Origin of the sequence: Phreatobacter sp. (assembly GCF_022843985.1) — a bacterium.
Lineage (GTDB): Bacteria > Pseudomonadota > Alphaproteobacteria > Rhizobiales > Phreatobacteraceae > Phreatobacter.
The window spans coordinates 1-55108 of sequence record NZ_JALHMP010000021.1; the positions used below are offsets into that span (position 1 = coordinate 1).

The window sequence follows — 55108 nt, forward strand, 5'->3', positions numbered from 1 at the left end:
CCCCCGCCCGCCAGCCGGTCCGCGCCGGCCGTCAGGCGCCGCCGCCGCCGATGGTCGCCCCCAATGCCGAAGGCGCCGGCGGCACCGTCGTCTTCGCCCGCCAGACGACCGAGCGCGCCGCCGTCGTCGCCACCATGCATGCGCCCGATCCGCGGGCCCCGCGGCTGATCCAGCAGCCTGTCCAGGTCGTCGCCATGACCTTCTCGGCCTCAGCGCCGGCAACCGTCCCGACCCAGCGCTTCACCGGCCAGGCTGTCTCGACGCTGCGGACCATCGAGTTTGCTGCCGTCACGCCGCAGCGCGGCGCCTTCCTCTCCCGCTGACCCCCCGCCCGCTGACCCCCTCCCGCTGACCCCCTCCCGCTGACCCCCTCCCGCTGACCCCCTCCCGCTGACCCCACCGCTCGCCGTCGGCCGCCGCGCGCCTGATCTGCGCGCCGGACCATGGTGGGCCCGGCCTATCCGTTGCATCGTCCCGCCACCGGTCGCTGCGGCCGGTTCCGATCGGAGCGCCGGGACGGCTGGCCGCCGCGGACGAGACGGGACGCCATGGACCCCATCCGCTTCATTCCGCCGGCTCTGGCGATCCTCTGGGGCCTGAACTGGCCTGCCGTGAAAATCGGTCTGTCGGAAGTGCCGCCCTTCGCGCTGCGCATGGGCGGCATGGGCGCCGGCGGGCTCATCCTGCTCGCGGTGGCGCTGGCGGGCGGTCGCTCGCTGCGGATCGCGCGGCGTGACTGGGGGCCGCTGGTGGTGGGCGGCTTCCTCAGCATCACGGTGTTCAATCTGGCGGTGGTCTTCGCCCAGCTGAACACGACGACGTCGCGGGCCGCGATCCTCACCTTCACCACGCCGCTTTGGGCGATCGTGCTTGCCTATTGCGTGTTGGGCGAGAGGCTGGACCGGGCACGCATCGCGGCGCTGGTGATCGGGCTCGCCGGCATCGGCGTGCTGGCGTCACCGATCTTCACCGGCGCAATCAATCCTCTCGGCGTGCTGTTTCCGGTGGTGGCGGCGGTCAGCTGGGCGGCCGGCTCGGTCTATCTGAAATGCCAGCCGCTTGGCGGCGATCGCATGGTGGCGATCGGCTATCAACTGCTGCTGGCGGCGGGAATCGCCGCCATCGGCTTCGCCGCGAGCGGCGAGGTCCTGCCGACGCGGCTGTCTCCGGGGACGGCCCTCGCCATCGCCTATCATGTCATCGGCGCAACCGCGCTGGCCTATCTGCTGTGGTTCACGCTGCTCGACCGGCTGACGGTGGGAGCGGCCGCGATGACCACCTTCGCCATTCCCGTCGTCGGCGTCGCCAGCGCCATGGTGCTGGTGGGCGACCGGCCGGGCCTGCTCGACTATGTCGGCTTCGCCGCGGTGATCACCGCGGCAGGGCTTGCGACGTTCGGAACGAATCGAGCCTGAGAGCGGGGGCCGTCAGCCCATGCCGAGCGCCTGCTTGTAGAGTTCGAGGATCGCCTCTTCCTCCATGCGTTCGTCGCGGTCCTGCTTGCGCAGCGAGATGATCTTGCGCAGCACCTTGGTGTCGAAGCCATTGGCCTTGGCCTCGCCATAGACGTCCTTGATGTCGTCCGACAGTGCCTTCTTCTCTTCCTCGAGGCGCTCGATGCGCTCGATGATGGACTTGAGCTGATCGGCTGCGACGCTTTGGGTATCGACCATGTGCGGCTCCAGGGGCGAGGGCGAAGGGAGCCGCACTGGTTCGCGAATTCGCACCGCGGGGTCAAGCGGCGCGGCGCTTGTCCACAGGCCCGCCGGCCCCTATGCATCGACGGGCGAACCCAGGCCGTGACACCCGCGTTTTGACATCCTCCCTCACCCCCGACACGCCCGCGCCCCGGGCCTCCAAGGCGGGCGCCTTCATCGCCCTGCTTGCTGGCGCACTCGCGCTCGGCATCTCGCCCGTCTTCGTCCGGCTGGCCGATGTCGGGCCCTTCGCCTCGGCCTTCTGGCGGGCGCTGCTGGCGCTGCCCATCCTCTTTCTGTGGATGAAGATCGCCGACCGTGGCCGGCTCGGGGGCCCCGGTTACACCGTGCCCGTCGTCCTGGCCGGCCTGTTCTTCGCCGGTGACCTGTTCTTCTGGCACCTGTCGATCCTCAACACGACGATCGCCAATTCCACCTTCCTCGCCACCACCGCGCCGGTCTGGGTCATTCTCGTCGCCTGGCTCTGGTTCAAGGAGCGCATTTCCGTCTCGACGCTGTCTGGCCTTGCCCTGTGCATCGCCGGCGGTGCGGCCCTGGTCGGCGACAGCCTGCAGATCGATCGCTCGCGGCTGATCGGCGATGCCTATGGGGCGACGACCGGCATCTTCTTCGGGCTCTATTTCCACGCCATCCGGGCCGGGCGTCTTACCCATGGCGCGGCACGGCTGACCCTGCAATCGACCGCGGTGACGGCGCTCGTCCTCTTCGCCGTGGCGCTGATGCTGGAGCCGCGCATCCTGCCGCAGAGCCTCCAGGGCTGGCTGGCGGTGCTGGCGCTCGGCATGCTGACCCATGCGGCAGGGCAGGGGCTGCTGTCGGTGGCGCTCGGCACGCTGCCCACGGTCTTTTCCTCCCTGGTGATCTTCCTGGAGGCGGTCATCGCCGCGCTGTTCGCCTGGGTCGTGCTGGGGGAGGCCATCAGCCTCGTCCAGGTCGCGGGCGGTGCGGCCATCATGCTCGGCATCTGGGTGGCACGGCCGCGCTGAGGGCGGCCGCGCGGTGGATATAGCCCCACCCGCCCGGCCTTTCGTTGACAGGCCCCATGCGATCAAGGAAAAGCCAAAGAGCTGGATGACAAGGCGCCGATGACTCGTCTCTCCCCCTGCGCATTCGCGATGCTCGCCGGCCTGCTGGCGGGCACGACGTGGCTGTCGGGCACCAGCCCCGCCGCCGCCGATCTTCGCCTCTGCAACACGACGCAGAGCCGCGTGGGCGTCGCCATCGGCTACAAGGACGGCGAGGGCTGGACCACCGAAGGCTGGTGGAACGTCCCGGCACGCTCCTGCGAGACCATCCTCCGGGGGCCGCTGGTCGCCCGCTACTACTATCTCTATGCCGTCGACTACGATCAAGGCGGGGAATGGTCAGGCCGGGCCTTCATGTGCTCGCGCGACAAGGAGTTCACCATCCGCGGCATCGAACAGTGCCTGGCCCGCGGCTATGACCGCCTCGGCTTCTTCGAGGTCGATACGCAAGACCAGCGGCAATGGACAGTGCAACTGACCGACGAGGGCCAGCGTCCGGCGCCGGCGGCCCCGCCCATGGCGGCGCCGGTCCCGCCGCCGGGTCCGGTGCGCCGGCCCGATCCGACGCCGGCCGCGTCGGGAACGCGCAGCACGCCGCTGCCCAATGCTCCCGCCGGATCGGGCGGCGCCGGGGCAGGCGTCCAGAGCGGCGTCCCGGCCTTCACCGCGCCGCGGTGATGCGGCGAAATTAGCCGCCACGTCTGCGTTGCAAGACCACGATCCATGCGCTACCCCACATGGATAGAATGGGCTGGCTTTCAGGAGTTGAACCATGGCCTCCGAACCGCGAGTCGACGGCACCGCACCGATGGACTACCCCGAACACGAGCGCACCTATGCCTTCTTCGTCGGGTTGACGAAATGGGGGACGATTTCCCTGGTTATCCTCATGATCCTGATGGCAATCTTTCTGCTCTGACGGGTGACGCAAACCCGTTATCGAGGGGCAACGGGGGCCGCGACGACTGACATGACGCCCCTCGGAGCGGCCCGGCACAAGGGCGGACCGGAGGAGCATTCTATGCGGATCGCGATCCCCAGGGAGACGGAGGCCGGCGAGCCGCGCGTCGCCGGCACGCCCGACACGGTGAAGCGCCTCATGGCGCTGGGGGCAGAGCTGGTCGTTGAACCGGGCGCGGGCCTCGATTCCGGTATCATCGACGCGGATTACGCAGCGGTCGGCGCGACGCTCTCCGCCGATGCGGTAAAGGGCGCCGACGTGGTACTCAAGGTGCGCCGTCCGAGCGCCGCCGAACTCACGTCCTACAAGGCCGGTGCCGTGGTGCTCGCCACCATGGATCCCTATGGTAACGAGGCCGCCCTCGCCGCTATGGCGCAGGCCGGAATCGCCGCCTTCGCCATGGAACTGATGCCGCGCATCACCCGCGCCCAGGTGATGGACGTGCTGTCCAGCCAGGCGAACCTCGCCGGCTACCGCGCCGTGATCGATGGCGCCGGAGAGTTTGGCCGCGCCCTGCCGATGATGATGACCGCCGCCGGCACCGTCCCGGCCGCGAAGATCTTTGTGATGGGTGCCGGCGTTGCCGGGCTCCAGGCCATTGCCACGGCCCGCCGCCTCGGCGCGGTGGTGACGGCCACCGACGTGCGGCCTGCCGCCAAGGAGCAGGTGGAGAGCCTCGGCGCCAAGTTCGTCGCCGTCATGGACGACGAGTTCAAGCAGGCCGAGACGGCGGCAGGCTATGCCAAGCCGATGTCGGCCGAGTACCAGGCCAAGCAGGCGGCCCTCGTTGCCGAGCACATTGCCAAGCAGGACATCGTCATCACCACGGCGCTGATCCCTGGCCGGGCCGCGCCGCGGCTCGTCACTGCCGCCATGGTGGCCTCGATGAAGGCCGGGTCTGTGCTGGTCGACCTCGCCGTCGAGCGGGGCGGCAATGTCGAGGGTGCCAAGGTCGGCGAGACGGTGGTCACTGCCAATGGCGCGAGGATCGTCGGCCATGCCAATGTGCCCGGACGCCTCGCGGCGACCTCCTCGGCGCTCTATGCGAAGAACCTCTTCTCCTTCCTTGAGATCATGATCGACAAGGCGTCGAAATCGCTGGTCGTGCCGTGGGAGGACGAGCTGGTGAAGGCGACGCTGCTGACGCGCGATGGCGCCGTGGTCCATCCGAATTTCCAGTCGGTGGTGCCAGCGCCGCCGGCCGCCGCCGCAGCACCGGCGGCCGAGGATACGGCGCCGGCCAAGGCTAAGCCTGCGCCGAAGAAGTCCACCAAGGCCTGATCCGAGGGGAAACGAATGACGACGCTGACGCCTGACCAGGCCCTCGAACGGGCCCGCGCCGCCGCCGAGGCCGCGCGCATCGCCGCCGAACAGGCGCGCCTCGCGGCCGAACAGGCCACCGCCGTGGCCGACCAGATCGCCACGGTGGCCGGCGCCGCGGTGCACAGCGCGACGGGCGGGGCCATCGACCCGACGGTCTTCCGGCTCACCATCTTCGCCCTTGCGGTTTTTGTCGGCTATTACGTGGTCTGGTCGGTGACGCCGGCCCTGCATACGCCGCTGATGTCGGTGACCAATGCCATCTCCTCCGTCATCGTCGTCGGTGCGCTGCTCGCCGTCGGCGTCCAGGTGATGGATTCCGGCACGGTCTGGGCGCGGATCTTCGGCTTCATCGGGCTCGTGCTCGCAGCGATCAACATCTTCGGCGGCTTCCTCGTCACACAGCGCATGCTTGCGATGTACAAGGCGAAGGACAAGCCGGCGACGAGCAAGGGCTGAACCCATGTCGGCAAATCTCGCAGCCCTTCTCTATCTCCTCGCCGGCGTCCTGTTCATTCTGAGCCTCAGGGGCCTGTCCAGCCCGGCCTCCTCGCGGCAGGGCAACCTCTTTGGCATGGTCGGCATGACCATCGCCGTGCTGACGACGCTCGCCTATGCGCGGCCGTCCGGGATCGGCGCCTGGATCCTCGTCCTCGCCGGCCTCGGCATCGGCGGCGGCATCGGTGCGGTCATCGCCCGCCGCGTGCCCATGACGTCGATGCCACAGCTCGTGGCCGCCTTCCATTCGGGCGTTGGTCTCGCCGCTGTCTTCGTCGCCGCCGCCGCGCTCTATGCGCCGACGGCTTTCGACATCGGCGCCCGCGGCGCGATCAAGGGCCTGTCGCTGTTCGAGATGGGCCTCGGCGCCGCCATCGGCGCGATCACCTTCACCGGCTCGGTCATCGCCTTCCTGAAGCTCGACGGGCGGATGAGCGGCAAGCCGATCATGCTGCCGCAGCGCCATCTCATCAACATTGCCCTGGCCGCGGCCATCATCGTGCTGATGATCGTCTTCATGCGGACGGAGAGCACGCTCGCCTTCTGGCTGATCGTGATCCTCGCCTTCGTCGTCGGCGTGACGCTGATCATCCCGATCGGCGGCGCCGACATGCCGGTCGTCGTGTCGATGCTCAATTCCTATTCGGGCTGGGCGGCGGCGGGCATCGGCTTCACGCTGGGCAACACGGCGCTGATCATCACCGGCGCCCTGGTGGGCTCGTCGGGCGCGATCCTGTCCTACATCATGTGCAAGGCGATGAACCGGTCCTTCATCTCCGTCATTCTCGGTGGCTTCGGCGGCGATGATGCGGCGGCGGGCGGATCAGCCGAAGCGCGCCCCTTCAAGGCGGGTTCGGCGGAGGACGCCGCCTATATTATGAAAAACGCCCAGAAGGTCATCATCGTGCCGGGCTACGGCATGGCGGTGGCACAGGCCCAGCACGCCCTGCGCGAGATGGCCGACCTCCTGAAGAAGGAGGGCGTCGAGGTGAAATATGCCATCCACCCGGTGGCCGGCCGCATGCCCGGGCACATGAACGTGCTCCTCGCCGAGGCCAACGTGCCCTATGACGAGGTCTTCGAGCTCGAGGATATCAACTCCGAATTCGCCCAGGCCGACGTCGCCTTCGTCATCGGCGCCAATGACGTGACCAACCCGGCGGCGAAGACCGACAAGACCTCGCCGATCTATGGCATGCCCATCCTCGACGTGGAGAAGGCTGGCAACATCCTGTTCGTCAAGCGTGGCATGGGCGGCGTCGGCTATGCCGGCATCGACAACGACGTTTTCTACCGCGACAACACGATGATGTTGCTCGCCGACGCCAAGAAGATGGTGGAGAACATCGTCAAGGCGCTGGGGCATTGACCGGGCGCCTCTCCGGTTGAGGGGGGCGCGCATCGTGATCTAGGATTGAAGCGGGGTCTTTCTGGCCCCGCTTCTATTTTGGAGACGCCATGCTGTTCATGGTCATCGAGCGCTTCGCCGGCTGCGGCCCGGTGCCGCTCTATCGGCGTCTGCGGGACACGGGCCGCTCGCTGCCCGCGGGGCTCACCGATGTCGGCAGCTGGATCGAGCCGAATTTCGACCGCTGTTTCCAGCTGATCGACTGCGACGACGCGCGCCTGCTGCAGGAATGGGTGCTGTCGTGGCGCGGCTCAGGCGGGAGCTTCGAGATGGTCCCTGTCGTGCTGAGCGACCAGATCCGGGCGGTCGCTGCGCCCCATCTCGACGGTCCGGCGCCATGAGCATCGTCATCCGTCCCTATGCGGCCGGCGACCGGGCCGTCGTCATCGGCCTCGTCCACCAGCTCAATCTCTATGAGGACGGCATTTCCGCCGACCGTGCCCGCGACCTGAAGGCGGCGGAGGCCTGCCTCGATTTCGACCTGGCACGCGTCGCCCGCGACGGTGGTGCCGTCGTGGTGGCGGTCGATGGCCGCGAGGTCATCGGCGTGATGTGTTTCGTGCTGGAACGGCCACCGCCCTATCTCAGGGCGGAGTTCGCGCAGGTCGGCTGGGTGTCGGAACTGGTCGTCGACGAGCGCCACCGGGGGCAGGGTATCGGCACCGCGCTGCTGGAAGAGGCTGAACGCCTCGCCCGCCGCCACGGCGTCCGGCGCCTGATGATCGGTGCCATCGTCGGCAATCACATCGCCCGCAAGGCCTATGAGCGCTTCGGCTTCCGCCCGGCGGCGATCGAAATGGCGAAGGACCTGGGGTGATGCGCCTCAGTTGAACAGGCGGTAGCTCTGGCCGGCGCGGCCACCGAGGCGGGCGAAGCCCTCGCGGCCACCGGGATGGTTCTCCTCGACGCTGATGGCCTTGGCATAGGAGCCGAGCGCGCGCTCGTTGTCGCCGGTGCGCTCCAGCGCCTGTCCGCGCGCCACCCAGAGATCGGGATTGCGCTGGTCGAACTGCACCGCCTCGTTGAAGTCGTCGAGGGCGAGCTTGTACTCGTTCATGGCGAGATAGCTGAGGCCGCGGCCGTAATAGGGCTCGGCATTGTTCGGGGCGAGGCCGAGGGCGGTGGTGAAATCCTCGACCGCCTGGCGGTGATTGCCCTGGGCGGCCCAGACGAGGGCGCGGTTGTGATAGGCCTGCGCGTTGGAGCCGTTGATCTGGATGGCGCGGTTATAGTCAGCCAGAGCCTCGGCCAGGCGGTTCTGCGTCCGATAGACATTGCCGCGGCCGATATAGGCGGCGGCATAATTGGCGTCGGCAGCGATGGCCTTGTTGTAATCGGCGAGCGCGAGGTCGGCGCGGCCGCTCTGGCGATGCACCAGGGCGCGATTCGACAGGGCCTGCACGTAGTTCGGATCGATCTGGATGGCGCGGGAGAAGTCGGCCAGCGCCTCGGCGCGGCGTCCGGTGCGCGCCAGCACCGTGCCGCGCATGTTGAAGGCCTGGGGATCGTTGGGATTGCGCTGCACCACATCGGTCAGCGAGGCCAGGTTGGCGGTCGAGCCGATGTAGCTGGATTCGACGTCGTCACCGCCGGTGGTGGAGCCCACCGATGTCACGCCACCCGTCGAACTGCACCCGGCGAGGGCGAGGCCCGCGGCGAGGAGGAGCAGCCGCGGTGTCAGGCGGACCGTCGCGTGGGCCGAACATGTCATGTCCCATCGTCCTATCATCGGCCTGAGTGGCATGGCGGTCCGCACGATGCGGCGCTGGAATCGAACCGGCCCGCGATGATCTTTCGTCGCGGGCCTGTCAAAAATGCGGCGAGGTCGCCTGTCGGTCTTGTCAGCGGGCGCCGGGGGCGGCGCGAACCTTCACCGGCTTGGCCGGGATCAGTCCTTCGCGCTGGGCCTTCTTGCGGGCGAGCTTGCGGGCCCGGCGCACCGCCTCGGCCTTCTCGCGCGCCTTTTTCTCCGACGGCTTCTCGAAGTGGCCGCGCAGCTTCATTTCGCGGAAGATGCCTTCACGCTGCATCTTCTTCTTGAGCGCCTTGAGCGCCTGATCGACATTGTTGTCGCGAACAAGAACCTGCACGCCGATGATCCTTCAAGCCATCTGGATTCTAGGTCAAGCAGAGCCCTCACGGACTGTCCGTGCGGAAGCTTCATGCCCAAAGAAGCTAGGCGCGTAACAGAAACCGTCCGCTCTGTCCATGGTCTTTCGGGATTTCTGCCGATTTCTGAAGTCCTCGTTTGCGTCGCGGGAGCGGCGCGGCTATATCGGGGGCGATTTCCCGATCCATTGATCGATACGAGGCGGTCGCCTCGCCTGGGCCCTCGGGGCCTGGGCACGGGAGCCCTCACGCTCCTGCTGCGGCTGCCGTCCTCGTCCCGATCATCTTCACGAGGCACGCCATGACCCAGCTTCTCATGCCCAAGGCGACCGCCGTCTGGCTCGTCGACAATACCGGCCTGTCTTTCGAGCAGATCGCCGCCTTCTGCACCCTGCATCCGCTCGAAGTGAAGGCCATCGCCGACGGCGAGGCGGCCCAGGGCATCAAGGGGGCCGACCCGATCATCACCGGGCAACTGACCCGCGATGAGATCTCCAAGGCGGAGAAGGATCCGGCCTATCGTCTCAAGCTCGCCCCGCCGAAGGTCAAGCTGCCCGAGGTCAAGTCGAAGAAGGGCCCGCGCTATACGCCGGTCTCGCGCCGGCAGGACCGACCGAACGCCATCCTCTGGCTGGTGCGCAACCATCCGGAAGTGAAGGACGCGGCCATCATGCGCCTCGTCGGCACCACCAAGCCGACCATCGCGGCGATCCGAGACCGGACGCACTGGAACTCGCAGACGCTGTCGCCGATGGATCCGGTGACGCTCGGCCTGTGCTCGCAGATCGACCTCGACCTCGAGGTCAATCGCGCTGCCAAGGAGCGCGGGCCCGTCGATACCACGCCGGAGCAGACCCTGCTGCCTGCAGACCAGACGACCGCGGCGCCGGCCAAGTATGATCCTTTCGAGCGCGACGATGGGCCGAAGCGCGAAGAGCGCTACGACGCTGAAAAGGTCTTCGCCAATCTGAAGTCGATCCGCGACGACGACCAGGGCTGACGCGTCCCTTTTCCGAACGCGCCCGACGTTGTAACCGGGGGCGTCCCTATGTGGTGGGGCGCGCCCGATTCGCATTCCGGAGACCGATCATGGCCGATGCAGCACGCAGCCCGATCTCGCTCGAAGGGCTCGATCTGGCCGCCCTCGTGGCAAGCCGTGTCTGCCATGACGTGATCTCGCCGGTCGGCGCCATTGTCAACGGTCTCGAACTGATGGAAGACGGTGCCGACCAGGCGACGACCGAACTGGCCCTCGACCTGATCCGCAAGAGTGCCAAGACGGCCTCGGCCCGCCTGCAGTTCTGCCGCATCGCCTTCGGCGCTGCGGGCTCGGCCGGGTCGGCCATCGATACGCGCGACGCCCATCAGGTGGCGACGAATTTCCTCAATGACGACCGCACGACGGTCGACTGGCATATTCCGCCGGCCTTTCTGCCGAAGAACCGGGTGAAGCTTCTGCTCAATCTCCTCATGCTCGCGGCCGGCGCCATTCCGCGCGGTGGCGTCATCAAGGTGGAGATGACCGGCGAAGGCGATACGGCGGGTTTCGCGATCCTGGTGACGGGGCTTAACGCACGCATTCCGCCGCACGCCAATGAACTGCTCGCCGGCATTCCCGCCAACGAGCAGGGCACCATCGATGCCCATGCGATTCAGCCCTATTACGCCGGTCTGTTGGCCCGTGCCGCAGGGATGTCCGTCCGGGTCGAGAAGATCGAGGACAGGGTCGAGATCAGCGCCTCCTGAAATAGGCATGGCTTCCTGTGGAATGATTAACCCCTTGTGAGGTAAGCGGTTCTTTCCCCTCCGATCGGTGCAGCACGGTCAAATCGCTTCAGCAAAGCTTAACCCTTTTCCCCCACACTTGGAAACATGAGGTAAGCCGCAACGTCGGCGAAGCCGTAGTTTCTACAGTCCAGGTTGGGCGACGATGGATGATCTGCTGCGCGAATTCCTGACGGAAACCAACGAAAGCCTCGATGTCGTTGACGTCGAGCTCGTGCGGTTCGAGCAAGACCCCAATAATGCGGCGATCCTTGGGAACATCTTCCGCCTCGTCCACACCATCAAGGGGACCTGCGGGTTCCTCGGCCTGCCGCGGCTCGAAGCTCTGGCCCACGCCGCCGAGACGCTGATGGGCAAGTATCGTGACGGCTCCCCGGTGACGGGGCAGGGCGTCACCATGATCCTCTTTACGATCGATCGCCTCAAGGAAATCCTCGGCGATCTCGAAGGCGCCGGTGCCGAACCCGAGGGCGACGACGGCGATCTGATCTCGCAGCTGGAGGCGATGTCGATCGCCGCTGATGCGGCGCCTGCCGCGGCTCCCGTCGCCGAGAAAGCTCCAGCTCCGGCGCCGACCGCCGCACCCGAGCAGGCCCTCGAGCGTGCGCTGCGTCCCGGCGAAGTGTCGCTTGACGAGCTGGAGCGTGCCTTCCGCGAGACCGAGGCCGAGGTGGCCGTGGCGCCGCTCCCCGAAGTCGCAGCTCCTCCGGTCGCGCCGGAGGCCGCCAAGGTGGAGGCCAAGAAGCCCGCTGCCCGCCCTGCCAAGGCCGCCAGTGCCGGTGGCGACGACGAGATCGAGGGCGTGAAGGGCCAGCAGACGCTGCGCGTCAATGTCGACACGCTCGAGCAGCTGATGACCATGGTCTCGGAGCTTGTGCTAACCCGGAATCAGCTCCTGGAAATCGTCCGCCGCCACGAGGATTCGGAATTCAAGGTGCCGCTGCAGCGGCTCTCCAACGTCACGGCCGAGCTGCAGGACGGCGTTATGAAGACCCGCATGCAGCCGATCGGCAATGCCTGGCAGAAGTTGCCGCGCATCGTCCGCGACCTCGGCAACGAACTCGGCAAGCAGATCGACCTGGAGATGCACGGCGCCGAGACCGAACTCGACCGCCAGGTGCTCGACCTGATCAAGGACCCGCTCACCCACATGGTGCGCAACTCCGCCGATCACGGCCTCGAGGCCACCGAGCAGCGTCGCCTCGCCGGCAAGCCGGAGAAGGGCACGATCAAGCTGTCCGCCTATCACGAGGGCGGCCATATCGTCATCGCGATCTCCGACGATGGACGCGGCCTCAACACGGACCGCATCAAGAAGAAGATCCTCGAGCAGAACCTCGCCACCGAGGCCGAGCTCGAAAAAATGACGGAAGCGCAGATCCACAAGTACATCTTCGCGCCGGGCTTCTCGACCGCCGCGGCCGTCACCTCGGTCTCCGGCCGCGGCGTCGGCATGGACGTGGTGCGCACCAATATCGACCAGATCGGTGGCACAATCGACCTGAAGTCAGTCCCGGGCGAAGGGACGACCGTCACCATCAAGATCCCGCTGACCCTTGCCATCGTCTCGGCCCTGATCGTCGAGAGCGCCGGTGATCGCTTCGCTGTCCCGCAACTCTCGGTGATCGAGCTGGTCCGCGCCCAGCAGAACTCCGAGCATCGGATCGAGCGCATCAAGGACACTCCCGTCCTGCGCCTGCGGAACAAGCTCCTGCCGCTGGTCCACCTGCGCCAGCTCCTCGGCATCGCCGGCGGCGAGACCCTGGACGAGACGGCCGGCTTCATCGTTGTGACCCAGGTCGGCAGCCAGACCTTCGGCATCGTCGTCGACCAGGTATTCCACACCGAGGAAATCGTGGTGAAGCCGATGTCCTCGAAGCTGCGGCACATCACGATGTTCTCGGGAACGACCATCCTCGGCGACGGATCGGTCATCATGATCATCGACCCGAACGGCATCGCCTCCGCGATCGGCACCGACGTATCGACCGAGGTCAACGAGACCGAGGCCGACTCCCGCCGCGGCAACGAGCGCCAGCTTATCTCGATGCTGGTGTTCCGCGCCGGCTCGCGCGAGCAGAAGGCGGTTCCGCTGTCCCTCGTCACCCGCCTTGAAGAGGTCGCCGTCGACAAGATCGAGCAGGCCCACGGGCGCCATCTGGTCCAGTATCGCGGGGCGCTCATGCCGCTCGTCTCGGTGTCGGGCTATATGGAGCTCAAGAGCGAGGGCAGCCAGCCGCTGCTGGTCTTCTCCGACTCGGGCCGCTCCATGGGCCTCGTCGTCGACGAGATCGTCGACATCGTCGAGGACGCGCTCAACATCGAGGTGTCGGCCGATGTTCCCGGCCTGCTCGGCTCGGCCGTCATCAAGGGCCAGGCCACCGAGATCCTCGACATCGGACACTACCTGCCGCTGGCCTTCGAGGACTGGTTCAAGCGCAAGGAGATGCGCATCGAGGCGCTGACCCGCAAGCTGCTCTTCGTCGACGACTCGCCGTTCTTCCGCAACATGCTCACCCCCGTGCTGAAGGCGGCCGGCTACGATGTCGTCACCGCGGCGGCGGGCTCGGAAGCCCTCGACATCCTCAAGGGTGGCGACAAGTTCGACGTCGTCGTCTCGGACATCGAGATGCCGGAGATGAACGGCTTCGAGTTCGCCGAGGCCATGCGCGCCGACAAGCGCTTCGCCACCACCCCGGTGATCGCCCTGTCCTCGCTGACCAACCCGGCCGCCATCGAGCGGGCGCGGGTGGCCGGCTTCCACGACTATGTCGCGAAATTCGACCGTCAGGGCCTCATCGCGGCACTGAAGGAAACCTCCAACGAAATCGCCCAGGCGGCGTAAGTCATCTTGCGTGAGGATCTGTCCATGCAGACCACCAGCGACGACGTCACGGAATACGTGACCGTGCTGATCGGCGGCCAGTTGTTCGGCCTGCCCATCTCCCGCGTGCAGGACGTGTTCATGCCCGACCGGCTGACACGCGTGCCGCTCTCCCACCCGGATATTGCCGGCGTGCTCAACCTGCGCGGCCGCATCGTCACAGCCATCGACATGCGGATCCGCCTCGGGATCGCGCGCGAGAAGGACGCCAAGCCCGCCATGGCGGTCGGCATCGAATCGCGCGGCGAGAGCTACGGCCTGCTGATCGACTCGGTTGGCGAGGTGCTGAAGCTCTCTCCCGACAGCCGCGAGCAGAACCCGATCAATCTCGATTCACGCTGGGCGCGCGTTTCGGCAGGCGTTCATCGCCTGGAGGGCCAGCTGATGGTCATCCTCGACGTCGATTCCGTCCTCGCCATGGGCGGCGAACAACTGGCTGCATGATCGTATCGAAAGCGTGGGACCGAAGCCGATGAAAACCTGTCTGGTGGTCGACGACAGCTCGGTGATCCGCAAGGTCGCCCGGCGTATCCTTGAAGGGCTCGGCTTTGCCATCGAGGAGGCCGAAGACGGGCAGAAGGCGCTGGAATTCTGCTACGGCACCATGCCGGAAGCGATCCTCCTCGACTGGAACATGCCGGTCATGGACGGTTACGAGTTCCTGAGGGAGCTGCGCAAGCTTCCCGGCGGACAGGCACCGAAGGTGGTGTTCTGCACCACCGAGAACGATGTCGCCCATATCGCCCGCGCCATGCATGCGGGAGCGAACGAATACATCATGAAGCCCTTCGACAAGGACATTGTCGAAGCGAAGTTTGCCGAAGTCGGCCTGATCTGATCCATCGCGGCGCAAGCCGTCCTGTCCCGCGTAAGTTCCGAGTACCGGCGTATGAGTCTCGTGTCCTTCAAGGCCACCCCCGGTGGGGCTGTGCCCACTGCCAGCGACCCCATCAAGGTAATGGTGGTCGACGACGCGGTCGTCGTCCGTGGACTGGTCGGCCGCTGGGTCGCCGAAGAATCCGACATGACGCTGGTCGCCTCCCACCGTTCGGGACGCGACGCGGTCGCGGACATCGCCAAGAAAAACCCGGATGTCGTCATTCTCGACATCGAGATGCCGGATATGGACGGCCTGACGGCGCTGCCGCTGATCATCGCCGCCAAGCGCGACGTCATGGTCCTCATGGCGTCCACCCTGACCCGCCGCAACGCCGAGATCTCGCTGAAATGTCTGTCGCTGGGCGCGGCCGACTACGTGCCGAAGCCGGAGACCAATGCCGGCGTCACCACCTCGCCCGCCTTCAAGCGTGAGATCCTCGACAAGGTCCGCGCACTCGGCCGTCGCCGCAAGATCGCCGGCCGCGTCTTTCGCGCTGCCTCGGCCGCGGGCAGCGCGCCGGCCGCTCCTGGCCGTGTCGCAGCGCCGGCACTCGCCCCCCAGTCGATCGGTTTCAACGAGCCGACCTTCAAGATTCGCCCCTTCGGCACGACCATGCCGAAGGTCCTGGCCATCGGTTCGTCGACAGGTGGCCCGCAGGCGCTGACCACGGTGCTCAAGGCTCTCGGCGCGTTCATCGACCGCGTGCCGGTGCTGATCACCCAGCACATGCCGCCGACCTTCACCACCATCCTCGCCGAACATGCGGCCAAGGCCTCGGGACGTCCCGCGGCCGAGGGACGCGACGGCGAGCCGGTCGTCGCGGGCCGCATCTATGTCGCCCCAGGCGGCAAGCACATGGTGGTCAAGAAGACCGGCGGGACGACAGTCATCCAGCTCGAGGACGGGCCGCCCGTCAATTTCTGCAAGCCCGCCGTCGACCCGCTCTTCGCCTCGGTCGCTCAGGTCTGGGGTGCGCAGTCCTTCGGCTGCGTGCTCACCGGCATGGGCCATGACGGCGCCCATGGCTGCGGCGACATCGTCGCGGCCGGCGGTAGCGTCATCGCCCAGGACGAAGCGACCAGCGTCGTGTGGGGCATGCCGGGGGCCGTTGCCCAGGGCGGCCACGCCTCGGCCGTGCTGCCGATCGACCAGATCGCCCCGAAGATCATGCGTATTTTCTCGGGAGACCGGTCGTGACGCCACTCGATTACGACTTCCTGCGCGGGTTCCTGAAAGCGCGCTCCGGCCTGGTCCTGTCCAATGACAAACAGTATCTCATCGAGAGCCGGCTGATGCCGATCGTGCGGAAGCACGGGATGAACGGCATTACCGACCTTGTGCAGAAGCTCAAGGCCCCCGGTTCCGAGATGCTCGCCGCCTCGGTCACCGAGGCGATGACGACCAACGAGAGCTTCTTCTTCCGCGACAAGACCCCCTTCGACCACTTCAAGGAGGTCATGCTGCCGGCCATGCTGAAGGCGCGTGCGAGCAAGCGGCATGTCCGCATCTGGTGCGCGGCAGCATCGACCGGCCAGGAGCCCTATTCGCTGGCCATGATCCTGAAGGAAATGGGCCATCAGCTCGCGGGCTGGCGTTTCGAGATCATCGGAACAGACCTGTCGGGCGAGGTGCTGGAGCGCGCCAAGGCGGGCATCTACAGCCAGTTCGAGGTCCAGCGCGGCCTGCCGATCCAGATGCTGCTGAAATATTTCGTCCAGAATGGCGACCAGTGGACCATCTCGCCGGAGATCAGGTCGATGGTGCATTACCGGACGCTCAACCTGCTGAACGACTTCTCGGCCCTCGGTCAGTTCGACATCGTCTATTGCCGCAACGTACTGATCTATTTCGACCAGCCGACCAAGATCGACGTGCTGAACCGGACCGCCAAGCTGACGGCGCCGGATGGCTACCTGCTGCTCGGCGCCGCCGAAACGGTGGTCGGACTCACCGATTCCTTCAAGCCGATCGCCGATCGCCGTGGCCTCTATGCCCCTGCCGTCAAGACGCCGGTGGCTGCGGCAGCGCCTGCAGCCAAGGTCTTCGCTATGGCGGGCGGCCGGCCGCTCTGAGCCGGTCCACCGTCTCGCAGAAGCCAGGGGCGCCCGTCGGGCGCCCTTCTTCTTGATGCATCCAGATGCTACGGGCTCTGCCGCGACTCCGCGGCATTCCGAGGCATCCAGGCGCGATGATCACCGATCCCTTCTTCTATGTCGTCGCCGTGCCGGCGGTCATCCTCTTCGGCCTATCGAAAGGCGGCTTCAGCGGTGTCGCCATCCTGTCGATGCCGCTGCTGTCGCTGGCGATCTCGCCCATCCAGGCCGCCGCCATCATGCTGCCTGTGCTGATGGTGCAGGACGTGGTCAGTGTGTGGAGCTATCGGCGCACCTGGGACAAGGCAACGCTCATCCACCTTGCCCCCGGGGCCCTGGCCGGGATCCTCGCCGGCTATGTCTTTGCCTCCTACGTATCCGAGCCGGCTGTTCGGATCATTGTCGGGATCATCGCGGTTGTATTCTGCCTCGACCGCTGGCTGCGCCCGCTGCCGGCCGGCGGCGAGAAACGCCCGCACAACTGGTTCTCTGGCTCCATTCTCGGCACGCTCTCTGGCTATACCAGCTTCGTCATCCATGTCGGCGGTCCGCCGTTCAACATGTACGCCATACCCCGCGGCCTTTCGCGCGATGTCTTCGTCGGATCGGCGGCGCTGTTCTTCGCGGCGGTCAATCTCGTCAAGGTGACGCCCTTCATCGCGCTCGGGCAATTGACCTTCGGCAACCTCGCCACCGCGGCCACGCTGTTTCCGCTGGCGGTGCTGGCGAACATGGGCGGGATTTGGCTGGACAGGCGGGTACCGACAATCCTGTTCTACCGGATCATCTACATCCTCACCTTCGGCGTCGGCTGTGTGCTGCTCGCCGACGGGGTGAGGGCGATCTTGTAAGGGATCCCGCTGGTCGGGGCTGATGCCGCAGCGGTTATTCCGAAAGGCCGCCCGGGTGCAGGGCGAATGCGCAACGATGGCGGTTCCCGTCGGCGAGCCACACCTCGTCCTCGGCGTCCGGTCAGTTCTCGCTGCGATGGCGACCCCACGCGAGGGAGAACGAAAAAGGGCCGCCCGAAGGCGGCCCTTTCGCGGATGATCCTGGACGGAACGATCAGGCTCAGTAACGGGCGACCACAGCCGACGGGCCGGTCGAGAACAGGTAGTTGATGCCCAGCTTCACGGTGTGGATGTCGGTGCGCTGACGATCGCCCGGGGTCACGAGGTTCCGGCGGTCGCCGAAGCCGTAGTAGTTGTACTCGACCTTGGCAGTCCAGTTCGGCGTGAAGGCGTACTCGACGCCGGCACCCAGGACGTAACCGGCGCGGGTCGTCGTGGCATTGGTCGTCACGCCACCGATGACCCAGCGATCCTGCAGCGAGGCAATGCCGAGACCACCGGTCACGTAGAACAGGGCGCGGTCAGCAGCAACACCGGCGCGGGCGCGGACCGTCGACAGGAAGGGAACCGAGGCGCGGTAGGTGTTGCCGCCACCGAGTGCGAAGGTGCGGTTCATGGCGCCGCCGGCAACATCGGCTTCGAGACCGAAGACGAAGTTGTTCATCTGCCAGTTGTAACCGGCCTGAATGCCGCCGAGGAAGCCATTGGCGTTGACGCTGCCGTTGTTGGCGACGATCGGGCTCGTGTAGCGCGCCTGGGCCCAGCCGTAACCGACATGGCCACCGAGGTAGAAGCCGGTCCAGGAAAAGGCCGGGGCGTAGACGGAAGCAGCAATCGGGGCACGCGGAGCACCGAGGTCGGCGGCCTGGGCGCCGGTGGCGAGGGCGGCGATGGCGGCGCTCGCAAGGAGGAATTTCTTCATGGCGTAGATCCTTATGTCGTAATTAGGCCGTGGGCGAACCACCGCCAAGACTCTCGATGCCGTTTCCGACGGTTCCCCGGCAACCCCCTGCTTCACCGCAGAACCGCTTCTAACGATGCGACCGGGATACAGGGGATTGGTTACTAATCAACTCCCAAGGCTGTGATCGGGAGCAGTTCCCGCGCCAAGGCCCATTTGCGTGGGGGCACTGTGTTCTTGTCGCCACAGGTCACCCAGGGGGAGACGGTATCATGATGGGTTAACGTGCAATAGCTGTAAAGCACAGGCGTTTACGGTGAAAAGACGTGGAGAATCGGTTGGGCGTTGAACCCCCCGCGGTCGACGCCTACCGTCTGCGCTGGAAACGCCTCTCAGCCCAGGACGCCGCCATGAGCGCCTATGATCGCGACCTCGACAAGAACCCGGCGAACTACCAGCCGCTGACGCCGATCACCTTTCTGGAGCGTGCGGCACGGGTTTTCCCCGATCATCCACGGGCGCATCCGCCGGTCCTACCGGGACTTCTATGCGCGTTCTCGTCGCCTCGCCTCGGCACTGGCCCGGGCGGGAGTCGGCAAGGACGATACGGTGGCCGTCATCTGCGCCAACACGCCGGCCATGCTCGAGTGCCATTACGGCGTCCCGATGTGCGGCGCGGTGCTCAACACGCTGAACACGCGCCTCGACGCGCCCATCATCGCCTTCTCGCTCGACCACGGCGAGGCCAAGGTCTTCATCGTCGACCGGGAGTTCTCGAAGCTCGCGCAGGAGGCCCTGGCCCTCGCCGCGGTGAAGCCGCTGGTCATCGACTACGACGATCCGGAATATGAAGGGCCGGGCGAGAGGATCGGATCGGTCGAGTACGAGGAGTTCCTCGCCGGCGGCGATCCCACCTATGCCTGGGAGCGGCCGGCTGACGAGTGGGACGCCATCGCCCTCAATTATACCTCGGGCACGACCGGTAATCCCAAGGGCGTCGTCTATCACCACCGCGGTGCCTATCTGCTCGGCATCGGCAACATCGTCACCTGCGGCATGGCCAAGCATCCGGTTTATCTGTGGACCCTGCCGATGTTCCATTGCAACGGCTGGTGCTTCCCCTGGTCCATCTCTGCTGTGGCGGGTACCCATGTCTGCCTGCGCTGGGTGCGGGCCAAGGCCATGTACGATGCGATCGCTCACCACGGCGTGACGCATCTGTGCGGCGCGCCCATCGTCATGAGCCTGCTCCTCAACGCTCCGGCGGAGGACAAGCGCGAAACCGGCCGCATCATCTCGTTCTTCACGGCGGCCGCGCCGCCGCCCGAGGCGGTGCTGGCGGCGATGAAGGCGGCCGGATTCGACGTAACCCATCTCTATGGCCTGACCGAGACCTACGGGCCCTCCGTCATCAACGACTGGAACCGTGATTGGGACGCGCTGTCGAGCGCCGACTATGCCGCCAAGAAGGCGCGGCAGGGCGTGCCCTATACCGTGCTCGAAGGCATGACCGTGATGAACCCGGAGACGATGCAGCCCGTGCCTGCCGACGGGGCCACGCTCGGCGAGGTGATGATGCGGGGCAATGTGGTGATGAAGGGCTACCTGAAGAACCCCAAGGCCTCGGATGAGGCCTTTGCCGGCGGCTGGTTCCATTCCGGCGACCTCGGTGTCCTCTATCCCGACGGCTATATCCAGTTGAAGGACCGCTCCAAGGACATCATCATCTCCGGCGGTGAGAACATCTCCTCCATCGAGGTGGAGGACGTGCTGTTCAAGCATCCGGCCGTGCAGGCGGCGGCGGTGGTCGCCAAGCCCGATGACAAGTGGGGCGAGACGCCCTGTGCCTTTGTCGAGTTGAAGCCGGGCATGAGTGCCACGGCCGAGGAGATCATGGCCTGGTGCCGGCAGAATCTCGCGGCTTTCAAATGCCCGCGAACGGTGGTCTTCACCGAACTGCCGAAGACCAGCACCGGCAAGATCCAGAAATTCGTGTTGCGCGAACTAGCGAAGGCCAGTTCGGGCGGCGCGCTGCAACCACGATAGGCGCTGACCCTGCGACGAAAGTCTGGCGTGACCTGTATCCATCGATCGGGGGTGACGCTGTTGCGTCCGGGGCGGTCCGGGTGGCAAATGCGCCAGCCCCCGAGAAGAATGGCGGCCGGCGCGGATCCCCTGTCCGGGCAAGGCCGCCTCCCAGGCGAGGAGACGCCCCATGGATGCCCGAGCACCTTCCCGCTATGGCGAGGTCTATGCTGCCTGGAAGGCCGAGCCCATCGGCTTCTGGGCCGAACAGGCCGCCGCAATCGACTGGATCACGCCACCCCGGACCGTCTTCGACCCGGGGCAGGGCACCTATGGCCGCTGGTTCGCCGGCGCAGTCTGCAACACCTGCTTCAACGCGGTCGACCGCCACGCCGCGGCGCGGCCCGATCAGGCCGCCATCATCTACGATTCACCCGTCACCGGGACTCAGCGCCGCATCACCTATGCCGCGTTGAAGGAGGAGGTGGCGACCTTCGCCGCCGTGCTTCAGGACCTCGGCGTCGGCAAGGGCGACCGTGTCATCGTCTATATGCCGATGGTGCCGGAAGCGGCCGTCGCCATGCTCGCCTGCGCCCGCATCGGCGCGATCCATTCGGTGGTCTTCGGCGGCTTCGCGGCAAAGGAACTCGCCACCCGCATCGACGACTGTCATCCGAAGGTCATCGTCTCGGCCTCGTGCGGCATCGAGGGGTCGAAGGTCATCGCCTACAAGCCGTTGCTGGACGGCGCCATCGACCTGTCCCTGGCCAAGCCCGAGGCCTGTATCATCCTGCAGCGGCCGCAGGCCGAGGCGTTGCTGGTGGCCGGGCGCGACCATGACTGGGCAGGGCTCGTCGAGCGCGCCCGCGCCGCCGGCCGGCAGGCCGATTGCGTACCCGTGGCCGCCACCGATCCGCTCTATGTCCTCTACACCTCGGGCACGACCGGCAAGCCGAAGGGCGTGGTGGGCGACAATGGCGGGCATATGGTCGCGCTCGCCTGGTCGATGACCAATCTCTACGGCATGCGTCCGGGCGAGGTGTTCTGGGCCGCGTCCGACGTAGGCTGGGTCGTCGGCCATTCCTATATCGTCTATGCGCCGCTGATCGCCGGGGTCACGTCGATCCTCTACGAGGGCAAGCCCGTCGGCACGCCCGATCCCGGTGCCTATTGGCGGGTCATCGCCGAGCACGGCGTCAACGCGCTGTTCACGGCGCCGACGGCCTTCCGCGCCATCAAGAAGGAAGACCCCAAGGCGGACCATCTGAAGCGCTATCAACTGCCGACCTTCCGCACGCTGTTTCTCGCCGGCGAGCGCGCCGACCCGGACACGGTCGTCTGGGCCGAGACCATCCTCGGCGTGCCGGTCATCGATCACTGGTGGCAGACCGAGACGGGCTGGTGCATCGCGGGCAATCCGGTCGGGCTCGGTGCCCTGCCGGTGAAGCCGGGTTCACCGACCGTGCCCATGCCGGGCTACGACGTGCGCATCGTCGACGAGGCCGGGCACGACCTGCCGGCCAATACGATGGGATCGATCGTGGTGAAGCTGCCGCTGCCGCCCGGCGCTTTTCCGACACTGTGGCAGCAGGATGAGCGGTTCCGCGAGAGTTATCTGGCGCAGTTCCCGGGCTTCTATTCGACATCGGATGCCGGGTTCGTCGACGATGACGGCTATCTCTACATCATGGGCCGTACCGACGACATCATCAACGTCGCTGGCCACCGCCTGTCGACCGGCGGCATGGAGGAGGTGCTGTCCTCCCATCCCGACGTCGCGGAATGCGCCGTGATCGGCATGGCCGACCAGCTCAAGGGCGAGGTGCCCTGCGGTTTCGTCGTGCTCAAGGCGGGGGTCAACAAGCGGCCGGACGAGGTGGAGAAGGAGCTCGTGGCGCTGGTGCGCGAGAAGATCGGCCCTGTGGCGGCCTTCAAGCTCGCCATCGCCGTCTCGCGTCTGCCGAAGACGCGGTCGGGGAAGATCCTGCGTGGCACGATGAAGAAGATCGCCGATGGCGGCGAGTGGTCGATGCCCGCGACGATCGATGATCCCGCCGTCCTGTCCGAGATCGCGGAGGCTTTGAAGGACAGGCGCTGATCGCGCCAGTTGTAGCGGCACACATGACAAAGAGCCGACGCTGCGGCACCCTCGGCGGCATCCGAATCGGAGGGTTGCATGCGGTGGTCTTTGCACAGGACGGGCTTGGCCTGCCTCGTCGCGGCTCTGGCGGCGCTCGCCACGCCCGTCGCGGCCCAGCCGGTGACGCGGACGGCGCCTTCCTCGGGGAGCCACGCCTTTGACCGGCTCGACCTCCAATCCGCGGAAGCGGCGCTCAGGACGTTCCTGTCGGCTTATCGCCGCGGGGACTTTGTCACCGCATTCTGGATCCTGGCGCCGGCTAGCCAGTCGGCCTTCTACACCCACCTGTCACGGTTCGACATGCGCAGGGTGGCAAGGGTCAAAGCCGAGAGCGCCCTGATGCATGCCGCCGAGATGATCCCCTCGCCGGCCCAAATGGACCAGACGGACCTGAGCTTCATCTTCGCCCATGCCATGGCGGTGGCGCGCCGGCTGGACATCATGCCGCTCAATCTCGCGGGCTTGCCGGAAGACCTGTCGCCGGCCAATGTGCCTCGCGTCGGCACACGCAACCAGCTGGCCGATGGCCGAGTCGAGTTCTCCGTCCCGCTGCCGGCCTACCGGGCGCCCGTCGTCTTCCGGATGGTCCAGAGGGCGCAGGGGCGCTGGCGGCTTGAACAGGTCCTGCCGCCCGGCGGCGTGCTGGATTCGCTGCCCTTCGGCCTGCCGACCGAGTAGCCGGTTTGACTGCCGACGTTCAGAGCCCGTCGAAGAGGGCGGTGGACAGGTAGCGCTCGGCGAAGCTCGGGATGATCACCACGATGGTCTTGCCGGCATTTTCGGTGCGCTTGCCGATCTCCAGCGCGGCATGGACGGCGGCTCCGGCCGAGATGCCGGTGGGGATGCCCTCGGTGCGGGCGAGTTCGCGGGCCAGCGCGAAGGCCTGGTCGTTCGAGACCTGAACCACCTCGTCGATGATGCTGCGGTCCAGCACATCGGGCACGAAGCCGGCGCCGATGCCCTGAATCTTGTGAGGCCCCGGCGGGCCGCCGGAGAGAACGGGCGAGTCCGCGGGCTCGACGGCGATCACCCTGACCCCCGGCTTGCGGTCCTTCAGCACGTGGCCGACGCCGGTGATCGTGCCGCCGGTGCCGACGCCCGAGACGAAGACGTCGACCGCGCCGGCCGTGTCGTTCCAAATCTCCTCGGCCGTCGTGTGGCGATGGACCGCCGGATTGGCAGGGTTCATGAACTGCTGCGGGATGATGGCGTGGGGGTTTGCCGCCGCCAGTTCCTCGGCCCTGGCGACGGCGCCCTTCATGCCCTTGGCGCCTTCCGTCAGCACGAGTTCGGCGCCAAGAAGGGCGAGCATCTTGCGCCGTTCGACCGACATGGTCTCCGGCATGACCAGGATCAGCCGGATGCCACGTGCCGCGGCAACAAAAGCGAGTGCGATACCGGTATTGCCGGAGGTCGGCTCAATCAGGACGGTCTTGTCGGTGAGCAGTCCGGAGGCTTCCATCGCATCGATCATCGCCACACCGATGCGGTCCTTCACCGAGGCAATGGGGTTAAAGAATTCGAGCTTAGCCAGGATCGTGGCGAGGGAGCCGTGGGCTCTGGCGAGCTTGTCCAGCCGGACCAAGGGCGTGTCACCGACCGTCTCGGTGATGGAATTGTAGATCCGGCCCCGTCCCGGCTTTCCGGAAGCGGAGCGTGAAGCAGGGGAAACATGCGCTGTCATGGCGGACACCCAAGGTGAAACAGAGGGTGCTCATCATGTGCTTGGACGATGCAACATTCTACAATCGGTGCCGAAGCGCGCAAAATAAGGCCAATGGTCCCGTCTTTTGGCTTTCTCGGAGAATTCTGTTGCCTGTCGACGCCTGACGGCAGGTGGCATTACCGCGGCCCTGCGCCACTTTTGGGAGGATGAACTGGCATGACCGTGACAAAAGGGCAGCGCCTGTGCCCGGGCTTCGGACTGGCGGTCGGGCTCGGTTTGATGGCCAGCCTGATGGCGGGGGCGGCCGGACCGGCCCTGGCGCAGGAGCGGCCAGCCTATATCCGCGCCGATCCCGCAGCTCTCAGCCAGACCTATGGGCCTGCGATCGCCGCCCGGGTTTTTTCCAATCAACTGACCGGCCAGAGGCTTCAGGCGCTCCAGGCCAGCGCCGCGCGCATTCCCGGCTTCACCTGTCCGGAGCGGCCCGCTGCGGTTCTGGTCACCGTGTTTCCCTGGCGCGGAGTCGCGGGCCGCGCCGCCTGGATTGAACGCTTTGCCGTGCAGTGCCAACCTGTGGCCACGCGCAATTTCCTGATGGTGCTGGAAGGCGACACCGTCCGCGTCATGGAAATGGCGCCCGGCACCTCCAACACGGACCCGCTGCTGCAGCGCGACCTGATGGTGGGCATCGCCGGGGCGGCGCAGCGGACAGCTCCGGCCGGCTGCGCCCAGCCGCCGGTGGTGAGCAATGTGCGGATGCTCGCCGACCCGCCGCCGGCGTCCGGCCGCTGGGCGGAGAACTGGTCGGTCATGCAATGTGGCGTCGCCGCCGAGATCCGCGTGCAGTTCCAGCCCTCGCCCCAGGGCGGCACGACATGGAGCATTCCAGCCCGCTGAGATCAGCGGACGGGGGCAAGCATCTGGCGTCGCGCCAAACGACAAAAAGCCCCGCGCGGTTTCCCGGCGGGGCCCTCGTCGTCTGACGGCATTTCATCCGTACTCGCCAGACTATTGGGATGCCATTACCCATCCGGCCGTGACGGCCATGTGACGCAGTTGCGGCGAAATTGTTGCCGGCAAGGGTCAGGCCGGGATGCGTTCCTCGGCTTCGGTCGGCTCGCGCAGCACATAACCGCGGCCCCAGACGGTCTCGATGTAGTTCTTGCCGTCGGAGGCATTGGCGAGCTTCTTGCGCAGCTTGCAGATGAAGACGTCGATGATCTTCAGCTCGGGCTCGTCCATGCCGCCATAGAGATGGTTCAGGAACATTTCCTTGGTCAGGGTCGTGCCCTTGCGCAGCGAAAGGAGCTCCAGCATCTGGTACTCCTTGCCGGTGAGGTGGACACGCTGGCCCGACACTTCAACCGTCTTCTGGTCGAGATTGACCAGGAGGTCGCCGGTGGTGATGACCGACTGGGCGTGGCCCTTCGAGCGGCGCACGATGGCATGGATGCGGGCGACGAGCTCGTCCTTGTGGAAGGGCTTGGTCAGATAGTCATCGGCGCCGAAGCCGAGGCCGCGGACCTTGTCCTCGATGCCGGCCAGGCCGGAGAGGATCAGGATGGGCGTCTTGACCTTGGCCACGCGAAGCGACTTCAGCACTTCGTAGCCCGACATGTCGGGCAGGTTCAGGTCGAGAAGAATGATGTCGTAATCGTAGAGCTTGCCGAGGTCGATCCCTTCCTCGCCGAGGTCCGTCGTATAGACGTTGAAGCTCTCGGACTTGAGCATCAGCTCGATGCTCTTCGCAGTGGCGCTGTCATCTTCGATCAACAGAACGCGCATGCCCATCCCCTTCCGCTGACCCTAAACCGGCCATTCCGCCACCGATGACGAAACAGCCGTTCGGCATAGCGATCCCATGCCTCCGCCGCCGCGCGGATGGCGATTGGGATCCGTCCCCGTTCACTGATTCGACGTTACGCCCCAATGGTTAACAAACTGTGATTCGCAGGGGCAAGAGTCCTCGCAAAATATTTCTGCGACTCACTCCAACCCTCTGCCGAATCGACCATTTCGGCCGTCTCGTCGAGTCCGGGTCCTGCCTTTCCGCGACCAGGGTCCGCAGTGGGTCGTTCCAAACGAACCCCTCACGGTCACGGATGCCTTTTAATCGGCTGCTAGGGATCATTAACGGGCCGGGTTAAGGAAGGGTTACCCGACAGGGCGCAATCCGGGCGGCGGTTGCCTTTACTTTGACTCGCATTGGCCCGTGATCGTTAAACTTCGGCGGTTTCGGAGCCCCGTCGCGGCGGCTGAAGGCTCCTATCGGCAGCTCTGCGGGGAAGGGGCGTGAGCGGCCGATGGGCAGCTTCTACCGGGCTCATGGTTAACAGCGGGTAAACATTGCCGACCGAGCCTCGCAAAGCGCAAGAGTGACCGGCCAAATTCCATGGCCGATGGGCAAATTCTGCCGCCTGCCGTTTACCCGGCCCGGTTCGTTAACGCTTCGTTGACCATCCCGGCGGGAATGTGGGGATCCTGTCACGGATTGCTCATTCATGCGCGCCCTCGCCGACCACATCGCCGATATCGATTCCGTCTCGATCTATGGCCGCGTCTCCGGAGTGCGCGGCCTGATGATCGAGGCGGCAGGTCCCATCCATGCCATGTCGGTCGGGGCGCGGGTCACAGTCGAGACCGGTGCGCGGCCGATTCCCTGCGAGGTCGTCGGGTTTGCCGGCGACCAGGCGCTGCTGATGCCCTTTGCCGGACTCGAGGGTGTCCGGCGTGGCTGCAAGGCAATGGTCTCGCTGGCACCGGCCGCCGTGCGACCCTGCCAGGGCTGGCTCGGGCGTGTGGTCAATGCCTTGGGCGAGCCGATCGATGGCAAGGGGCCGCTGCCGCAGGGTGGCTTTCCCATGCCCTACCGGGCCGATCCGCCGGCGGCCCATACCCGCCGCCGGGTCGGCGCGCCGCTCGATCTCGGTGTCCGGGCGCTGAACACCTTCCTCACCTGCTGCCGCGGCCAGCGCATGGGCATCTTCGCCGGCTCCGGGGTCGGCAAGTCGGTGCTGCTGTCGATGATCGCCCGCAATGTCGATGCCGATGTCGCGGTGATCGGCCTCATCGGTGAGCGTGGCCGCGAGGTCCAGGAATTCCTGCAGGAGGATCTCGGCGAGGAGGGGCTCGCCCGGTCCGTGGTGGTCGTCGCCACCTCGGACGAGCCGGCGCTGATGCGCAAGCAGGCCGCCTATCTCACCCTCTCCATCGCCGAATATTTCCGCGACATGGACCAGCAGGTGATGCTGATGATGGATTCAGTCACGCGCTTCGCCATGGCGCAGCGCGAGATCGGCCTGTCCGCCGGCGAGCCGCCCACCGCCAAGGGCTATACGCCGACGGTCTTCTCGGAACTGCCGCGGCTGCTCGAGCGCGCCGGCCCGGGGGCCGGGGAGGGGGCCATCACCGCCATCTTCACCGTGCTGGTCGACGGCGACGATCACAACGAGCCGGTGGCAGATGCGGTGCGCGGCATCCTTGACGGCCATATCGTCATGGAACGGTCGATTGCCGAGCGCGGACGCTATCCCGCTATCAACGTGCTGAAGAGCGTGTCGCGGACCATGCCGCGTTCCGCCGATCCGGAGTTCTGGCCGGTGATCCAGAAGGCCAAGCGGACTCTGGCGACCTATGCCGACATGGAGGAACTGATCCGGCTCGGCGCCTACCGGCAGGGATCCTCGGCAGAGGTCGATGAGGCGATCCGGCTGCAGCCGGCGCTGGAGGCCTTCCTCGGCCAGGGCAAGGACGAGCAGGCGTCGATCCGCGAGGGCTACCGCCGGCTCGCCGAGATCCTGGAGGTTGCCGGCGCATGAGTCGGGGCGAAATTCCCCAATGAATGGCGCGACTTATGAATGCCCGTTTACCATGAATCGTCGTTTCCGGAAACGGAATCTCAACCTCGTGGGCCTAGCTTCAGTTTTCATTAGGGGTAAGGCGGCCGTGGTGCGGCTGTCGCGGACGACCGTGAGACGTGTGTGTGTCTTGCGGAATAAGGGGACTTCTGGGAGTACGAGTCGATGAAGTCGCGAGAGACTTTGATCCGCCTGAAGCGCTTTCAGGTCGATGAAAAGCGCCGCCAGGTCGCGCAGATCGAGATGATGATCGCCGAGTTCGAGCGCATGGCGAACGAACTCGACCGCGAGATCGTGGCCGAACAGACCCGGGCCAACGTGCACGACCCGGCGCACTATGCCTATCCGACCTATGCCAAGGCGGCGCGCCAGCGGCGCGACAACCTGATGGGGTCGGCCGGCGAACTGAAGGGGCAGCTTGACGATGCCAAGGCGGCTCTCGCCGAGGCCTTCGAGGAGCTGAAGAAGGTCGAAATCCTCGACGAGCGCGAGAGCGCCCGCGATCGTGCCGCCGATGCGGTGCGCGAGCAGGCGGAAATGGACCGCATCGGTCTTTCCCGACGTGGCGCCTATCTCGGCGCCTGAAGCGGCGGGATATGGCGGGTTTGCACAGGGCGCGGTGAAAGCCGCGCCTTTCGCATATCCGGGGTTCAGATGACCGGCCGGCGCTCCACGGCGACCTGCCAGGCTCCGGGCTCGCCGGTGACTGTGACGAGGTTCCAGGCCGCCGGGTCGGATCCGCTGCCGGGCGCGGCCGAGGCCGAGGGGACGCCGATGACCGGGATGGGGCCGTGCGGACCGCGCAGTTCCCGCAGCGTGCCCTTGTGGGTATGGCCGTGCAGCACCGCTTCCGCACCAACCTTGGCCAGCATGGCGGCGAGTTCCCGATGGTCGCTCAGCCGCTTCTGGAAGCCGATGTCGAAGGGCGGATGGTGGATCAGCACCAGTCGGGCAAGGCCCTGTTGTCCCAGCATCTCCAACTCGTCGGCGAGCGCGGCGATTTGCCGGGGTCCAAGCAGGCCGGTGGCGAGGAAGGCCGGAGTCGGAACGCCGCTGTTGACGCCGATCAGGGCGACCCGGTCGCGCACCCGCGTGAAAGGGAACGCATAGCCGCCGTCGGTCTCGGCGACGCCGTCGGACAGGAACCAGGGGCGCCAGTGATGGACGATGCCCGGTACCGTCTCCCGCAGATAGGCGTCGTGGTTGCCGGGGACGAAGCTGACGCGGTCCGGCGGGCCGACGCGCCAGAGCAGCGCCCGCGCCGCCTTGTATTCGTCGGCGAGGCCGAGATTGATGAGGTCGCCGGTCACCGCGACATGGTCGACCTCGGCGTGGGCGATATCGTCCAGCAGCCGGTCGAGGATGTCCATGCGATGATGGGCTGCCCGGTTGCGCCGCCAGTTGAGATAGCCGGTCAGGCGCTTGCCGAGAAGCTGGCGCCAGGACACGTCCGGAAGGGGGCCGATATGCGGATCGGAGAGATGGGCGAGGCGGAACATGGCCTCTCCCTATGCTTGAGGTCGCCAGTGCCTGTCCAGCCGTGCCGGTTGCGCCAGCACGACCCGACGCGGCGCCGACCGCGTGTCAGCGGCGCGCGTTGTAGATGCCGAGGGCGGCGGCCGTGGCACCGTCACGGATCTCGATCGAGGGCTGCCAATGGAAGGTGGGTCGACGCTTCACCAGCGCACTGATCAGTGAAATGAGCATCAAAAGCTCCTCAAATGGGCGCGATGCTTAATTGTGCAGCGCAACATGGTGCAGATTTAGGCGCCCGGAGCCCATTTTTGAAGTGCTTGCACCGCGAGGCCTGCCATGCATTTTTGATCGCGGACCTTCATGAAACCGCAATCTTTCATTCGCGACAGTGATGAGAACGCCGATGATCCTGCGCAGTCCCGACCGGCGCTCCCCGCTGACCCCCCTTCTCCATCTCTACTGGCGGTTCTCCCGCGGCATGACGCTCGGCGTGCGCGCCTGCGTCGTCGATGCCGACGGCCGGCTCCTCCTCATTCGCCACAGCTATACGCCCGGCTGGCATTTTCCGGGCGGCGGTGTCGAGGTCGGGCAGACCGTGGAGGAAGCGCTGGCGGTGGAACTGCGGGAGGAGGCGCATGTTGTCATGACCGGCCCGCCGGCTTTCTGCGGCCTCTTTCTCAATCTGAGGACCTCCCGGCGCGACCATGTCGCCCTGTTCCGCGTCGACGCCTTCGCGCAGCCCTCGCCCTTCGTGCCGACGCGGGAAATCCTCGAAGCGGGCTTCTTCCCGCGCGATGCCCTGCCCGAGGGCGTGACACGGGGCACGCGGGAGCGCATCGCCGAACTGTTCGAGGGGTGCCCGCGCAGTCCCCACTGGTGAGGCGTCAGCGGCGTCGCCCCGCCAGAAGGGTCACAATGGCGAGGACGAATCCGGCGGCGGTCGCGGCATAGACAAGGGGCGCGTTGCCGGATCCGGCCTCCGCTGTCGCCTCGCGCAGAAGGCCGAAGGCGGCCGGCGCGAAGGCGTAGACGCCCTGGCCGATGGCCACCGTCAGGGCGACGACGCGGGGCACGTCGGTCCGGACGAATTCGGCCTGGGCGATCAGGGCCGGGAGATAGATGAGATTGCCGATGCCGAGGCCGACCAGCGCCACGCCGGCCCAGATAAGCCAGGTCTCGCTCCCGCCTGCAGCCATCAGGGCGAGGCAGCCGGCGATCTGGACGGCATAGCTCATCGCCGCGAACAGGCGTCGCTCGGCGTGGCCCGGCATCATCCAGCCGAGCAGCGTCCGGCCGCAGACCGCCGCCACCGTCGCGAGGGCCATGGCGATGCCGGCCCCGAGGGCGCCGAGCGGCGGGACGATCAGGGAATAGAGCTGCGCGAGGAGGCCGGCCTGGGCGAAGAGTCCGAGGGAGGTGGCGGCGGCCAGCGTCAGGAAGGGGCGGTCGCGCCAGACGGCCGCGCCGGCGAGCGGCACCGCCAGCGGCGAGGTCGGCCCCGGCGCGGCGGGTGTGCCTGGCGCGTCGCCGTCGGGTTCCTGGCCGAGGGACAGGGGCGAATGGACGAAGACGCGGCTTGCCAGGACCCACATGGCGGCGATGACGCAGGCGGCAATGAGGGCCGCGGCGAGGGGAAAACCGAGCCAGCCGATGGTGACGACCCAGAGCGGAGCGACGAGGACACCGCCGAGGCTCGCGCCATTATAGGCCAGGGCGAGGGCGGCGGGCCGGTTGCGCACGAACCAGGGGGAGACGATGGCGTTGACCGCGGCGGATCCCATCGTCACCCAGCCCACGCCGCTGACCGCGGCGGCAATGAAGAGCTGCCAGGGCGCTGCGGCAAGGCTCCAGCCGAGGACGCCGAGGCCGAGCGCGCAGGCGCCCGCACGGGTGGAGCGGGCGATGCCCCAGCGCGCATAGATGGCCGGAAGATTGGCCACCGTCACGGCGCCGACGAGATAGTGCACCGTGATGGCCAGGGAGACGAGGCCGACGGACCAGCCGCGGCTCTCGTTCAGGACATGGAGGTAGATCGGCGGTCCGTAGAAGCCGAGGCCCCAGCCGCAGATGGCCAGGGTGAAGGCGGCCCAGACCACCTTCCAGCCGAAGAAGTCCCTTGCCGCCGTGCCGCCCATGCCGCTGCCATCCCCGTCGATCCCTGCGACGATGCCCGTGGGCGCCGGCGCGTGGTTCGCTCTCGCGTGAACCATCGCACGAAATGCCGGGCCTCTTGCGGCGGGGCGCCGTTGCACCGGCGGGAGGGTGACGCATCCCGCCCTCCATGCTATGCGCGCTGTCATGATGGGCAGCGCATTTCCGCGGATCGCGCGACGACGACGGCCGGCATGATTGCCTGAAGCCCGAGATTTCGTTCGCCTCCTGCCGTTGGACGCCCGTGCCATGCCCGACCTGTCGCTCGACCTGCATCCCGAGAGCCCTACCGATCAGGCCGCCATCGAGCGGCTGCACGAGCGCGCCTTCGGGCCTGGGCGCTTTTCCCGCACCGCTTTCCGCCTGCGCGAGGGCGTGCCCTCCTTCGCCAACCTGTGTTTCACCGCGCGGGTCGGCACGCTGCTCGTCGGTTCCATCCGCCTGTCGCCGATCGAGATCGGGCGGGGCGTGCCGGCGGTTCTGCTCGGCCCGATCACCATTGACCCGGCCTTCCAGAGCAAGGGCATCGGCGGGGCGCTGATGCGCCGCGCCATGGACCAGGCGCGGCACGAGGGCCATCGCCTGATCATGCTGGTGGGCGATGCGCCCTATTACGAGCGCTTCGGCTTCGCGGTGGTGCCGCCGGGCCGCCTCCTGCTGCCCGGGCCGGTCGACCCGGCACGGCTCTTGGTGGCCGAACTGGTGGAGGGTGCATTCGCCGGTGTCGCGGGGGCGGTGCGGGGGGCGGCGGCGGCCCGTTGAAACAGACGCCCTCGCTTGGCGACATCGAGAGGCAGTGCCTCGGCTCGACAACAGTCATGTCCTGGGACGGGAGCCCGTCATGATCCGCACCGCCACCCTTGCAGCCGGCCTCGCCGTCATCAGTCTTTCCTCCGGTGCGGAGGCGCAATCCGCGCGCTGCCGCGTAATGGACCCGACCGGTACTCCGCTCAACATCCGCGACGCACCGAACGGCGAAGTTATCGGGCGCATCCGCAATGGCAGTCTCGTCACCCGGCTACGGGTGCGCGAGGACCATCGCGGCCGACCCTGGGCCTATGTGGCCGACCGCGGCTCCGGGGACCCGCTCGGCTGGGTCTATCGCGAGTTCATCGCCTGCTTCTGACGCAGCCTGCCAGCCGTGCGGCGTGACGGGCGCTGCCCGAGCGGCTTGCCCTGCCTTGACGGCGGGCTCGGCCCACGGTCCGCTTGGCAAAGGCCCGGGGTCGCCATTTCGCAGGCCACGGTCCCTGCTTCGTGGGAGGATCGACGGATGATGATGCGACGCAATTTGCTGATGGCACTTTTCGCACTGCCGGTCGTTGCGCTGGCAGCCCCTGCCGAAGCGTCCTGGGTTACGCAGGGTGCCCGCAGGGCCGGACGGGCGGTGACCCGCACCGGCCGCGCCGCCAACCGGGGTGTCACCCGGGCCGGCCGCAGTATCGGCCTCGGTTCACGGCAGAGCCGCCGGAGAGCCAGGCGCGGCGAGCGCGCCATGGGTCGGCGCGTGTTCGGACGGCCGCGCCGCCCCGCCAACTGACAGGGTTGAACGCCAGGCTCGCGATGTGAGCTCCGGCCCGCGTGGAGGCTTATCGCCCCTCGCGGGCCCAGACCGCGGTCAGGGCGCCGAGCATCAGGACCAGGCCCAGAAGGCCGGCAAAGGCCGGCAGGATGCCGATGCCGCGCACCACGGAGGCGTCACGCTGGCGGATCCCCATCCAGTCCTCGCCGCGCAGCGAACTTGCCGAGCGCGTCGGCACGATGCGCGGGATGGAGAGGGTTCCCGTTTCCGAAATGCGCCACAGGCCGCCGCCGGTGGCGCGGACCAGCGGCTCGAGCAGCCGCAGGGTCGAGGTCACGTCGGTGAATTCGCGCGGATTGGGCGGGCCGACATTGATAAGGCGTGTCAGCCGCCCGGCCTGGGCACGCCAGAGGCCGAGTTCGGTGATGTCGATCTGGCCGCGCCACAGGCCCGGCTCGGCATCCTGCATCGCCACGGTGAGGCTGGTGCCGGAGGGACGGGTCAGCGTCACGGTCTCGGGGCGCTCGGCCATGGTCTGCAGCTCGACGGCGAGCTGGCGGCCGCGCACGGCGAGGCGCAAGCTCTCCTCTTCCAGCTCCGGCTCCTTCATCAGCCAGTGCGACAGGCGGCGCAGCAGTTCGAGATGCGGCCCGCCGCCCTCGTAGCCGCGGGCCCAGAGCCAGATATGATCGGAGAGGAGCAGCGCGACGCGGCCCTCGCCCTGGCGGGTTAGCATCAGGACAGGGCGTGAATCAGGCCCGTCCATGACGGTCATGGCGCCCTGGGCCGGCTGGCGGCTCTCGATCAGGCGGAACCAGCGGCTCCATTGCGGATTGCCCTCGGCGACCATGCCGGGCAGCGAGCGCGTCACCGGATGGCGCCGGCCCTGGTCGGAGACGCGAGCATGGAAGGGGCGCTCCATGACCTCGCCGGTCGGCGCGGCGGGCAGGATGCTCTCCAGCGGCGTGTCGTTGATCGAGGCGGAGGTGGCGTGTTCGGGGCCGGCTGCGATCAGCAACGCGCCGCCGTTGCGGACATAGCGGGCGATGTTGTCGAAATAGAGCAGCGGCAGCACGCCCTGCTGGGCGTAGCGGTCGAAGATGATGAGGTCGAACTCGCGGATCTTGATCTGGAAGAGCTCGCGGGTCGGGAAAGCGATGAGCGAGAGCTCGTTGATCGGCGTGCCGTCCTGCTTCTCCGGCGGGCGCAGGATGGTGAAGTGGACGAGGTCGACGCCGGCATCGGACTTCAGCAGGTTGCGCCAGGTGCGCTCGCCGGCATGAGGCTCACCGGAGACGAGCAGCACGCGCAGCTTCTCGCGGATGCCGTCGATGACGACCACGGCGCGGTTATTGATGGGGGTGAGTTCGCCCGGCAGGCCGTCCACCTCGATCTCGACGATGTTGGCGCCGGCATGGGTGATCTGGACCGAGATGTTGGTGGTCGTGCCGGTCGTCACGGTGCGACGCTCAATGACCTCGCCGTCGCGGCTGATGGTGACGGCAGCCTGGGCCACCGCGCCGCCGGTGCCGTTGTCCTCGACGCGGAAGCCGATCGTCTGGTTCTGCTGGACGATGCCGAAGCGCGGCGTCTGGGTCAGGACGACCCGGCGGTCGCGGTCGGTCGAGCGGCCAGTGACGAGCGCATGGACCGGCGCCGTGAAGCCGATGGCGGCGGCCTGGGCTGGGACGTCGTGGACCTGACCGTCTGTGACGAGGATGGCGCCGCCGACACGCTCGGCAGGGACGTCGGAGAGGCCCGACCGTAACGCCTCGAAGAGGTGGGTGCCGTCCGTCTGCCCGTCGGAGGCGCCAGCGTCGATCCAGCGCACCTCGAAGCCCGGCGAGCGGGCAAAGGCGCGCTCCAGGGCGGCCTTCGCCTCGTCCGTCATGCGGGTGCGGTCGGCGAGCGACTGGCTGGCGGAGCGGTCGAACACCACGGCGACGACCGTCTGCAGCGGGTCGCGGTCCTCCTGCGTGAAGACCGGATTGGCGAGCGCCATGATGGCCAGCGCCATGGCGGCGATGCGCCACCAGGCGCCGCGGGTCCGCGACACGAGGAGCAGGCCGGCGACGAGGGCGACGGCGAGCGCGGCGAGGCCGAGCGCCCAGAGCGGGACGATGGGTGACCAGACGATGCCGAGGGTCATGGCTCAGTTCCCCAGCCGTTCGAGCAGGGCGGGCACATGCACCTGGTCCGTCTTGTAGTTGCCGGTGAGCGCGTACATGACGATGTTGACGCCGAAGCGGAACGCCAGTTCGCGCTGGCGCGCCTCGCCCTGCACCGGCAGCAGGGGATTGCCCTGGCGGTCGACCGCCCAGGCGGAGGCGAGGTCGTTGGACGAGATGATGATGGGCGAAACGGAATCGGAGGCGCGGGCGGGACGCGCCGCTTCCTCGTCTGTTGCCGGCGGGATGGCCTCGACCCAGGTCGTGCCGTCGGTATAGCGGCCGGGAAATTCCCGCAGGATGAAGAAGGCGCGGGCAAGGACGTGGTCGCGCGGCACGGCTTCCAGCTCGGGGATGTCGAGGCCGGCGAGGATGCGGCGCAGCGTCGCCTGGGCCGGGCTCGTCTGGCCAGGCCGTGCGGTGAGGGCGTCACGGGTGTCGAAGATCACCATGCCGCCCTGTTTCATATAGGCGTCGAGCTTGAGCAGCGCCTGCGGCGTCGGCTCCTCGGCGCCCGCCACCACCGGCCAGTAGAGGACGGGAAAGAAGGCGAGCTCGTCGCGGGCGATATCGACGCCCTGCGGCTGGGCCGGCTCAAGCGCCGTGCGGGCGGAAAGGAACCGTGTCAGGCCCTCGAGCCCGGCGCGGGAGACGTCGTCGATGTCGCGCGAACCGGTGATGACATAGGCGAGGCGGGTCGCCTGCGTCGCACGGAGGGCGGCGTCGTCGGCGGCATTGCCGGTGGAGACGATCGGGCGCTCCTGGCTGCGCCGGGTCTGGGCCTCCGCCCCAGGCGCAGCGAGCGCCAGGGCGCCGCCGAGGAGGATGAGCCAGGCGGCGGCGCGCCTGCGCTGGCCGAAGGACAGGCGCGCCAGGCCACCGGCGATCAGGAAGACGATGAGGCCGTCGGCGAGGAGGAGGATCAGGGCGGTCACCACCAGCGGGGAACGGAGGTCGACGGGTTCACCCAGACGATATCGTTCGATCGTGGCATTGAGGGGACGCACGTCGAGCCGTTTCAGCCTTTCATCGGGCGCCAGCACATTGACCGCGATCGTGCCTTCCTGCGGGCCGTAGAAGCCCGGCGGAAAGTCGAAGGTGGCCGCCTCGCGCCAGTCGGCGGGGATCGGCTTGGCCGTGGCGGGAGGACGCACGAATCCACCGAAGCCGTCGAGTACCCGCGTCGGGCTGATCCGCTCGCTTGCCCGCGGCTGGCCGGGAACGGCGGCGAGCCCCTCGGCGGCCGGGCGCCCCGCGGCCGACAGACCGGCGATCCGCTTGAGCATGTCGACGAAGGCGCCGGAGATCGGCAGATCCGACCACGATGTGTCGGCGGTGATGTGGAACAGGATGAGAAGGCCCTGGCCGCGCTTCTCCGCCGTGACGAGCGGGGTGCCGTCGGCAAGCTGCGCCCAGGTCTTGTCGGCAAGAAGACCGTCGGGCTCGGCCAGGACCTGCCGGCGCACCCGCACGTCCGCCGGCACGGCAATGTCGGCAAAGGGGCTCTCGCGGCTGAAGGGCGCGAGGCCCTGCGGCGTCTCCCAGGACAGGGCGCCACCGAGCTGACGGCCGCCGCGCCGCAGCCGCACCGGCACGAGGTCGTCGTTCTGGGCGCCGGCCAGCCGCGTTCCGGCAAAGCGCAGCAGGATGCCGCCATTGTCGAGGAAGCGATTCAGCGCGTCGCGCGCCACCGGCGTGACGGTGCCGACATCGGTCAGCACGATCATCGGCACGCGCCCCTCGATGAAGCGGACGATGGCCTCGGAGGGCGATGCCCCCTCGACGGTGCGGATGTCGGCGAAGGGGTCGAGCGCCCGGCCGAGGTAATAGGTCGGCGAGAGCAGCGGCTGCGCCGTGTCGGCCGTGGCCCCGGAGACGACGCCGATGGTGCGGCGTGCCCAGCGCGAATCGATGAGCTGGACGGCGCCGGCCGATCGCTCGGACAGGATGTCCATCCGGGTGATCTCGTTGCGGATTTCCACCGGCAGATCGAACCGCAAATCGGCCTCGGTCTTGCCGTCCTCGAAGGCGAAGGCGGCCTCGCCAAGCGGCAGACCGCGGCTGTCGAGGGCCCTGACGCGGCCGGGCTGGGCGGGCCCGCCCTCGGCGCGCAGCACTTTCGCGGTAAAGCCCCCGGCGGTGTTGGTGGCTCCGGCGAGGGCGAGCGGCACCGGCGTGCCGCCGTCGAAGACCGTGACGTTGCGGCCGCGGACGAGCGGCGCGAGCTGCCCGATGAAGGCCTCCGAGCGGCCGGTGTCAATGCCGTCGGTCAGCCAGACGATCTCGGCATCCGCCTGCGCGGCGAGGAATTTCTGCAGCGCCGGCAGGATGGCGCTGCGGTCGGGCGTGTGCGGCAGCGGCTCGAGCGAGCGCAGCCGCTCGCGCACCGCGGTGGGGGTCTCCAACGCGATGTCGATCACCGGACGCGCGGTCGGCACCAGCGCGACGGCGCGGCCGGCGCTCTCGGCGGATGCGACGATCTCGCCCGCCACCCGCTGGCGCTGTTCGAAGGAGGCGGCCGAGGGCCAGCCGTCATCCATCATCACGAGGACGGGCCCGCGCGAGCCGGAGGTCGCGGCGGGCGGGTTCCACAACGGGCCGGCCATGGCGAAGATGATGATGGCGGCCAGCAGCAGTCGCAGCAGCGTCAGCCACCACGGGCTGTTGGACGGTGTCTCCTCCTTCGGCGCGATGTCCATGAGGATGCGCGTCGGGGGGAAGCGGACACGGCGGGGACGCGGTGGCACCAGCCGCAAAAGCCACCACAGCGCCGGCAGGGCGGCGAGGGCGAAGAGGACGAGCGGCGAGGCGAAGGCGAGGGGGAGGCCAAGCATCAGGCGCCTCCGACCCGGGGGCCGAGGTCCCGCGATCCGGGCCCCATGCGTTGATGCAGCGCGAGGATGGCCGTGGCTGGAGGCTGGTCGGTGCGGTGGATGCCGAAGCTCCAGCCGCGGCTGTCGCATTCCTGGCGCAGCGCCGCGCGGTGGGCGGCGAGCCGCGCGACGTAATCGTCACGCCAGGTCTCGGCCCGGCCGGCGGTGATGGACAGGCTCTCCTCCAGCTCTTCGAACTCGACGCGACCCTTGTACGGAAAGGTCTCCTCGATCGGATCGTTGATCTGCAGGACATGGCCGCGCGAGCCGGATGAGGCGAGGTCCTTGACCTCGTTGCGGAAGGCCTCGACCGGCACGAGGCAGTCGGAAAGGATGACCACTTCCGACAGGCGTGAGACCGGCGCGCGCGGCGGCAGGCTCGCGGCGGCGAGATCGGGAACTGACAGCAGGGCATCGGCCATGCGGTCGATGATAGCGCGGCTGGCGGTGGGTCGCATGATGCCGGGAATGCCGACCCGCTCGCCGCCGCGCACCATGATCTCGGCGAGGGCGAAGGCGAGGACGATGCAGCGGTCGCGCTTGGTCTCCCAGGCGAGGGGCGAGACGAATTGCATGGAAGCGGAGCAATCCGGCCAGATCCACACCGTATGGGCCGCTTCCCATTCGCGCTCGCGCACGTAGAGATGCTGGTCGCGGCCCGAGCGGCGCCAGTCGATGCGGCTCGCCGGCTCGCCGCTGGAGAAACGGCGGAACTGCCAGAAATTCTCGCCCGATCCGGCCCGCCGTCGGCCGTGCAGGCCGTGGACGACGGTGGAGGCAACGCGGCGGGCCTCCAGCACCAGGCGCGGCAGGGCAGCCGCCAGCATCTCGCCGTCGCGCATCAGCCGACTGGCGTGATCCTCGCGACTGTCCGTCTGGGCGAGGTCGTACAGGGCCATGGTTCAGCTGATCGGCTTGACCAGGGAGGCGATGGTCTTCTCCACCGTCAGCCCGTCGGCGCGGGCGGAGAAGGAGAGCGCCATGCGGTGCTTGAGGACCGGTTCCGCCAGCGCCACGACATCGTCGATGGACGGCGCGAGACGGCCGTCCAGAAGGGCGCGGGCCCTGACGGCAAGCATCAGCGCCTGGGAGGCGCGCGGGCCGGGACCCCAGGCGATGGCGCCCGCGAGTTCGCCCTTGGCGGCGCCGGGGCGGGCGGAGCGGACGAGCTGCAGGATGGCCTCGACCACTGAATCACCGGCGGGCAACCGGCGCACCAGGCGCTGGGCTGCCATGAGATCCTCGGCGCTAAGCGCCTGTTTCGGGCGCGATTCCTCGGAACCGGTGGTGTCGAACAGGATCTTCCGCTCCGCCTCGATGTCGGGATAGTCGACGTCGATCTGCATGAGAAAACGGTCGAGCTGGGCTTCGGGCAGCGGGTAGGTGCCCTCCTGCTCCAGCGGGTTCTGGGTGGCGAGGACGTGGAACGGCCGCGGCAGGTCATAGGTCTCGCCGGCCACCGTCACATGGTGTTCCTGCATGGACTGGAGCAGGGCCGACTGGGTGCGCGGCGAGGCGCGGTTGATCTCGTCGGCCATCAGGAGCTGGGCGAAGACCGGTCCTTTGACGAAGCGGAAGGCGCGCTTGCCGCCCGCCGCCTCCTCGAGCACCTCGGAGCCGAGGATGTCGGAGGGCATGAGGTCGGGGGTGAACTGGATGCGCCGGGCGTCGAGGCCGAGGACGGTGCCCATGGTCTCGACAAGCTTCGTCTTGGCAAGGCCCGGGAGACCAACGAGGAGCGCGTGGCCGCCCGACAGGACCGTGATCAGCGCCCGGTCGATGACGGATTGCTGGCCGAAAATGACGGTCGAGATATGGCTGCGCGCCGTGCGGATCTGGGCGGCGGTCGTCTCCGCGGCACGAACGATGGCGTCTTCCATGCGTTCAGCGGTCTCGGCGGTCATGGTCACTCCCTTCGAGGCTGCGTTTCATCGCAGTGCATCATGGCCCATGCGTTGCGGCGGGGATAGTCGAGACTTACGTTCGTCACAGGCTTGGCGCACGAGCAGGGCCGTTTTGAGACGTGTTTCACTCAATCGTGAGGTGCCGAGGGTGACCCCTGTCATGTCCCCGCCGGGCGGGCTCGACGCCATCGCCGCGCAGGTCCGCGGCGGCGGCGGCGGCGCGCCGGTCCATCTGTGGAACCCACCCTATTGCGGTGACCTCGACATCCGGATCGGCGCGGACGGCACCTGGTATTACCTCAAGTCCCCGATCGGCCGCATGCCCCTGGTCAAGCTGTTTTCCTCGGTTTTGAAGCGTGAAGACGGGCGTTTCTTTCTTGTCACGCCGGTTGAGAAGATCGGGATCGTCGTCGACGACGCGCCCTTCGCGGCGGTCGAGATGCGCGTGGAGGGGAATGGCGCCGGCCGGCGCATCGCCTTCCGCACCCAGGTCGACGACTGGATCGAGGTCGGCGAGGACCATCCGATCCGGTTCGAGAAGGAGGCCGGCACCGACGGGGTCAAGCCCTATGTGCATGTGCGCGGCGACCTCTGGGCGCGGGTGTCGCGCGCCCTCTTTCACGATCTCGCGAGCCTCGGTGAGGTGGCCGTCCGGGACGGTCGGCGCTGGTTCGGAATTTCCATTGCGGGAACCTTCTATCCCATGGTGGATGCGGCCGAGATCGAGGGCCTGACGTGATTCCCCTGTCGTCCGACGCATTCAGCATGGTCGTTACCCGCCGGCTGTCCCTGACCGTGCCCTCGGTCCGCCAGGACCTGTTCGGCGGTCTCGGCAACGGCCCGGACCTCGGCGACCACACGGTCAACGAAGGTCTCCCTGCGAAACCTGCAGCGGTGCTGATCCCGGTGGTCGCCAGGCCCGTCCCCACCATCCTCCTGACCCAGCGCTCCAGCGACATGCCGGATCATTCCGGCCAGATCGCCTTTCCCGGCGGCAAGATCGAGCCGGGCGATGCGACGCCGCTGGACGCGGCGCTGCGCGAGGCCGAGGAGGAGGTGGGGCTGTCACGCCATCACGTACGCCCGCTCGGCTATCTCCTGCCGTTCCTGTCGCGGACGGGCTATCTGATCACGCCGGTGGTCGGGCTCGTCTCGCCGCCTTTCGCGCTGACCTTGAACCCGCGTGAGGTGGCGGACGCCTTCGAGGTGCCGCTGGCCTTCCTGATGGACCCGCGCAACCATCACAGAAAGTCGCGCGACTTCAACGGTCAGACACGGCACTTCTATGCCATGCCCTTCGAGGATCGCTACATCTGGGGAATCACCGCCGGGATCCTGCGCAATCTGTGGGAACGCCTGAGCGAGGAAGCGGAGACCGGGGACGAGACATGAGGATCGTGGTCAATCTGGCGCTCTTCATCCTGCCCTTCGTGCTCTATTTCATCTGGCTGCACGTCAAGGAAAAGAGCCCCTTCCTGAAGGAGCACTGGGACCGCCAGCCGGTGATCTGGCTCGGCCTGTTCGGCATCATGCTCGGCGGCGGCTATTTCCTCTATCACCTCGCCTATCAGGTGCGGGACCCCAACGTGGTCTATCGCCCCGCCCGGGTTGAGAACGGCGTCTTCCATCCCGCGCGCATGGAGCGGCGGCCCGATCCGGCGCCGCGATGACCGCCCTGCCGCCCCTGCCGGACTGGCTCGCCGCAGGGCATGTGCCGCAGTTGATCCGGGCGATCAGTGTCGAAGGCGATGCCGTTCGCGTCGTCGGCGGAGCGGTCAGGAACTGGCTGATCGGGCTGCCGCCGGGCGATATCGACCTTGCCACCACGGCCGAACCGGGCCTCGTCGCGGCGCGGGCGGGCGGAGCCGGGTTCAAGGTCGTGCCGACCGGAATCGCCCACGGCACCGTCACGATCGTGGTCGACGGCACCGGCTACGAGGTGACGACGCTGCGCCAGGACATCGCGACGGATGGACGCAGGGCTGTCGTGCGTTTCGGCCGTGACTGGGAGGCGGATGCGGCGCGGCGCGACTTCACCATCAATGCCATGAGCCTGTCGGCGGAGGGCGAACTCTGCGACTATTTCGGCGGCCGGCGGGATCTCGCGGATGGCAAGGTGCGGTTCATCGGCGAGGCGCTCATGCGCGTGCGCGAGGATCGGCTGCGCATCCTCCGCCTGTTCCGCTTCCATGCCACCTATGCCCGCGGCGCGGTCGACCGGGCGGCGCTGTCGGCCTGCATCGCTGAACGGGAAGGGCTCGCCGACCTTTCGCGCGAGCGCCTGCGCGCGGAGATGATGAAGCTTGTCGTCGCCCCGCGCGCCGGCGCGACGCTGCAGGCCATGGCCGATTGCGGGCTCCTCGGCCAGGTGCTCGGCGGTGTGCCGATGGTGGCCGGCCTCGACCGGCTGGTGGCCCTTGAGTCGGCACTGGCGATGGCGGCCGATCCCGTGCAGCGCCTGGCTTCTCTCGCGATTCTGACCCGGGAGGACGCGCTGCGGCTACGCGAGCGTCTGGCCCTGTCCAATGCCGAGTTCCGCCGCCTGGACGGCATCGGCCACGGCTGGCGCCTCGATCCCGCAGCCGGCCTGGCCGCCGCCAAGCAGCTTCTCTATGCCGTCGGGCCGCGCGGTTTCCGCGACCGGGTCCTGGTCGGTTTCGCCCGCTCGGCGGCCGAGCCCGCCGATGCGGCCTGGCGCGCTCTCCTCGCCCTCCCCGAGCGCTGGACGGCGCCGCACTTCCCGGTCTCGGGCGAGGATCTCCAGCGCCGGGGCCTCACCGCCGGTCCCGCACTTGGCACCGTACTCAGCCTCATCCGCGCCCGCTGGATGGCAGCCGATTTTCCCGTTGCACGGGATCGTGTCGCCGCGCTGGTGGACGAGGTTCTCGGTGAGGGCAGGGGGTGAGGGGACAGGCGCCGGCGCCGGACTGGTGCAGGAGTGCTAGCAACCATCTCGTGCCAATTAATTGATAGGCAAGTTTTTTTTGATTGATTTCGTTGGCAAGCCTCTCCGCTCGGAGCAGATCCCCCGGTGGTCCATTTTTGATATGGCGTTCGTTCAGGGCAAGTCATCGAGCGACATGATGCGCGAACTGCCCGTCGAAATTTATGTTTCGATGGTCGACTCGCTCTACGAGGACGTGCGCTCGCTGCTGCTCGGCGTGGTCGCGGCCCTGGCCGGGACCATCTACACCGCGCACCTGACCGGGCACCCTGTGCTCATCGCCTTTCCCTTCGCCGTCGCGTTGATCGGCTTTGTGCGCACGCTTCGGATGCTGGCCTATCGACGCGTGCGTGCCGACGTCGTCACCCATGAACAGGCACTCCGCTGGGAGCGCGAATATACGATCGGCGCCAATCTCTTGGTCTTCACGATCGGACTGTGGTGCTTCGCAACCTTCAATCTGACCCAGTCCATGGCCGCTCACCTGTTCTGCGTGTCGGTCGCACTGTCCTACATGGTCGGGGTCACCGGTCGGAATTTCGCCAACGGCCCCTTCGTCGACAACCAGATCGCCCTGCTCTGCGCCCCGCTGGTGGTGGGCATGATGATGACAGGCGTGTGGGACTACATGGTCCTCGCCTGTTTCGCGATTCCCTTCTTCGGCAGCGTCCGCAGCATCGCCCGCCGGCTTCGCGAGATCCTCCTCAACGCCATCATCGCCAAGCGCGACGTGTCACTTCTCGCCGACCGGTTCGACACCGCCCTCAACAACATGCCGCATGGTCTCGCCATGTTCGATGCCGAAGGACGCCTGGTGGTGGTCAACCGGCGCTGGGCGCAGATTCTGCCGCTCGACCCCGACAGCCTCGCGCAAGGCGCCCGCGTCGAGGCGATCGTCGCCGCCTATGTCGATCTGGGCATCCTCGGCGAGCGTGACGCCGGCCGGGTCCTCGACGCGGTGGCACGCCGCGTTCACGGACGGACGCGCGAACAATTCGAACTCCAGGCCAATGGCTGGAATGTCGACCTTACCTTCCAGCCGATGGAAACGGGCGGCCTTGTCGTCGCCATCGAGGACATCACCGAAAAGCGGCGCACCGAGGCACGGATCGCCCATATGGCGCGCCATGATGCCCTTACCGGCCTGCCGAACCGCTCGCTGTTCCAAGAGCGTCTGGAGACGGCCCTCGCCCTGACCACCGACGAGGACATGCTCGCGGTGCTCTTCGTCGATCTCGACCATTTCCAGCAGGTCAACGACACGCTCGGCCACACGGCTGGTGATGCGCTTCTCGTGGAAGTCGCCGACCGCCTGCGCTTCGCCGTGGGGGAGAACGACCTCGTGGCCCGTTTCGGCGCCGACGAGTTCGTCATCCTCCAGAGCGGCGCGCGCAGCGTCAACGACGTCACGACGCTGGCGGCGCGGATCATCGAGACCGTCGCCGACATCTCTCAGATCGACGACAAGCCGATCGCCAGCGGGGCGTCGGTGGGCATCGCGCTGGCGCCGCGCGACGGGCGCGAGCCGGATCAGTTGCTGAAGAGTGCCGACATGGCGCTGAGCCGCGCCAAGGCGGGTGGCCGGGGCATCCTGCACTTCTATGAAGAGGAAATGGATCGTCAGGCCCAGGCGCGCCGGGCCATCGAGATGGATCTGCGGAAGGCGATCCAGAACGAGGAACTGGCGGTCTATTTCCAGCCCATGCTCAATCTCAAGTCGCTGTCCATCTCGACCTGCGAGGCCCTCGTGCGATGGCCTCATCGGATCCGCGGCATGATTTCTCCGGCGGAGTTCATTCCGGTGGCCGAGGAAACCGGGCTGATCATCGAACTCGGCCGTCAGGTGCTGCGCAAGGCCTGCCAGGCCTGCGTCGCTTGGCCTGACCGGATCCGTGTATCCGTCAACCTGTCCTCCGTGCAGTTCGAGCGGGACGATGTGGTGGCCCTGGTCGCCGAGACCCTGAGAACGACTGGGCTCGAACCCGACCGCCTCGAACTCGAGATCACCGAGACCTTGCTGCTGCAGGATTCGGAGGGCGTCCTGTCCGTCTTGGCGCAGTTGCGCGCGATGGGCGTCAGGCTGGCGCTCGACGATTTCGGCACGGGCTATTCGAGCCTGAGCTATCTGCACAAATTCCCGCTGGACAAGGTCAAGATCGATCGCTCCTTCGTCCGCAACATCACCAGCGACCGCAAGGCCGCCAAGCTGCTGCGCGGCGTGACGCGGCTGGGATCCGAACTTGGCCTTTCGGTGGTCGTCGAAGGCGTCGAGACGCTCGAACAGCTGAAGATGATCGACGCGCCGGGTGTCGTCGGCGAGGTTCAGGGCTTTGTCCTCAGCCCCGCCATTCCCGATGGCCAGCTGAGGGCCCTGATGGGCCGGTCCGGCAAGGATCTTCTGGCGCGCGCCGCCTGAGAGCGACAGGCTATACTGACGTTACGTCATCGGTATTCACACGAAAGACTTTCGGCGGGCTGCCGGCAGCCCCGTTTCGGCTGCCGGCAGCAGGCCGGTTTTGCGCTGCAATAAGACCAGGACCGACGGCGCTGGCGCGGGTCTGTCGGCAAAAAAATGCATTCTAGGATCGTGATTTCTCCGCAAGACGGCAAATTCCATGCGGGGAAACGGTTGTTCCCATCCCTCGGACCCGCGTTTCCATCACGACCCCCACCGTGGTGATGCCGCGATGCGATAGAGTAAAGACGCGGCGCCGAGAGCGGTATCATCATAACGATCGTTGTATTTAATTGCGATTCTGCGACCGCATTAACGATGATTTAACCAAACACTTCCCACCGGGTAAAAAAGCATTAACATCAATCGCACGTTAGCAGCGGGTGTGAACGCTTCTCGTGGGGCATGGCAGATGACGACGGTGAATGCCGAGGGCTCGTTTTCACGGAACGTCGCTGATCTCATCGGCCGGATCGCCTACCGGCGGATCCAGTCGGACGAGGACCGCAGCGCCGTCTTTCGCCTGCGATACGAGTGCTACCTGCGCGAGGGGGCGATCGCACCGAACGCGACGGGCCTGTTCGAGGATGATTTCGACAGCGCTCCAAACGTCTCGATTTTCGGGCTCTATATCGACGGTGTCCTCGCCAGTTCCATCCGTGTGCACGTGGCGACCGCGGAGATGCCTTTCGCGCCCGCCCTGGCCGTTTTCAGTGACATCCTCGGCGCCCGCATCGCTGCCGGGGAGACCATCGTCGACCCGACCCGCTTTGTCGTTGACCAGGAATTCTCGCGACTCTACCCGGGGCTGCCCTATGCGACCGTGCGCATGGGCATGCTGGCCTCCGAACATGCCGATGCAGACTATGCCCTGGCCACGGTCAGGACCGAGCACAGGGCCTTCTACCGCCGCCTGCTGTTCATGGAACCGGTGGGCGAGCCGCGCCTCTATCCGAACCTGAAGAGCCCCATCAACCTGATGGGCGTGTCCTTTCCGTTGATGCGGCAAAGGGTCTACAGTCGCTATCCGTTCATGGCGTCGTCACGGGAAGAGCAGGATCGCCTGTTCGGGCCGCGCCGTCCTCGCGCCCCCCGGCGCGACCATGTCGCGGTGCCGGCGGCCGGAGAAGCCGCTGCCGCCTGAAACGTCGGGAGGCGATGGCGATGAGATCCGGCAGCCGCAAGCCTTTCGATGCCTTCCGCCGCGCGCCGGGATCCGGAAACCGCGCCTCGGACGGTTGGAAACGCGAAACCTTCGTGCTGCCGCTGGATGTGGCCCGCATCAAGGCGCGGGAAATCCTGGATCGCTTTCCCCGCGCCGCCTATCTGACCGAGGTCGAGTTCTGGCGGGAACTCGATGACGGTCGCATCGAATTCACGATGCGCCGCCTTCCGACAGCGGACTAACGAGGGGTCAGGCCGCGGCCTCCTCCTCGTCCTCCGCGTCCGTTTCGCTGTCATCCTCGTCTTCTTGCTCGTCCTCATCGAGGTCGAGTGCCTGGAGGGCGATGAGCGGGATGGCTTCGCGGAAGAGGTCCCCCTCCTCGCCGAGCCAGATACAGGTGGCCTCTTCGCTGTCGATGGCGGTAATGGTGAGGGCCTGGCCGCCGGACTTGAGGGTAACGATATCGCCGGGTGAGAAAGTCATGGGAGCCTCCATTGGGTGCGAGGCTACCCTAGATGCACTCCGTGACGGGCCTATCACATCGGTCGGGACAAGCGGCTGGCAGCCGGTCGCCCGCCGTCCTCTCAGGCGCGCCTGTGGGCGAGGTTCCCCATCAAGGCCCGGATCCCTTCGGTCCAGGGCGGGCAATCGGTGGTCAGGCGGACGCGGTTGGTCAGGCTGCCGAGGCTGTCGCTGGCGATGGTGACGATGTCGCCGAGCTTGTGGGTGAAACCCTTGCCCGCCTCGCCGCGGTCCTTGATCGGCGCGAAGAGCGTTCCGCAATAAAGCACGAGCCCGTCGGGATATTGGTGATGCGGGCCGATTGCCTGGCGCGCCAGATCCTCGACGTCGCGGGAGATCGCCGCCATGTCGCTGCGGCCGTCGAGGACGAAGCCGTCCTCGCCGGTGACGGTGAGGGAGACCTTCATGGTCCTGACGTCGTCGATCCCGAAGGTCCCATCGAAGAGGCGCACGAAGGGGCCGAGGGCGGCGGAGGCGTTGTTGTCCTTGGCCTTGCCGAGAAGCAGCGCGGAGCGGCCTTCGACATCGCGCAGATTGACGTCGTTACCGAGGGTGGCGCCAACAATGCGGCCGGCGGAGGAGATGACCAGCACCACTTCCGGCTCGGGATTGTTCCAGGTCGAGACCGGATGGATGCCCACATCGGCTCCCGTGCCAACCGAGGCGAGCACCGGGGCCTTGGTGAAGATCTCGGCGTCCGGGCCAATGCCGACCTCGAGATATTGCGACCAGAGCCCGCGCTCCTGAAGGTGCTTCTTCAGGGCCGCGGCCTCCGGCGAGCCGGGCTTGAGGCCCTTGAGCTCGCCGCCGATGATGGCGCCGATCTCGTCACGGATGGCGGCGGCGCGTTCCGGCACCCCTTTGGCCTGTTCCTCGATCACGCGCTCGACCATGGAGATGGCGAAGGTGACGCCGGCGGCCTTCACCGCCTGCAGATCGATGGGGGAGAGGAGGAAGGGGGCCGCGGCGTCGCGGCCGGCGGGCACGGTGTTGGCGAGAACGGCTGCAAGGTCGCCGATCCGCTCGCCGGTGACGCCTGCGAGGGCTTCAGCGGGGTCGGCGGTGTCGAAGAGGTCGGCCGTGGTCGGAAAGGCGCTGGTGACGTCAAAGACACCTTCGGCGCGCACCGCGACGACAGAAGGGCCGTAGCCCGGCCTGAAGATGCGGCCGACCAGGGTGCCTGCCGTGCCGTCGGCGGGAAGGGTGGTGGCGGCGGAGAGGGCGAGGGCGCTCATATGCAGCGTCCGCCGTCGACTTCCAGCACCACGCCGGTGAGGAAATTGCCGGGATCGGCGGCGAGGAACAGCGCCGCATCGGCGATGTCCTTCGGCGTCGACAGGCGCCCCATGGGGATCGAGGCGATGAACTTCTTGCGCATCTCCGGGGTGTCCTCGCCCATGAAGGTGCCCAGCAGCGGCGTGTCGCCCGCCACCGGAGCCAGGGCGCAGACGCGGATCTTGTCCGGCGCCAGTTCCACCGCCATGGACTTGGTGAGCAGGTTCACCGCACCCTTGGAGGCATTGTACCAGGCGAGGCCGGGACGCGGCCGGATCCCGGCGGTGGAGCCGACATTGATGATGGCGCCGCCGCCATTCTGGCGCATCACCGGGATCACGGCATGGGCGAAATGGAAGATCGACTTGACGTTGACGTCGAAGACGCGGTCGAAAGTCGCCTCGTCGACCTGCAGCATCGGCTGGTTGCGGTGGGAGGTGCCGGCATTGTTGACCAGAACGTCGACCGTCCCGAAGCGCTCGACCGCCTTGGCGACGGCCCGCTGCACGTCCTTGGCCTTGGAGACGTCGCACTTCAAGCCGAAGGCCTTGCGGCCATAGGGTTTGGCGGCCGCCTTGGCGCCCTCCTCGTTGAGATCGAGGACGACGACCCTGGCGCCTTCCTTCGCGAAGGTCTCGACGATGCCGAGACCGAAGCCCTGGGCACCGCCCGTGACGATGGCGACCTTGTCCTTGAGACGCATGGTTTCCCCCTGATGCGTGGCTGCTTGTTGGGTGATCGTCATCGCATTTTCTTCATGCGAACCGGTAGCCGCTTCGCTCGAATATGCGTTCGGCCCTGTCAGCCGTGGTTGATGACGACGGTCTTGGAGGCGGAGAACTCGTAGAGCGCCTCGAAGCCCTTTTCCCGGCCGTGGCCGGATTTCTTGACGCCGCCGAAGGGCAGCTCGATGCCGCCGCCGGCGCCGTAGCCGTTGACGAAGACCTGGCCGCAGCGCATGGCGCGGGCCACCCGCATGGAGCGCTTCGCGTCGCGGCTCCAGACGCCGGCCACCAGGCCGAAATCGGTGCCGTTGGCGAGGCGGACGGCATCCTCCTCGTCGTCGAAGGGAATGGCCGAGAGGACGGGCCCGAAGACCTCGTCGCAGGCGAGACGGTTCGACCGCGGCACCGGGCCGAACAGCGTCGGCGCGACATAATAGCCGTTCGGCGGCAGGTTCGGCGCGAACTGACCCTCGGCGAGGACCGGAATGCCGTCGGCCCGGGCGCGGGCGAGGAAGTCCTCGACGCGCTTCTTCTGGCCGGGCGTGATCATCGGTCCGCAGTCGAGGTCCATGTCCCAGGCGCCGACGCGTACCGTGGCGAACCGCTCGGCGACGCGTGCCACCAATTCGTCATAGGCGGGGCGCTCGACCAGCATGCGCGAGCCGGCCGAACAGGTCTGGCCGGCATTCTGGATGATGGCGTTGACGAGGCTCGGTACCGCCGCGTCGAAATCGGCGTCCTTGAACACCACCTGGGGCGACTTGCCGCCGAGCTCGAGCGTGCAGCCGATATGGTTCTTCGCCGCCGCCGCCTGGATCAGCGTACCGACCTCGGGCGAGCCGGTGAAGGAGATGAAATCGATGCCGCGGTGGGAGGAGAGGGCCGCGCCGGCCTCCTCGCCCAGGCCGGTGACGAGGTTGAGGACACCCGGGGGAAAACCGACCTCCAGCGCCAGCTCGCTGATGCGGATCAGCGACAGGCAGGCATCCTCCGCCGGCTTGACCACGCAGGTATTGCCGCAGGCGAGCGAGGCGGCCACAGACCGGCCGAAGATCTGGGCGGGATAGTTCCACGGCACAATGTGGCCGGTGACGCCGTGAGGATCGCGTACCACGGCAACCGTGTAGCCGTTGAGGAAGGGGATGGTCTCGCCGTGCACCTTGTCGGCGGCGGTGCCGTAGAACTCGAAGTAGCGGGCGGCGGCGGTGATGTCGGCCTTGCCCTGCCGGGCCGGCTTGCCGGTGTCGATGCTTTCGAGGAAGGAGAGTTCGTCGTGGTTGGCGAGGATGGCCTCGCCAAGCTTGCAGAGCAGCCGGCCGCGCTCGGTGGCGGTCATGCGGCCCCACGGACCCTCCTCGAAGGCCTTGCGGGCGGCGGCGACTGCATGGTCGATGTCGGCGGCGCCGCTGCGCGGCATCTGGGTGAGGACGGTACCGTCCGACGGGCCGATCACGTCGAGGGTGGCCCCGCCCAGCGCGGCGACCGACCGGCCGTCGACGAGGTTGAGGAAGCGCGGGGGCATGGCACGGGCGGCAGGGCTGGTCTGGGTGGTCATGGTCTTCCCTTCCGGGCGGTGGTCGGCCTGAGGCCGCTGCAAATCGGGCCGGCACGCTAGCCTCTCGGCCTTGTCTTCCGAAAGAGGGGCACCGCATGGGAGCCCTTCCGCGCTGCGACCGGTCCTGTGTTCAGAGGCGTGCGGCGATCTGGGCGAGGCCCAGGACGCCGCCGATCCCGACCGCGATGCCGAGCAGGAACAGGACGAAGGCGCCAAGTCCCGAGAACCGGACGCCCTGACGCGGCGCGGGCGCCGCGGCGGGCTGCGGTGTCGTGTCCGGCCTCGCGGCGGTCGTGACGGCGACCGCCGGTTCGGCAGCCGGCGCTGCGATTCCCTGCATTGCGGTGGCGAAGGCCGGGGGAAGATCGGCCGGGGGCAGGGCAGGGGCAAGGTCAGCCGTCGCCGGCGGCAGGGCCAGAAGCCGCTCGCGCTCGATGAGACGGCGGGCGATATAGGCCGTGACGCGTTCGGCGACCGCGGCGAGGTCGGCGCTCTCGATCATCACGCGGCGGCCCTCGCGCGTGTCCTGCAGGAAGCGGTAGCTGCGCTTGTCGCGGGCGATCTCGACGAAGGCGATCATGTCGATCCAAAGGCGCGGCGTCATGCCGGGCGTGACGGCGACATCGAACAGGTCGACACCGCGGGGAATGTCGTCGAGCACCGGCTTCAGCCGGTCGTGAAGAATGTCGAGCCGGGCGATGTCGGCCTCGCGCAGCGCCACGACGACGCCGCTGCGCTCGGCCTCATCAATGCGGATGGCGCGGATCGTTTCGGTCAGGCTGGGAGCGGGCTTGGGGTCCATGGGAACCTCGCGGATGGATGGCCGGCGGAACCGGCTTGGTTAACCGCATCTAAGCATGTCCACGGGGCCGTCCCAAATCCGTGGCGGGAAAACCCCGGCCGAGAGGGCCGTTCCGTAGCGCCGCGACATCCATGCAGCAATGTGCCGCGACAGATCGCCGGCTTGTGAAGATGGTGGGCAAGGCTCGCCTGTCGGCGGCCACTTCGATCGTTCAGGGCGAGGGAAAGGCGGCCAACTGGCGCAGCGCCTCGCCGGCCACCATGGACACCGAAACGGCGACGTTGAGCGAGCGCAGGCCGGGGCGCATCGGGATGCGGATGCCGGCGTCGGCCGCGGTATGGACCGCCTCCGGCACGCCGGCCGATTCGCGGCCCGCCATGAGCACGTCACCAGGCCGGAAGGCGAAAGCGGCATAGGGCAGGGCCGCACGGGTCGTCATCAGAACCAGCCGGCGGCCCTCCGCCGCTCGCCAGGTCTCGAAGGCAGTGAAGTCGTCATGACGATTCCAGGTGACATGGTCGAGATAATCCATGCCCGAGCGCCTAAACGCCTTATCGGAAACCGGGAAGCCGGCGGGCTCGATGATGTCGACGGCGATACCGAGACAGGCGGCGAGCCGGAGGATGGTGCCGGTATTCTGGGCGATGTCGGGTTGGTAGAGCGCAATGCGGAACATCACCCAGTTTGAACCACAAGGTTTCAGTACGGAAGACCCTGCTCCGCGGTTCACCGCTCATACGAAGATGCCGTGCGGCGCAATGCCATGTTCACAAGCGCACACTGGACATCACCTTATAACGGTGCGAATAAGCGGCGCCGATTATGGTTCCCGCGCGGATTCCACCAAGCCTTCGGGCTGTTTCGGCGTGGCGGCGCCACCCCTGAAGGCTGCCGCGCGCCGGACCAGGTGGCGCGGTTGCGCTCCGCGCGCGATCGGCGCGATCTGGTCCCCATGGCGGGCCGACGAGCGAAAGGACGACGAGAAGTGGCAAGCGTTCAACATTCCGAGGGTGATCGCCGCGATTTCCTCTATCTGGCGACCGGGGCGACCGCAGCGATCGGCGCCGGTGCGGCGATCTGGCCCTTCATCAGTCAATTGGCCCCCGATGCCGGGACCATCGCAGCCGGCGCGCCGATCGAAATCGATCTCGCCGCGATCCCGGACGGTGGACAGATCAAGATCCTGTGGCGCGGCAAACCCTATTTCGTCCGCAGCCGCACCGAGGCCGAGATCAAGGCCGCCGTCGACGTGGAAATGTCCGCGCTGCGCGATCCGCAGCCCGACGCGGCGCGGGTGAAGGAGGGCCATGCCAAATGGCTGGTCATCGCTGCCAACTGCACCCATCTCGGCTGCGTGCCGCTCGGCAACCAGGGTGACTATGGCGGCTGGTTCTGCCCTTGCCACGGCTCCCACTTCGATACGTCGGGCCGTATCCGCAAGGGGCCCGCCCCGACCAACCTTCCCGTTCCGCAGTACACCTTCATCAGCGACACGCGCATCCGCATCACGGGTGCGGCGGCCACCGTCTGACGCCCGGATCCAGAGGTAACTCGACCATGCAGGGTCATTCGCACTACGTACCGACGTCGGGCATTGGCAAGTGGATGGACTCCCGTCTGCCCGTGCCGAGGCTGGTCTATGACAGCTTCATCGCCTATCCGGTGCCCAAGAACCTCAACTATTTCTACACGTTCGGCGCCATCCTGTCGTTCATGCTGGTGTCCCAGATCGTCACCGGCGTGGTGCTGGCGATGCACTACACCGCCCATGTCGACCTCGCCTTCAACTCCATCGAGAAGATGATGCGCGACGTGAACTACGGCTGGTTGATGCGGTATCTTCACGCCAACGGCGCCTCGATGTTCTTCGTCGCCGTCTACATCCACATGTTCCGCGGCCTCTATTACGGGTCCTACAAGGCCCCGCGCGAGGTCCTGTGGATCCTCGGCGTCATCATCTACCTACTGATGATGGCCACCGCCTTCCTCGGCTACGTGCTGCCCTGGGGCCAGATGTCGCTGTGGGGCGCCGTCGTCATCACCAACCTGTTCTCGGCGATCCCGCTGGTCGGCCCGACCGTGGTCGAGTTCCTGTGGGGTGGCTATTCGGTCGACAATCCGACGCTGAACCGCTTCTTCTCGCTCCACTACCTGCTGCCGTTCATGATCGCCGGCGTCGTGGTCCTGCACGTCTGGGCGCTGCACGTCACCGGCCAGAACAATCCGACCGGCGTCGAGGTGAAGGATGTGAAGAAGGATACTGTTCCCTTCACGCCCTATGCGACGATCAAGGATGCCGTCGGCCTGATCTTCTTCCTGATCTTCTTCATGTGGTTCGTCTTCTTCCAGCCGACCTATCTCGGTCATGCGGTGAACTTCGTTCCCGCGGATCCGCTGGTGACGCCGCCGCATATCGTGCCGGAATGGTATTTCCTGCCCTTCTACGCGATCCTCCGCGCCATCACCTTTGACGTCAATCTGATCATCTTCACCATCCCGTCGAAGCTCGGCGGCGTGCTGGCCATGTTCGCCGCCATCGCGGTGCTGGCCTTCCTGCCCTGGCTTGATACCTCGAAGGTGAAGTCCTCGGCCTATCGGCCGATGCACAAGCAGTTCTTCTGGGCCTTCGTCGCGGTGTGCTTGATCCTCGGCTGGCTCGGTTCCAAGCCTGCCGAATATCCCTACACGGTGTTGTCGCTGATCTTCACCGGCCTGTACTTCGCCTACTTCCTCGTCGTCCTGCCGCTTCTCGGCCTCTTCGAGACGCCCCGCAAGCTCCCAGCCTCCATCGCCGACTCGGTGCTGGGCAAGGCGCGGTCGGGCGGCGCGCCGGTGACGGCAGGGGCTGCGGCAGCACCGCAGACCAAGGGCTGAGGCGGGTAGAGAGCTTAAGGAACCACGATGATGAAGCGTTTCTCTCTCCGCATGGCGACGGCCGGGCTCGCGGGCCTGGTCCTTGCCTCGCTCGGCCCGGCTCAGGCCGCCGAGCAGGTCCCGCCTCCGCGCTTTAACTGGGCGTCGTCCGGTATCTTCGGTACTTTCGACCGGGCGCAGCTCCAGCGCGGCTTTCAGGTCTACAAGGAGGCCTGCGCCGCCTGCCACGGCATCGACCAGATGTCGTTCCGCAATCTCGCCCAGCCGGGCGGGCCTGAATTCTCGACAGCGCAGGCGGCGGCGATCGCGGCCGACTGGATGCACAAGGTGCGCGAGATCGGCGACGACGGTCAGCCCACGGAGCGCACGCCGCGCCTGGCCGACCGGATTCCCGGTCCTTTTGCCAACAAGAAGGCGGCCGAGGCGGCCCATGGCGGCAAGGCACCGCCGGACCTCAGCCTGATGCCGCGGGCGCGCTCTTACGAGCGCGGCTTCCCCTGGTTCCTGACGGATATCTTCACGCTCTACCAGGAGCATGGCGCCGACTATGTGAAGGCCTTCCTGACGGGCTACGAG

53 protein-coding genes and 3 pseudogenes (1 of these 56 cut by a window edge) are annotated in these 55108 nt (G+C 67.2%); 37 read left to right on the forward strand and 19 right to left on the reverse strand.

Translation table 11 applies throughout. The features are described from left to right. Both Q0C57_RS14575 and Q0C57_RS14580 read left to right on the forward strand, forming a co-directional pair. Positions 1-323, forward strand: a 323-nt coding sequence (locus tag Q0C57_RS14575; protein ID WP_296577165.1) for a hypothetical protein, incomplete at its 5' end; no start/stop codon positions are given. Between the two features lie 225 nt (positions 324-548). Beyond that, positions 549-1415 (forward strand): DMT family transporter, encoded by an 867-nt coding sequence (locus Q0C57_RS14580; protein ID WP_296577166.1) that lies wholly within the window; start codon positions 549-551, stop codon positions 1413-1415. Between the two features lie 12 nt (positions 1416-1427). Here the strand turns inward: Q0C57_RS14580 and Q0C57_RS14585 are convergent, their stop codons facing one another. After that, on the reverse strand, positions 1428-1673 hold the full coding sequence (locus Q0C57_RS14585) for a DUF2312 domain-containing protein (RefSeq protein WP_296577167.1): 246 nt from the start codon (positions 1671-1673) through the stop codon (positions 1428-1430). 140 nt (positions 1674-1813) lie between these two features. Between Q0C57_RS14585 and Q0C57_RS14590 the strand changes: the two genes are divergently transcribed. From Q0C57_RS14590 to Q0C57_RS14625, 8 genes and pseudogenes are all read left to right on the forward strand, one after another. Further along, on the forward strand, positions 1814-2704 hold the full coding sequence (locus tag Q0C57_RS14590; RefSeq protein WP_296577168.1) for a DMT family transporter: 891 nt from the start codon (positions 1814-1816) through the stop codon (positions 2702-2704). 129 nt (positions 2705-2833) lie between these two features. Continuing rightward, positions 2834-3421, forward strand: a complete 588-nt coding sequence (locus tag Q0C57_RS14595) for a DUF1036 domain-containing protein (RefSeq protein ID WP_296577237.1) — start codon at positions 2834-2836, stop codon at positions 3419-3421. Positions 3422-3515: 94 nt separating this feature from the next. Continuing rightward, positions 3516-3647 (forward strand): annotated as a pseudogene (locus tag Q0C57_RS14600) (aa3-type cytochrome c oxidase subunit IV); the annotation flags it as partial. Between the two features lie 117 nt (positions 3648-3764). Next, positions 3765-4985: a Re/Si-specific NAD(P)(+) transhydrogenase subunit alpha gene (locus tag Q0C57_RS14605; RefSeq protein WP_296577169.1), complete on the forward strand. Its 1221-nt coding sequence runs from the start codon at positions 3765-3767 to the stop codon at positions 4983-4985. A gap of 15 nt (positions 4986-5000) precedes the next feature. Beyond that, positions 5001-5483, forward strand: a complete 483-nt coding sequence (locus Q0C57_RS14610) for a proton-translocating transhydrogenase family protein (RefSeq protein ID WP_296577170.1) — start codon at positions 5001-5003, stop codon at positions 5481-5483. A gap of 4 nt (positions 5484-5487) precedes the next feature. Then, complete coding sequence (locus tag Q0C57_RS14615) at positions 5488-6891, forward strand: NAD(P)(+) transhydrogenase (Re/Si-specific) subunit beta (RefSeq protein ID WP_296577171.1); 1404 nt, start codon at positions 5488-5490, stop codon at positions 6889-6891. A gap of 89 nt (positions 6892-6980) precedes the next feature. Beyond that, a complete protein-coding gene (locus Q0C57_RS14620; protein WP_296577172.1) occupies positions 6981-7271 on the forward strand; it encodes a DUF3303 family protein in 291 nt (96 codons plus the stop codon). After that, complete coding sequence (locus Q0C57_RS14625; RefSeq protein ID WP_296577173.1) at positions 7268-7747, forward strand: GNAT family N-acetyltransferase; 480 nt, start codon at positions 7268-7270, stop codon at positions 7745-7747. Before Q0C57_RS14620 ends, Q0C57_RS14625 begins: the two co-directional genes overlap by 4 nt. Positions 7748-7753: 6 nt before the next feature. On the opposite strand, the gene Q0C57_RS14630 is transcribed toward Q0C57_RS14625, so the two are convergent. After that, positions 7754-8641 carry a tetratricopeptide repeat protein gene (locus Q0C57_RS14630; protein WP_296577174.1) on the reverse strand — a complete coding sequence of 296 codons (888 nt, stop codon included), beginning with the start codon at positions 8639-8641 and terminating at the stop codon, positions 7754-7756. A 163-nt stretch (positions 8642-8804) separates the two neighbouring features. Next, positions 8805-9020, reverse strand: a pseudogene (rpsU, locus tag Q0C57_RS14635) (30S ribosomal protein S21); the annotation flags it as partial. A gap of 320 nt (positions 9021-9340) precedes the next feature. Here rpsU and Q0C57_RS14640 point away from each other — a divergent pair. The 8 genes from Q0C57_RS14640 (at position 9341) to Q0C57_RS14675 (ending at position 17532) form a co-directional block, all read left to right on the forward strand. Then, positions 9341-10039, forward strand: a complete 699-nt coding sequence (locus tag Q0C57_RS14640; protein ID WP_296577175.1) for a cell cycle transcriptional regulator TrcR — start codon at positions 9341-9343, stop codon at positions 10037-10039. A gap of 89 nt (positions 10040-10128) precedes the next feature. After that, entirely contained in the window at positions 10129-10785 is a 657-nt protein-coding gene (gene chpT, locus Q0C57_RS14645; RefSeq protein WP_296577176.1) for a histidine phosphotransferase ChpT, read from the forward strand. Between the two features lie 184 nt (positions 10786-10969). Continuing rightward, positions 10970-13669 carry a chemotaxis protein CheW gene (locus tag Q0C57_RS14650; RefSeq protein ID WP_296577177.1) on the forward strand — a complete coding sequence of 900 codons (2700 nt, stop codon included), beginning with the start codon at positions 10970-10972 and terminating at the stop codon, positions 13667-13669. Between the two features lie 24 nt (positions 13670-13693). Next, entirely contained in the window at positions 13694-14152 is a 459-nt protein-coding gene (locus Q0C57_RS14655) for a chemotaxis protein CheW (RefSeq protein WP_296577178.1), read from the forward strand. A gap of 28 nt (positions 14153-14180) precedes the next feature. Next, positions 14181-14546: a PleD family two-component system response regulator gene (locus Q0C57_RS14660; protein ID WP_106749052.1), complete on the forward strand. Its 366-nt coding sequence runs from the start codon at positions 14181-14183 to the stop codon at positions 14544-14546. A gap of 51 nt (positions 14547-14597) precedes the next feature. Further along, positions 14598-15785, forward strand: coding sequence for a chemotaxis response regulator protein-glutamate methylesterase (locus Q0C57_RS14665; protein ID WP_296577179.1), 1188 nt, complete (start codon positions 14598-14600; stop codon positions 15783-15785). After that, positions 15782-16660, forward strand: a complete 879-nt coding sequence (locus Q0C57_RS14670; RefSeq protein WP_296577180.1) for a protein-glutamate O-methyltransferase CheR — start codon at positions 15782-15784, stop codon at positions 16658-16660. Before Q0C57_RS14665 ends, Q0C57_RS14670 begins: the two co-directional genes overlap by 4 nt. Before the next feature lie 116 nt (positions 16661-16776). Then, positions 16777-17532: a sulfite exporter TauE/SafE family protein gene (locus Q0C57_RS14675; RefSeq protein WP_296577181.1), complete on the forward strand. Its 756-nt coding sequence runs from the start codon at positions 16777-16779 to the stop codon at positions 17530-17532. Positions 17533-17752: 220 nt separating this feature from the next. Here the strand turns inward: Q0C57_RS14675 and Q0C57_RS14680 are convergent, their stop codons facing one another. Then, positions 17753-18454 carry an outer membrane protein gene (locus Q0C57_RS14680; RefSeq protein ID WP_296577182.1) on the reverse strand — a complete coding sequence of 234 codons (702 nt, stop codon included), beginning with the start codon at positions 18452-18454 and terminating at the stop codon, positions 17753-17755. Between the two features lie 389 nt (positions 18455-18843). On the opposite strand from Q0C57_RS14680, the pseudogene Q0C57_RS14685 reads away from it, so the two are divergent. The 3 genes and pseudogenes from Q0C57_RS14685 (at position 18844) to Q0C57_RS14695 (ending at position 23276) form a co-directional block, all read left to right on the forward strand. Further along, a pseudogene (locus Q0C57_RS14685) lies at positions 18844-20479 on the forward strand (acyl-CoA synthetase). Positions 20480-20648: 169 nt separating this feature from the next. Beyond that, entirely contained in the window at positions 20649-22556 is a 1908-nt protein-coding gene (locus Q0C57_RS14690) for a propionyl-CoA synthetase (protein WP_296577183.1), read from the forward strand. Positions 22557-22661: 105 nt separating this feature from the next. Beyond that, the gene (locus Q0C57_RS14695; protein WP_296577184.1) at positions 22662-23276 is read left to right on the forward strand and encodes a hypothetical protein; all 615 of its coding nucleotides are present in this window, start codon (positions 22662-22664) and stop codon (positions 23274-23276) included. A gap of 19 nt (positions 23277-23295) precedes the next feature. Here Q0C57_RS14695 and cysK read toward each other — a convergent pair whose 3' ends face one another. Beyond that, positions 23296-24282 carry a cysteine synthase A gene (cysK, locus tag Q0C57_RS14700; RefSeq protein WP_296577185.1) on the reverse strand — a complete coding sequence of 329 codons (987 nt, stop codon included), beginning with the start codon at positions 24280-24282 and terminating at the stop codon, positions 23296-23298. 198 nt (positions 24283-24480) lie between these two features. On the opposite strand from cysK, the gene Q0C57_RS14705 reads away from it, so the two are divergent. After that, positions 24481-25161, forward strand: coding sequence for a hypothetical protein (locus Q0C57_RS14705; protein ID WP_296577186.1), 681 nt, complete (start codon positions 24481-24483; stop codon positions 25159-25161). 186 nt (positions 25162-25347) lie between these two features. On the opposite strand, the gene ctrA is transcribed toward Q0C57_RS14705, so the two are convergent. Continuing rightward, positions 25348-26049 carry a response regulator transcription factor CtrA gene (gene ctrA / locus Q0C57_RS14710; RefSeq protein WP_296577187.1) on the reverse strand — a complete coding sequence of 234 codons (702 nt, stop codon included), beginning with the start codon at positions 26047-26049 and terminating at the stop codon, positions 25348-25350. 716 nt (positions 26050-26765) lie between these two features. Here ctrA and fliI point away from each other — a divergent pair. After that, a complete protein-coding gene (fliI, locus tag Q0C57_RS14715) occupies positions 26766-28082 on the forward strand; it encodes a flagellar protein export ATPase FliI (RefSeq protein WP_296577188.1) in 1317 nt (438 codons plus the stop codon). A gap of 204 nt (positions 28083-28286) precedes the next feature. Continuing rightward, positions 28287-28706 carry a flagellar export protein FliJ gene (gene fliJ, locus Q0C57_RS14720; RefSeq protein WP_106749041.1) on the forward strand — a complete coding sequence of 140 codons (420 nt, stop codon included), beginning with the start codon at positions 28287-28289 and terminating at the stop codon, positions 28704-28706. A 65-nt stretch (positions 28707-28771) separates the two neighbouring features. Here fliJ and Q0C57_RS14725 read toward each other — a convergent pair whose 3' ends face one another. Further along, positions 28772-29620: a metallophosphoesterase gene (locus Q0C57_RS14725; RefSeq protein WP_296577189.1), complete on the reverse strand. Its 849-nt coding sequence runs from the start codon at positions 29618-29620 to the stop codon at positions 28772-28774. Between the two features lie 85 nt (positions 29621-29705). Next, positions 29706-29828, reverse strand: coding sequence for a hypothetical protein (locus tag Q0C57_RS14730; protein WP_296577190.1), 123 nt, complete (start codon positions 29826-29828; stop codon positions 29706-29708). Between the two features lie 172 nt (positions 29829-30000). On the opposite strand from Q0C57_RS14730, the gene Q0C57_RS14735 reads away from it, so the two are divergent. Then, complete coding sequence (locus Q0C57_RS14735) at positions 30001-30477, forward strand: NUDIX domain-containing protein (protein ID WP_296577191.1); 477 nt, start codon at positions 30001-30003, stop codon at positions 30475-30477. A gap of 4 nt (positions 30478-30481) precedes the next feature. Here the strand turns inward: Q0C57_RS14735 and Q0C57_RS14740 are convergent, their stop codons facing one another. Then, entirely contained in the window at positions 30482-31807 is a 1326-nt protein-coding gene (locus Q0C57_RS14740) for an MFS transporter (RefSeq protein WP_296577192.1), read from the reverse strand. 190 nt (positions 31808-31997) lie between these two features. On the opposite strand from Q0C57_RS14740, the gene Q0C57_RS14745 reads away from it, so the two are divergent. Both Q0C57_RS14745 and Q0C57_RS14750 read left to right on the forward strand, forming a co-directional pair. Then, positions 31998-32510, forward strand: a complete 513-nt coding sequence (locus Q0C57_RS14745) for a GNAT family N-acetyltransferase (RefSeq protein ID WP_296577193.1) — start codon at positions 31998-32000, stop codon at positions 32508-32510. Positions 32511-32589: 79 nt separating this feature from the next. Next, complete coding sequence (locus Q0C57_RS14750; protein ID WP_296577194.1) at positions 32590-32874, forward strand: peptide-binding protein; 285 nt, start codon at positions 32590-32592, stop codon at positions 32872-32874. A 463-nt stretch (positions 32875-33337) separates the two neighbouring features. Here the strand turns inward: Q0C57_RS14750 and Q0C57_RS14755 are convergent, their stop codons facing one another. Genes Q0C57_RS14755 through Q0C57_RS14770 form a run of 4 tightly spaced genes read right to left on the reverse strand, consistent with a single transcriptional unit; the run spans position 33338 to position 40215 of the window. Then, positions 33338-35419, reverse strand: a complete 2082-nt coding sequence (locus Q0C57_RS14755) for a hypothetical protein (protein ID WP_296577195.1) — start codon at positions 35417-35419, stop codon at positions 33338-33340. A gap of 3 nt (positions 35420-35422) precedes the next feature. Further along, the gene (locus Q0C57_RS14760; RefSeq protein WP_296577196.1) at positions 35423-38272 is read right to left on the reverse strand and encodes a DUF4159 domain-containing protein; all 2850 of its coding nucleotides are present in this window, start codon (positions 38270-38272) and stop codon (positions 35423-35425) included. Then, positions 38272-39210: a DUF58 domain-containing protein gene (locus Q0C57_RS14765; RefSeq protein WP_366937833.1), complete on the reverse strand. Its 939-nt coding sequence runs from the start codon at positions 39208-39210 to the stop codon at positions 38272-38274. The genes Q0C57_RS14760 and Q0C57_RS14765 overlap by 1 nt, the downstream gene beginning before the upstream one ends. 3 nt (positions 39211-39213) lie before the next feature. Next, positions 39214-40215 (reverse strand): MoxR family ATPase, encoded by a 1002-nt coding sequence (locus Q0C57_RS14770; RefSeq protein ID WP_296577197.1) that lies wholly within the window; start codon positions 40213-40215, stop codon positions 39214-39216. Positions 40216-40375: 160 nt separating this feature from the next. Between Q0C57_RS14770 and Q0C57_RS14775 the strand changes: the two genes are divergently transcribed. The 7 genes from Q0C57_RS14775 to Q0C57_RS14805 all read left to right on the forward strand — a co-directional run bounded on the left by Q0C57_RS14775 (position 40376) and on the right by Q0C57_RS14805 (position 47021). After that, on the forward strand, positions 40376-40954 hold the full coding sequence (locus Q0C57_RS14775; RefSeq protein WP_296577198.1) for a DUF1285 domain-containing protein: 579 nt from the start codon (positions 40376-40378) through the stop codon (positions 40952-40954). A gap of 26 nt (positions 40955-40980) precedes the next feature. Further along, entirely contained in the window at positions 40981-41607 is a 627-nt protein-coding gene (locus tag Q0C57_RS14780) for a CoA pyrophosphatase (RefSeq protein WP_296577199.1), read from the forward strand. Then, complete coding sequence (locus tag Q0C57_RS14785) at positions 41604-41885, forward strand: DUF6111 family protein (RefSeq protein WP_296577200.1); 282 nt, start codon at positions 41604-41606, stop codon at positions 41883-41885. The genes Q0C57_RS14780 and Q0C57_RS14785 overlap by 4 nt, the downstream gene beginning before the upstream one ends. Continuing rightward, positions 41882-43120 (forward strand): CCA tRNA nucleotidyltransferase, encoded by a 1239-nt coding sequence (locus tag Q0C57_RS14790; protein WP_296577201.1) that lies wholly within the window; start codon positions 41882-41884, stop codon positions 43118-43120. Before Q0C57_RS14785 ends, Q0C57_RS14790 begins: the two co-directional genes overlap by 4 nt. A 178-nt stretch (positions 43121-43298) precedes the next feature. After that, on the forward strand, positions 43299-45575 hold the full coding sequence (locus tag Q0C57_RS14795; protein ID WP_296577202.1) for an EAL domain-containing protein: 2277 nt from the start codon (positions 43299-43301) through the stop codon (positions 45573-45575). 451 nt (positions 45576-46026) lie between these two features. Continuing rightward, positions 46027-46758, forward strand: a complete 732-nt coding sequence (locus Q0C57_RS14800) for a hypothetical protein (RefSeq protein ID WP_296577203.1) — start codon at positions 46027-46029, stop codon at positions 46756-46758. Between the two features lie 20 nt (positions 46759-46778). Further along, on the forward strand, positions 46779-47021 hold the full coding sequence (locus Q0C57_RS14805; protein WP_296577204.1) for a hypothetical protein: 243 nt from the start codon (positions 46779-46781) through the stop codon (positions 47019-47021). Positions 47022-47028: 7 nt separating this feature from the next. On the opposite strand, the gene Q0C57_RS14810 is transcribed toward Q0C57_RS14805, so the two are convergent. From Q0C57_RS14810 to Q0C57_RS14835, 6 genes are all read right to left on the reverse strand, one after another. After that, positions 47029-47262 (reverse strand): DUF2158 domain-containing protein, encoded by a 234-nt coding sequence (locus Q0C57_RS14810; protein ID WP_296577205.1) that lies wholly within the window; start codon positions 47260-47262, stop codon positions 47029-47031. 101 nt (positions 47263-47363) lie between these two features. Next, positions 47364-48536 (reverse strand): fumarylacetoacetate hydrolase family protein, encoded by a 1173-nt coding sequence (locus tag Q0C57_RS14815; protein WP_296577206.1) that lies wholly within the window; start codon positions 48534-48536, stop codon positions 47364-47366. Next, positions 48533-49279: a glucose 1-dehydrogenase gene (locus tag Q0C57_RS14820; protein WP_296577207.1), complete on the reverse strand. Its 747-nt coding sequence runs from the start codon at positions 49277-49279 to the stop codon at positions 48533-48535. The genes Q0C57_RS14815 and Q0C57_RS14820 overlap by 4 nt, the downstream gene beginning before the upstream one ends. Before the next feature lie 98 nt (positions 49280-49377). Continuing rightward, complete coding sequence (locus Q0C57_RS14825; RefSeq protein WP_296577239.1) at positions 49378-50823, reverse strand: aldehyde dehydrogenase family protein; 1446 nt, start codon at positions 50821-50823, stop codon at positions 49378-49380. A gap of 163 nt (positions 50824-50986) precedes the next feature. Beyond that, the gene (locus Q0C57_RS14830; RefSeq protein ID WP_296577208.1) at positions 50987-51658 is read right to left on the reverse strand and encodes a hypothetical protein; all 672 of its coding nucleotides are present in this window, start codon (positions 51656-51658) and stop codon (positions 50987-50989) included. A gap of 211 nt (positions 51659-51869) precedes the next feature. Next, positions 51870-52334, reverse strand: a complete 465-nt coding sequence (locus Q0C57_RS14835) for a tRNA (cytidine(34)-2'-O)-methyltransferase (protein ID WP_296577209.1) — start codon at positions 52332-52334, stop codon at positions 51870-51872. 276 nt (positions 52335-52610) lie between these two features. On the opposite strand from Q0C57_RS14835, the gene petA reads away from it, so the two are divergent. The 3 genes in view from petA to Q0C57_RS14850 are tightly spaced (at most 30 nt apart) and all read left to right on the forward strand, a layout consistent with a single transcriptional unit that may run on beyond the window. Continuing rightward, complete coding sequence (gene petA, locus Q0C57_RS14840; protein WP_296577240.1) at positions 52611-53189, forward strand: ubiquinol-cytochrome c reductase iron-sulfur subunit; 579 nt, start codon at positions 52611-52613, stop codon at positions 53187-53189. Positions 53190-53215: 26 nt separating this feature from the next. Beyond that, positions 53216-54532 carry a cytochrome b/b6 gene (locus Q0C57_RS14845; RefSeq protein WP_296577210.1) on the forward strand — a complete coding sequence of 439 codons (1317 nt, stop codon included), beginning with the start codon at positions 53216-53218 and terminating at the stop codon, positions 54530-54532. A gap of 30 nt (positions 54533-54562) precedes the next feature. Beyond that, positions 54563-55108, forward strand: partial view of a cytochrome c1 gene (locus Q0C57_RS14850; RefSeq protein WP_296577211.1) — the 5' portion only. It continues 291 nt past the right edge of the window; only the first 546 of its 837 coding nucleotides appear in the window; its start codon is at positions 54563-54565; the stop codon falls past the right edge of the window.

Bases quoted from the DNA above. Each gene is read 5' to 3' on its own strand.
- Q0C57_RS14805 (WP_296577204.1), top strand. From the start codon at position 46,779: ATGAGATCCGGCAGCCGCAAGCCTTTCGATGCCTTCCGCCGCGCGCCG.
- Q0C57_RS14675 (WP_296577181.1), top strand. From the start codon at position 16,777: ATGATCACCGATCCCTTCTTCTATGTCGTCGCCGTGCCGGCGGTCATC.
- Q0C57_RS14750 (WP_296577194.1), top strand. From the start codon at position 32,590: ATGATCCGCACCGCCACCCTTGCAGCCGGCCTCGCCGTCATCAGTCTT.
- Q0C57_RS14735 (WP_296577191.1), top strand. From the start codon at position 30,001: ATGATCCTGCGCAGTCCCGACCGGCGCTCCCCGCTGACCCCCCTTCTC.
- Q0C57_RS14660 (WP_106749052.1), top strand. From the start codon at position 14,181: ATGAAAACCTGTCTGGTGGTCGACGACAGCTCGGTGATCCGCAAGGTC.
- Q0C57_RS14620 (WP_296577172.1), top strand. From the start codon at position 6,981: ATGCTGTTCATGGTCATCGAGCGCTTCGCCGGCTGCGGCCCGGTGCCG.
- fliJ (WP_106749041.1), top strand. From the start codon at position 28,287: ATGAAGTCGCGAGAGACTTTGATCCGCCTGAAGCGCTTTCAGGTCGAT.
- petA (WP_296577240.1), top strand. From the start codon at position 52,611: ATGGCGGGCCGACGAGCGAAAGGACGACGAGAAGTGGCAAGCGTTCAA.
- Q0C57_RS14800 (WP_296577203.1), top strand. From the start codon at position 46,027: ATGACGACGGTGAATGCCGAGGGCTCGTTTTCACGGAACGTCGCTGAT.
- Q0C57_RS14605 (WP_296577169.1), top strand. From the start codon at position 3,765: ATGCGGATCGCGATCCCCAGGGAGACGGAGGCCGGCGAGCCGCGCGTC.
- Q0C57_RS14585 (WP_296577167.1), bottom strand. From the start codon at position 1,673: ATGGTCGATACCCAAAGCGTCGCAGCCGATCAGCTCAAGTCCATCATC.
- Q0C57_RS14610 (WP_296577170.1), top strand. From the start codon at position 5,001: ATGACGACGCTGACGCCTGACCAGGCCCTCGAACGGGCCCGCGCCGCC.
- fliI (WP_296577188.1), top strand. From the start codon at position 26,766: ATGCGCGCCCTCGCCGACCACATCGCCGATATCGATTCCGTCTCGATC.
- Q0C57_RS14785 (WP_296577200.1), top strand. From the start codon at position 41,604: ATGAGGATCGTGGTCAATCTGGCGCTCTTCATCCTGCCCTTCGTGCTC.
- Q0C57_RS14705 (WP_296577186.1), top strand. From the start codon at position 24,481: ATGACCGTGACAAAAGGGCAGCGCCTGTGCCCGGGCTTCGGACTGGCG.
- Q0C57_RS14640 (WP_296577175.1), top strand. From the start codon at position 9,341: ATGACCCAGCTTCTCATGCCCAAGGCGACCGCCGTCTGGCTCGTCGAC.
- Q0C57_RS14725 (WP_296577189.1), bottom strand. From the start codon at position 29,620: ATGTTCCGCCTCGCCCATCTCTCCGATCCGCATATCGGCCCCCTTCCG.
- Q0C57_RS14625 (WP_296577173.1), top strand. From the start codon at position 7,268: ATGAGCATCGTCATCCGTCCCTATGCGGCCGGCGACCGGGCCGTCGTC.
- Q0C57_RS14615 (WP_296577171.1), top strand. From the start codon at position 5,488: ATGTCGGCAAATCTCGCAGCCCTTCTCTATCTCCTCGCCGGCGTCCTG.
- Q0C57_RS14730 (WP_296577190.1), bottom strand. From the start codon at position 29,828: ATGCTCATTTCACTGATCAGTGCGCTGGTGAAGCGTCGACCCACCTTC.
- ctrA (WP_296577187.1), bottom strand. From the start codon at position 26,049: ATGCGCGTTCTGTTGATCGAAGATGACAGCGCCACTGCGAAGAGCATC.
- Q0C57_RS14655 (WP_296577178.1), top strand. From the start codon at position 13,694: ATGCAGACCACCAGCGACGACGTCACGGAATACGTGACCGTGCTGATC.
- Q0C57_RS14680 (WP_296577182.1), bottom strand. From the start codon at position 18,454: ATGAAGAAATTCCTCCTTGCGAGCGCCGCCATCGCCGCCCTCGCCACC.
- Q0C57_RS14580 (WP_296577166.1), top strand. From the start codon at position 549: ATGGACCCCATCCGCTTCATTCCGCCGGCTCTGGCGATCCTCTGGGGC.
- Q0C57_RS14630 (WP_296577174.1), bottom strand. From the start codon at position 8,641: ATGACATGTTCGGCCCACGCGACGGTCCGCCTGACACCGCGGCTGCTC.
- Q0C57_RS14780 (WP_296577199.1), top strand. From the start codon at position 40,981: ATGGTCGTTACCCGCCGGCTGTCCCTGACCGTGCCCTCGGTCCGCCAG.
- chpT (WP_296577176.1), top strand. From the start codon at position 10,129: ATGGCCGATGCAGCACGCAGCCCGATCTCGCTCGAAGGGCTCGATCTG.
- Q0C57_RS14690 (WP_296577183.1), top strand. From the start codon at position 20,649: ATGGATGCCCGAGCACCTTCCCGCTATGGCGAGGTCTATGCTGCCTGG.
- Q0C57_RS14745 (WP_296577193.1), top strand. From the start codon at position 31,998: ATGCCCGACCTGTCGCTCGACCTGCATCCCGAGAGCCCTACCGATCAG.
- Q0C57_RS14760 (WP_296577196.1), bottom strand. From the start codon at position 38,272: ATGCTTGGCCTCCCCCTCGCCTTCGCCTCGCCGCTCGTCCTCTTCGCC.
- Q0C57_RS14770 (WP_296577197.1), bottom strand. From the start codon at position 40,215: ATGACCGCCGAGACCGCTGAACGCATGGAAGACGCCATCGTTCGTGCC.
- Q0C57_RS14790 (WP_296577201.1), top strand. From the start codon at position 41,882: ATGACCGCCCTGCCGCCCCTGCCGGACTGGCTCGCCGCAGGGCATGTG.
- Q0C57_RS14595 (WP_296577237.1), top strand. From the start codon at position 2,834: ATGCTCGCCGGCCTGCTGGCGGGCACGACGTGGCTGTCGGGCACCAGC.
- Q0C57_RS14830 (WP_296577208.1), bottom strand. From the start codon at position 51,658: ATGGACCCCAAGCCCGCTCCCAGCCTGACCGAAACGATCCGCGCCATC.
- Q0C57_RS14810 (WP_296577205.1), bottom strand. From the start codon at position 47,262: ATGACTTTCTCACCCGGCGATATCGTTACCCTCAAGTCCGGCGGCCAG.
- Q0C57_RS14775 (WP_296577198.1), top strand. From the start codon at position 40,376: ATGTCCCCGCCGGGCGGGCTCGACGCCATCGCCGCGCAGGTCCGCGGC.
- Q0C57_RS14665 (WP_296577179.1), top strand. From the start codon at position 14,598: ATGAGTCTCGTGTCCTTCAAGGCCACCCCCGGTGGGGCTGTGCCCACT.
- Q0C57_RS14765 (WP_366937833.1), bottom strand. From the start codon at position 39,210: ATGGCCCTGTACGACCTCGCCCAGACGGACAGTCGCGAGGATCACGCC.
- Q0C57_RS14815 (WP_296577206.1), bottom strand. From the start codon at position 48,536: ATGAGCGCCCTCGCCCTCTCCGCCGCCACCACCCTTCCCGCCGACGGC.
- Q0C57_RS14835 (WP_296577209.1), bottom strand. From the start codon at position 52,334: ATGTTCCGCATTGCGCTCTACCAACCCGACATCGCCCAGAATACCGGC.
- Q0C57_RS14755 (WP_296577195.1), bottom strand. From the start codon at position 35,419: ATGACCCTCGGCATCGTCTGGTCACCCATCGTCCCGCTCTGGGCGCTC.
- Q0C57_RS14820 (WP_296577207.1), bottom strand. From the start codon at position 49,279: ATGCGTCTCAAGGACAAGGTCGCCATCGTCACGGGCGGTGCCCAGGGC.
- Q0C57_RS14825 (WP_296577239.1), bottom strand. From the start codon at position 50,823: ATGCCCCCGCGCTTCCTCAACCTCGTCGACGGCCGGTCGGTCGCCGCG.
- Q0C57_RS14845 (WP_296577210.1), top strand. From the start codon at position 53,216: ATGCAGGGTCATTCGCACTACGTACCGACGTCGGGCATTGGCAAGTGG.
- Q0C57_RS14740 (WP_296577192.1), bottom strand. From the start codon at position 31,807: ATGGTTCACGCGAGAGCGAACCACGCGCCGGCGCCCACGGGCATCGTC.
- Q0C57_RS14650 (WP_296577177.1), top strand. From the start codon at position 10,970: ATGGATGATCTGCTGCGCGAATTCCTGACGGAAACCAACGAAAGCCTC.
- cysK (WP_296577185.1), bottom strand. From the start codon at position 24,282: ATGACAGCGCATGTTTCCCCTGCTTCACGCTCCGCTTCCGGAAAGCCG.
- Q0C57_RS14795 (WP_296577202.1), top strand. From the start codon at position 43,299: ATGCGCGAACTGCCCGTCGAAATTTATGTTTCGATGGTCGACTCGCTC.